The sequence below is a fragment of the Prosthecobacter sp. genome (assembly GCF_044378005.1).
In the GTDB taxonomy this organism is placed as follows: Bacteria; Verrucomicrobiota; Verrucomicrobiia; order Verrucomicrobiales; family Verrucomicrobiaceae; genus Prosthecobacter.
This window is the reverse complement of record NZ_JBILYB010000016.1, coordinates 1-57,671: the sequence shown is the minus strand read 5'-3', so window position 1 is coordinate 57,671 and position 57,671 is coordinate 1. Positions and strand designations below refer to the sequence as shown.

Annotated in this window: 45 protein-coding genes and 1 tRNA gene (1 of these 46 running past the window's edge); 27 read left to right on the top strand and 19 right to left on the bottom strand. The window is 59.7% G+C overall.

The window, feature by feature from the left end:
* The 15 genes from AC6FTP_RS05675 to AC6FTP_RS05605 form a co-directional block, all read left to right on the top strand.
* A protein-coding gene (locus AC6FTP_RS05675; RefSeq protein WP_497205933.1) for a hypothetical protein crosses the window boundary here: on the top strand, positions 1-309 show its end. The gene continues 1,653 nt to the left of window position 1, outside the view; 309 of the gene's 1,962 nt are visible here — the last part of the coding sequence; the start codon falls outside the window, past its left edge; it ends in the stop codon at positions 307-309.
* Complete coding sequence (locus AC6FTP_RS05670) at positions 306-575, top strand: hypothetical protein (protein ID WP_497201872.1); 270 nt, start codon at positions 306-308, stop codon at positions 573-575. Before AC6FTP_RS05675 ends, AC6FTP_RS05670 begins: the two co-directional genes overlap by 4 nt.
* 463 nt (positions 576-1,038) lie before the next feature.
* The gene (gene rsmH / locus AC6FTP_RS05665; RefSeq protein ID WP_497205937.1) at positions 1,039-1,959 is read left to right on the top strand and encodes a 16S rRNA (cytosine(1402)-N(4))-methyltransferase RsmH; all 921 of its coding nucleotides are present in this window, start codon (positions 1,039-1,041) and stop codon (positions 1,957-1,959) included.
* Complete coding sequence (locus tag AC6FTP_RS05660) at positions 1,959-2,321, top strand: hypothetical protein (RefSeq protein ID WP_497205932.1); 363 nt, start codon at positions 1,959-1,961, stop codon at positions 2,319-2,321. The genes rsmH and AC6FTP_RS05660 overlap by 1 nt, the downstream gene beginning before the upstream one ends.
* Positions 2,318-4,210 (top strand): peptidoglycan D,D-transpeptidase FtsI family protein, encoded by a 1,893-nt coding sequence (locus AC6FTP_RS05655; RefSeq protein ID WP_497205931.1) that lies wholly within the window; start codon positions 2,318-2,320, stop codon positions 4,208-4,210. The genes AC6FTP_RS05660 and AC6FTP_RS05655 overlap by 4 nt, the downstream gene beginning before the upstream one ends.
* Positions 4,207-5,850, top strand: a complete 1,644-nt coding sequence (locus AC6FTP_RS05650; protein ID WP_497205930.1) for a UDP-N-acetylmuramoyl-L-alanyl-D-glutamate--2,6-diaminopimelate ligase — start codon at positions 4,207-4,209, stop codon at positions 5,848-5,850. The genes AC6FTP_RS05655 and AC6FTP_RS05650 overlap by 4 nt, the downstream gene beginning before the upstream one ends.
* Positions 5,847-7,211, top strand: coding sequence for a UDP-N-acetylmuramoyl-tripeptide--D-alanyl-D-alanine ligase (locus AC6FTP_RS05645; RefSeq protein ID WP_497205929.1), 1,365 nt, complete (start codon positions 5,847-5,849; stop codon positions 7,209-7,211). The genes AC6FTP_RS05650 and AC6FTP_RS05645 overlap by 4 nt, the downstream gene beginning before the upstream one ends.
* Positions 7,208-8,407, top strand: a complete 1,200-nt coding sequence (gene mraY / locus AC6FTP_RS05640; protein WP_497205928.1) for a phospho-N-acetylmuramoyl-pentapeptide-transferase — start codon at positions 7,208-7,210, stop codon at positions 8,405-8,407. Before AC6FTP_RS05645 ends, mraY begins: the two co-directional genes overlap by 4 nt.
* A 2-nt stretch (positions 8,408-8,409) precedes the next feature.
* Positions 8,410-9,741: a UDP-N-acetylmuramoyl-L-alanine--D-glutamate ligase gene (murD, locus tag AC6FTP_RS05635; protein WP_497205927.1), complete on the top strand. Its 1,332-nt coding sequence runs from the start codon at positions 8,410-8,412 to the stop codon at positions 9,739-9,741.
* Positions 9,742-9,769: 28 nt separating this feature from the next.
* Complete coding sequence (locus AC6FTP_RS05630) at positions 9,770-10,879, top strand: LysM peptidoglycan-binding domain-containing protein (RefSeq protein ID WP_497205926.1); 1,110 nt, start codon at positions 9,770-9,772, stop codon at positions 10,877-10,879.
* A 25-nt stretch (positions 10,880-10,904) separates the two neighbouring features.
* Positions 10,905-12,080: an FtsW/RodA/SpoVE family cell cycle protein gene (locus AC6FTP_RS05625; protein ID WP_497205925.1), complete on the top strand. Its 1,176-nt coding sequence runs from the start codon at positions 10,905-10,907 to the stop codon at positions 12,078-12,080.
* Positions 12,081-12,086: 6 nt separating this feature from the next.
* Positions 12,087-13,202, top strand: coding sequence for an undecaprenyldiphospho-muramoylpentapeptide beta-N-acetylglucosaminyltransferase (gene murG, locus AC6FTP_RS05620; RefSeq protein ID WP_497205924.1), 1,116 nt, complete (start codon positions 12,087-12,089; stop codon positions 13,200-13,202).
* A 96-nt stretch (positions 13,203-13,298) separates the two neighbouring features.
* Positions 13,299-13,946 (top strand): hypothetical protein, encoded by a 648-nt coding sequence (locus tag AC6FTP_RS05615; RefSeq protein WP_497205923.1) that lies wholly within the window; start codon positions 13,299-13,301, stop codon positions 13,944-13,946.
* An 80-nt stretch (positions 13,947-14,026) separates the two neighbouring features.
* A tRNA-Asp gene (locus AC6FTP_RS05610) sits at positions 14,027-14,103 on the top strand.
* 80 nt (positions 14,104-14,183) lie between these two features.
* Positions 14,184-14,570: a YkvA family protein gene (locus AC6FTP_RS05605; protein ID WP_497205922.1), complete on the top strand. Its 387-nt coding sequence runs from the start codon at positions 14,184-14,186 to the stop codon at positions 14,568-14,570.
* Between the two features lie 9 nt (positions 14,571-14,579).
* Here AC6FTP_RS05605 and AC6FTP_RS05600 read toward each other — a convergent pair whose 3' ends face one another.
* The 5 genes from AC6FTP_RS05600 to AC6FTP_RS05580 form a co-directional block, all read right to left on the bottom strand.
* On the bottom strand, positions 14,580-15,449 hold the full coding sequence (locus AC6FTP_RS05600) for an alpha/beta hydrolase (protein WP_497205921.1): 870 nt from the start codon (positions 15,447-15,449) through the stop codon (positions 14,580-14,582).
* Positions 15,450-15,584: 135 nt separating this feature from the next.
* On the bottom strand, positions 15,585-16,082 hold the full coding sequence (gene rplI, locus AC6FTP_RS05595) for a 50S ribosomal protein L9 (RefSeq protein ID WP_497205920.1): 498 nt from the start codon (positions 16,080-16,082) through the stop codon (positions 15,585-15,587).
* Between the two features lie 136 nt (positions 16,083-16,218).
* Positions 16,219-16,983 (bottom strand): DUF1295 domain-containing protein, encoded by a 765-nt coding sequence (locus tag AC6FTP_RS05590; protein WP_497205919.1) that lies wholly within the window; start codon positions 16,981-16,983, stop codon positions 16,219-16,221.
* Positions 16,980-17,468 carry a DUF2062 domain-containing protein gene (locus AC6FTP_RS05585; protein WP_497205918.1) on the bottom strand — a complete coding sequence of 163 codons (489 nt, stop codon included), beginning with the start codon at positions 17,466-17,468 and terminating at the stop codon, positions 16,980-16,982. The genes AC6FTP_RS05590 and AC6FTP_RS05585 overlap by 4 nt, the downstream gene beginning before the upstream one ends.
* Positions 17,465-17,803, bottom strand: a complete 339-nt coding sequence (locus AC6FTP_RS05580; RefSeq protein ID WP_497205917.1) for a DUF1475 family protein — start codon at positions 17,801-17,803, stop codon at positions 17,465-17,467. Before AC6FTP_RS05580 ends, AC6FTP_RS05585 begins: the two co-directional genes overlap by 4 nt.
* Before the next feature lie 69 nt (positions 17,804-17,872).
* Here AC6FTP_RS05580 and AC6FTP_RS05575 point away from each other — a divergent pair, with 69 nt between their 5' ends.
* Genes AC6FTP_RS05575 through AC6FTP_RS05565 form a run of 3 tightly spaced genes read left to right on the top strand, consistent with a single transcriptional unit; the run spans position 17,873 to position 27,748 of the window.
* Positions 17,873-18,598: an RNA polymerase sigma factor gene (locus tag AC6FTP_RS05575; protein WP_497205916.1), complete on the top strand. Its 726-nt coding sequence runs from the start codon at positions 17,873-17,875 to the stop codon at positions 18,596-18,598.
* A gap of 33 nt (positions 18,599-18,631) precedes the next feature.
* Positions 18,632-20,581 carry a bifunctional serine/threonine-protein kinase/formylglycine-generating enzyme family protein gene (locus AC6FTP_RS05570; protein WP_497205915.1) on the top strand — a complete coding sequence of 650 codons (1,950 nt, stop codon included), beginning with the start codon at positions 18,632-18,634 and terminating at the stop codon, positions 20,579-20,581.
* A gap of 33 nt (positions 20,582-20,614) precedes the next feature.
* Positions 20,615-27,748 carry a choice-of-anchor D domain-containing protein gene (locus tag AC6FTP_RS05565; RefSeq protein ID WP_497205914.1) on the top strand — a complete coding sequence of 2,378 codons (7,134 nt, stop codon included), beginning with the start codon at positions 20,615-20,617 and terminating at the stop codon, positions 27,746-27,748.
* Positions 27,749-27,820: 72 nt separating this feature from the next.
* Here the strand turns inward: AC6FTP_RS05565 and AC6FTP_RS05560 are convergent, their stop codons facing one another.
* The 3 genes from AC6FTP_RS05560 to AC6FTP_RS05550 are packed head-to-tail and all read right to left on the bottom strand — an operon-like array spanning position 27,821 to position 31,177.
* Complete coding sequence (locus tag AC6FTP_RS05560) at positions 27,821-29,104, bottom strand: class I SAM-dependent methyltransferase (RefSeq protein ID WP_497205913.1); 1,284 nt, start codon at positions 29,102-29,104, stop codon at positions 27,821-27,823.
* Positions 29,101-29,898 (bottom strand): DUF1365 domain-containing protein, encoded by a 798-nt coding sequence (locus AC6FTP_RS05555; RefSeq protein WP_497205912.1) that lies wholly within the window; start codon positions 29,896-29,898, stop codon positions 29,101-29,103. The genes AC6FTP_RS05560 and AC6FTP_RS05555 overlap by 4 nt, the downstream gene beginning before the upstream one ends.
* Position 29,899: 1 nt before the next feature.
* Entirely contained in the window at positions 29,900-31,177 is a 1,278-nt protein-coding gene (locus AC6FTP_RS05550; protein ID WP_497205911.1) for an NAD(P)/FAD-dependent oxidoreductase, read from the bottom strand.
* A 145-nt stretch (positions 31,178-31,322) separates the two neighbouring features.
* Between AC6FTP_RS05550 and AC6FTP_RS05545 the strand changes: the two genes are divergently transcribed.
* Together AC6FTP_RS05545 and AC6FTP_RS05540 are read left to right on the top strand one after the other, a co-directional pair.
* Positions 31,323-34,385, top strand: a complete 3,063-nt coding sequence (locus AC6FTP_RS05545; RefSeq protein ID WP_497205910.1) for a PVC-type heme-binding CxxCH protein — start codon at positions 31,323-31,325, stop codon at positions 34,383-34,385.
* Positions 34,386-34,425: 40 nt separating this feature from the next.
* Positions 34,426-35,712, top strand: a complete 1,287-nt coding sequence (locus AC6FTP_RS05540) for a Gfo/Idh/MocA family protein (RefSeq protein ID WP_497205909.1) — start codon at positions 34,426-34,428, stop codon at positions 35,710-35,712.
* A gap of 288 nt (positions 35,713-36,000) precedes the next feature.
* On the opposite strand, the gene rplQ is transcribed toward AC6FTP_RS05540, so the two are convergent.
* The 5 genes from rplQ to AC6FTP_RS05515 all read right to left on the bottom strand — a co-directional run bounded on the left by rplQ (position 36,001) and on the right by AC6FTP_RS05515 (position 43,070).
* The gene (rplQ, locus tag AC6FTP_RS05535) at positions 36,001-36,483 is read right to left on the bottom strand and encodes a 50S ribosomal protein L17 (protein ID WP_497205908.1); all 483 of its coding nucleotides are present in this window, start codon (positions 36,481-36,483) and stop codon (positions 36,001-36,003) included.
* 41 nt (positions 36,484-36,524) lie between these two features.
* Positions 36,525-37,640, bottom strand: a complete 1,116-nt coding sequence (locus AC6FTP_RS05530) for a DNA-directed RNA polymerase subunit alpha (RefSeq protein WP_497205907.1) — start codon at positions 37,638-37,640, stop codon at positions 36,525-36,527.
* 170 nt (positions 37,641-37,810) lie between these two features.
* Complete coding sequence (locus AC6FTP_RS05525; RefSeq protein ID WP_497205906.1) at positions 37,811-38,773, bottom strand: alpha-ketoacid dehydrogenase subunit beta; 963 nt, start codon at positions 38,771-38,773, stop codon at positions 37,811-37,813.
* The gene (locus tag AC6FTP_RS05520) at positions 38,770-39,813 is read right to left on the bottom strand and encodes a thiamine pyrophosphate-dependent dehydrogenase E1 component subunit alpha (RefSeq protein WP_497205905.1); all 1,044 of its coding nucleotides are present in this window, start codon (positions 39,811-39,813) and stop codon (positions 38,770-38,772) included. The genes AC6FTP_RS05525 and AC6FTP_RS05520 overlap by 4 nt, the downstream gene beginning before the upstream one ends.
* Positions 39,814-39,947: 134 nt before the next feature.
* Complete coding sequence (locus AC6FTP_RS05515; protein ID WP_497205904.1) at positions 39,948-43,070, bottom strand: PVC-type heme-binding CxxCH protein; 3,123 nt, start codon at positions 43,068-43,070, stop codon at positions 39,948-39,950.
* 151 nt (positions 43,071-43,221) lie between these two features.
* Between AC6FTP_RS05515 and AC6FTP_RS05510 the strand changes: the two genes are divergently transcribed.
* Positions 43,222-45,051, top strand: a complete 1,830-nt coding sequence (locus AC6FTP_RS05510) for a phosphoenolpyruvate carboxykinase (GTP) (protein ID WP_497205903.1) — start codon at positions 43,222-43,224, stop codon at positions 45,049-45,051.
* Between the two features lie 68 nt (positions 45,052-45,119).
* Here the strand turns inward: AC6FTP_RS05510 and AC6FTP_RS05505 are convergent, their stop codons facing one another.
* From AC6FTP_RS05505 to AC6FTP_RS05490, 4 genes are all read right to left on the bottom strand, one after another.
* On the bottom strand, positions 45,120-46,400 hold the full coding sequence (locus tag AC6FTP_RS05505) for a Y-family DNA polymerase (protein ID WP_497205902.1): 1,281 nt from the start codon (positions 46,398-46,400) through the stop codon (positions 45,120-45,122).
* Between the two features lie 183 nt (positions 46,401-46,583).
* Entirely contained in the window at positions 46,584-46,754 is a 171-nt protein-coding gene (locus AC6FTP_RS05500; protein ID WP_497205901.1) for a hypothetical protein, read from the bottom strand.
* A gap of 138 nt (positions 46,755-46,892) precedes the next feature.
* Positions 46,893-47,477 carry a hypothetical protein gene (locus AC6FTP_RS05495; protein ID WP_497205900.1) on the bottom strand — a complete coding sequence of 195 codons (585 nt, stop codon included), beginning with the start codon at positions 47,475-47,477 and terminating at the stop codon, positions 46,893-46,895.
* Positions 47,478-47,494: 17 nt separating this feature from the next.
* Complete coding sequence (locus tag AC6FTP_RS05490; protein ID WP_497205899.1) at positions 47,495-49,174, bottom strand: ribulokinase; 1,680 nt, start codon at positions 49,172-49,174, stop codon at positions 47,495-47,497.
* 148 nt (positions 49,175-49,322) lie between these two features.
* Between AC6FTP_RS05490 and AC6FTP_RS05485 the strand changes: the two genes are divergently transcribed.
* Both AC6FTP_RS05485 and AC6FTP_RS05480 read left to right on the top strand, forming a co-directional pair.
* Positions 49,323-50,000, top strand: coding sequence for a 3-keto-disaccharide hydrolase (locus AC6FTP_RS05485; RefSeq protein WP_497205898.1), 678 nt, complete (start codon positions 49,323-49,325; stop codon positions 49,998-50,000).
* 85 nt (positions 50,001-50,085) lie between these two features.
* On the top strand, positions 50,086-50,487 hold the full coding sequence (locus AC6FTP_RS05480; RefSeq protein ID WP_497205897.1) for a hypothetical protein: 402 nt from the start codon (positions 50,086-50,088) through the stop codon (positions 50,485-50,487).
* Between the two features lie 60 nt (positions 50,488-50,547).
* Here AC6FTP_RS05480 and AC6FTP_RS05475 read toward each other — a convergent pair whose 3' ends face one another.
* Positions 50,548-51,906 carry a neutral/alkaline non-lysosomal ceramidase N-terminal domain-containing protein gene (locus AC6FTP_RS05475; RefSeq protein ID WP_497205896.1) on the bottom strand — a complete coding sequence of 453 codons (1,359 nt, stop codon included), beginning with the start codon at positions 51,904-51,906 and terminating at the stop codon, positions 50,548-50,550.
* Positions 51,907-52,052: 146 nt separating this feature from the next.
* Between AC6FTP_RS05475 and AC6FTP_RS05470 the strand changes: the two genes are divergently transcribed.
* The 4 genes from AC6FTP_RS05470 to AC6FTP_RS05455 are packed head-to-tail and all read left to right on the top strand — an operon-like array spanning position 52,053 to position 56,681.
* Positions 52,053-55,343, top strand: coding sequence for a sulfatase-like hydrolase/transferase (locus AC6FTP_RS05470; RefSeq protein ID WP_497205895.1), 3,291 nt, complete (start codon positions 52,053-52,055; stop codon positions 55,341-55,343).
* A 46-nt stretch (positions 55,344-55,389) separates the two neighbouring features.
* The gene (locus AC6FTP_RS05465; RefSeq protein ID WP_497205894.1) at positions 55,390-55,965 is read left to right on the top strand and encodes an RNA polymerase sigma factor; all 576 of its coding nucleotides are present in this window, start codon (positions 55,390-55,392) and stop codon (positions 55,963-55,965) included.
* Entirely contained in the window at positions 55,962-56,261 is a 300-nt protein-coding gene (locus AC6FTP_RS05460) for a hypothetical protein (RefSeq protein WP_497205893.1), read from the top strand. Before AC6FTP_RS05465 ends, AC6FTP_RS05460 begins: the two co-directional genes overlap by 4 nt.
* A gap of 18 nt (positions 56,262-56,279) precedes the next feature.
* Positions 56,280-56,681: a hypothetical protein gene (locus AC6FTP_RS05455; protein WP_497205892.1), complete on the top strand. Its 402-nt coding sequence runs from the start codon at positions 56,280-56,282 to the stop codon at positions 56,679-56,681.
* Positions 56,682-56,683: 2 nt separating this feature from the next.
* Here the strand turns inward: AC6FTP_RS05455 and AC6FTP_RS05450 are convergent.
* Positions 56,684-57,671 (bottom strand): MFS transporter (locus AC6FTP_RS05450; RefSeq protein WP_497205891.1); only part of this gene is annotated, 988 nt, incomplete at its 5' end.

Below are 57,671 nucleotides of genomic sequence, written 5' to 3'. Positions count from 1 at the left end.
GTGGTGCGAGGGGCACTCGAAAATGCAGGCATCAAAGTGGAGGGACGTGGTTTTGTCTGGGACATCCCCGCACGACAGCTCAGGCGTCTTGTGAATCCGATCCCCGTCACCGACAACTCACTCATGCGCCGCATTGGCCAACTCATTCAGGATCTCGGTCACGAGCAGTGGAAAACCCGAGAATCAGCCACCACCGCGCTGAGAGAACTCGGCCCTCTGGCCCGAGGCAGCTTGCAGGAAGCCCTGAAGTCTGCCACAGACGCAGAAGTCGCCCGCCGACTCGAAGAACTCCTCCAGGATCCTGAATGAACGAAGCCCCCCACGAAGACACTGACCGCAACCTCGGCCCTCAGCCGCTGGATACCATTCTCGCCGAGCACAGCCTCGGGAATCATGACATCGTCGCCGCCTGTGAAGAGCCGCTGACACACAAAGCTGTCCAGCGTGCGCGCAAAGGCCGTCGTCTGACCAAGCACATGCAGCGCCGTGTGACTGCGGCCTTGAACAAGGCAGTATCCCTTCAAGGCAACGAAGAAAAGCGTGAGTGGAAGGTCTCTGAACTCTTCAATTACTGAGTCGAGAAAAGGCACACCTGATGTCGGTATGGTGCCCTGAGCTTCATGGCTTAAAGTGTTATAATGAACAGCTTACGCGCGGGTTCAGGTCTTTAAAAATCCCCAACTCTATGATTGATATGGCTGGCGCGATTATGTATTACGGGGCTCTAAAGTATTTATATTTTGGAACTTCTAATGCTTCCCGACATTTAGCGCACCTCTCACCACCCTTCAAGCCATGTCTCCCGCCTGTGCTCCATTTGCCACTCTTCATCGAGTGCATTCAGGATGTGGCGCGCCCTTGATCAGCGGCTGGAGGGGGATCACCAGCTGGCTTCAAGTCGGCATCTGGCCGTGGTTTGGGGCGACCGATGCGATGGATGACCTCATGCCCTGGGGACGTGGCTCTCTCACTCCACGAAATTCCCAGCAAGGAGGAAAAGAACCTGAAATGCCCGAAGACGTCACCCCGCAGCGCGAACTGCCCTTTTATCATCTGCCTGTACTGATGCAGGAAGTGCTGGAATATCTCCAGCCGGCCCCCGGAAAGCTCATCTTCGATGGCACGCTGGGCGGCGGCGGTCACACAGAAGCGCTGCTCCAGCATGGCGCGCGCATCGTGGCGATGGATCAGGATGATGAAGCGCTCGGTCATGCCAAAGAGAGACTCAAAGGCTACTCTGACCGCTTCTGTGCGCTGAAAGGCAACTTCCGCGACTTCCCAGCCGTGCTGACTGAGGCTGGCGTCGGCGGGCTGGATGGGATGCTCATCGACATCGGAGTCAGCAGTCGCCATCTCGATGCCGCTGAGCGCGGCTTCTCCTTTGCCAAAGATGGCCCGCTCGACATGCGCATGGACACGAACGCGCCGCTGAAAGCGAGCGACATTGTCAACACCTGGGCGCAAGAGGACATTGAACGTCTCCTTCGCGAAAACGCAGAGGAGCAGAACGCCCGCCGCATCGCCCGCGCCATCTGCCAGGACCGAGTGAAGACGCCCTTTACCACCACGCTGCAACTCGCCGAGATGATCGCCCGCGTTTGTCCGAAGACCGGTAAGAAGCATCCTGCCACACTCACCTTCCAAGCCCTGCGCTGTGAGGTGAACTCCGAGCTGCCCGCCCTTCGTGAGTTCCTCGCCTCTGCACCGAAGTGGCTGAAACCCGGCGGACGTCTCGTGGTCATCAGTTTCCACAGCATCGAAGACCGCATCGTAAAGCAGGCCTTTCATAACTACGCAGCCCCTTTCCTCGACCGACCCGAATGGCCCGCTCCGAAGCCGAATCCAGCCTACTGCCTCCGACTCCTGACGAAGAAACCCGTCGAAGCCAGCGAGCAGGAACTCCAAGTGAACCCCCGCGCCCGAAGCGCGCGCCTGCGCGCCGCCGAGCGACTTCCGTGATGAAACGCAATCACTACCGCAACAAGATCGGACTGCCTGTGCTCACGGCAGTCCTGATCCTTTGTGGTGGCGTATTGCTGGCTGCACTCAGCGTCGTGGTGAACAAAAATCGTGTCGCAGCACTCGCTGAGCAGCAGCGTCAGGTGGAGCAGGAGATGAAGCTCCTGAACATCGAGATCACCAACCTCGAGAGGAAGATCGACCAGATGCTCGATGGCCCCCGCGTGCAGCCCGTCCTTCAGGCGAAGGGCACCTGGCTGCAAAAGATCAATGCCAGCCCCGAGGCCCGGGTGCTGATCCAGATCAAGCCCATCCCCGCCGCGAAAGCCGTGGCTCAAAATGAAGTGACGTCCCCGCCATGATGCCCACTCCCACCCAGCGCCAGATCCGTCGTGACCGCCCGCTTGTCAGGCGCATGTTACTGACGACGTGCCTGCTCACCCTCGGATTCTCCGCCGTGGTCTGGCGGCTCTACGATCTGCATTTGAAACGCGGTCCAGCGCTCGCCGAGATGGCCTCTGCGAAGTTTCGCGAGATCCGTCCGCTGCCTGCGCAGCGCGGCTCCATCAAGGACAACAGCGGGCGTTACCTGGCCTATGATGAAGAGATCTTCGATCTCAGCACCAACCGCGTGCATTTGAATGAGCCCCCCACCGTGAAGCTGGCACTTTCAAAAGTGCGCAAGGTCGGTGTACGTGACCTCACCCGAGAGATGAGTGACGTCCAGATCATTGCCGCGTATCAGGAGCACATCGCCACGGTCATTGCTCCAAAGCTCGGAATCAGTTTTGATGAAGCGCTGCTCAAATTGCACTCCAAAGAGCAGATCGAAGTCTTGGCTGAGAAGATGAACGAAGACCAGGCCAAAGAGTGGAAAAAGCTCCTTGATGAGCAGTTCATCAAGGGAGTGTATGTGAAGTCCACGATTCGTCGCCACTACCCCACGGAGAATCGTCTCGCACTCATTGTTGGTGGCGTCGAGGATGGCAAAGGCGGTGTGCGTGGTGTTGAAATAACCCAGGAACAAACACTGCGCGGCACACCCGGCAGCATCGAAGTCGAGCACGACAAATATGGTCGTGAACTCCCCCTCTATCGCGGTGAGGTCAAAGATCCCGTCCACGGACGTGACATTCATCTCACCATCGACATGCAGATCCAGGATGCCGTCGATCGCATCGTCGAGCAGGCAAATCTCCAATGGAAACCGAACAAGATCATGGCCGTCGTCACTGAAGTCGGCACAGGCTCCGTGCTCGCCATGAGCTTCCGCCCAGATCATGATCGTAACACTCCAGCCTCCACGAACTGGAAGAACCTCGCCATCTACGAGCCATATGAACCCGGCTCCACATTCAAGGTCGTGGCCTTCACGGGCGCGCTCGACTCCGGCAAAATCTCCACGGGGACACATATCGACTGTGAACTCGGCGACTACATTGATCCTGTCTTCAAAGTGCCGCTGCACGATTTGAAGTCACAGGGCACAGTGCCCGTGACGGATGTCTTCAAATTCTCCAGCAACATCGGCACCTTCAAGGTGTACAAGCGCATCGGCCAGGAAACCTTCCTCGACTATGTGCGTCGCTTTGGCTTTGGCCACCTCACGGGCATTGAGCTGAATGGGGAAAGCGATGGCTACATCAACGAGAAGACATGGTCGAATGCCACGCACTCACGTTTCCCCATTGGTTACGAAGTGAACGTCACACCCATCCAGATGGCCATGGCTTACGGTGCTATCGCCAATGGCGGCATCCTCATGAAACCACGCCTCGTGGACCGGATCGTCAGTGATGGCGGGCGTAAAGAAGAGATCATCGCGCCAGAAGTGGTGCGGCAGGTTTGCAAAGGCCAGACGGCCAAAACCATGCGTGATCTGCTCGAACTCGTTGTCGAAGAAGGCACCGGTTCGCGCGCTAAATTCGATGGGCTCGAAGCCGGCGGCAAGACTGGCACTTCACGCCGCTATGACTCCGAGCACATCTGGCGTGATGACCACGGGAAGCGGCATAAAGGCGGCTATCCCGAAGGGCAGTGGATCACATCCTTTGCGGGCTTTGCGCCTGCGAAAGATCCGAAGATCGTCTGCATCGTCGTGCTCGACTATCCCAAATGCGAGGACAAGACCGCCATCGGCGGTGGCAAAGTAGCCGCGCCGATCTTTGGCGAGATTGCCTCAGAGGTATTGAAACAGCTCTCGGTGCGTCCTCAACGCCCGCTTGCTCAAGAAAGAGGAAATCAAGAATGACCCTGCGCGAACTCATCACCCATTTTGACAAACCCGTGACCAGCGGAAGCCTGGACACGAATATCGGCATGCTCGCCTACGATTCGCGTAAGGTCGCGCCAGGCACTGCCTTTGTCGCCCTGCGAGGTAACAAGTCAGATGGACACGATTTCATTCCCAAGGCTATCGAATCAGGTGCCTCCGCCATCATCGCCGAACAGGCACCGCCGAATGACTGCAAGATCCCATGGGTGCATGTGAAGCAGACGCGCATTGCTCTCGCTCAAGGCGCGGCGGCTTTACAGAACTTCCCAGCAGCAAAGATCGCCATTGTCGGTGTCACCGGCACGAATGGAAAGACCACCACGGCCTACCTGATGCACCATTTGCTCAATCAGGGGCAGAAGCTTTGCGGACTACTCGGCACCGTGATCTATGACATCGGCGGTAAACTCGTGCCTGCCACACACACCACGCCGGAGTCTTTGGAGATTCAGGGATTGCTCGCGCAGATGCGTGACAACGGCTGCAAAGCTTGCGCCATGGAAGTCAGCTCTCATGCGCTCGATCAGGAGCGCACGTATGGCCTGCCTTTCGCCGCAGGCGTCTTCACCAATCTCACGCAGGACCATCTCGACTATCACGGAACGATGGAGGCCTACTATGCTGCCAAGGTTCGCCTGTTTGAAACCATCGCCTCACAGCCAAAGGGGCAGATGGTCATCAACCTCGATGATGCCTGGGGGCGCAAGCTTATCACGCGCTATGAAAGCACAGGCCGCGTCACGAAGTTCGGCTTTGGCGTCGGTGCCGACTACCGAGCCGTGAATCCTCGCTACGACATGACCGGTTCCACCTTTGAACTTGAGGTCAAAGGCCGCTCCTTCCTCGTCCGCCTGCCACTTATCGGTGACTTCAATATCTACAACGTTCTCGGAGCTCTCGCCGCCGCACACTCTGTTGGTTTGAATCTTCGTGAGACCATCTCGCACCTCAAAAATTCCCCGCAGGTTCCAGGTCGTCTCGAACGAGTGACGGGTGACACCAGCCGCTTCCAGGTCTTCGTGGACTATGCACACACGCCAGATGCGCTTGTGAACGTGCTCAAAACTCTCCGCTCACTGCGACCACGCCGAATCATCACGGTGTTCGGCTGCGGTGGTGATCGTGACCGCTCGAAGCGTCCGAAGATGGCCGCTGCGGCTGAGTCAGGCAGCGACATCTGCATCGTCACCAGCGACAACCCTCGCAGTGAAGTCCCCGAGTCCATCATCGCTGATGCCGTGAAAGGATTCGCTCGTCCGAAGAATCATGCCAGCATCGTGGACCGTCGCGAAGCCATCAAAGCTGCTCTCGAAAACGCTCGGGATGGCGACATCATCCTCGTCGCCGGCAAGGGACACGAAGCGTATCAGGAAGTGCTGGGCGTGAAGCATGACTTCGATGACCGTCGCGTCGTCCGCCAGCTTCTCATCCGCATCAGTGGAGACCGCGATGCCGAGCGTGCCGAACGTGAAGCTGAAAAAGAAGCCGAACGTCTCGCTCGCGATGGCGGAGACATGACGCCCCGTGATCCTATCCGCCGCCCACGCGGAGACGATGATCGCTTCGGACCGCCAGCACACCCAACCGATGGAAGGCGGCCCCCACCTCGCCGATGAAAAGCATTGATCTCCAGACTCTCGCCACATTCGCAGACGGTTCGCTGTCCGCGAATGGAGACGTGTCTGTGACTCGTGTGATCACCGATTCGCGCAAGGTTACGTCTGGAGACGTGTTCGTTGCTCTGAAGGGCGATAAATTTGATGCACACGATTTCCTCCCGCAGGTCATCGCCGCAGGGGCCGCCGCCGTTTTGGTCGAGCGGGGCAGGGGAGTCGATTCCGACACCTGCGCCATGATCGAGGTCAGTGACACGCTGCTTGGCCTGCAAAACATGGCGCGCGGTTATCGTGCCTGGCACCAGCCTGTGATCATTGGTCTGACTGGCAGCAATGGCAAAACCTCGACCAAGGATCTTACGGCCATCATCATGGCTGCCAAGCTCCAAACCCGCTCCACGTTTGGGAATCTGAACAACCACATCGGTGTGCCTCTCACCCTGCTCAGCTTTGAGGATGGTGATGAATGTGGAGTCGTGGAGATGGGCATGAATCATGCAGGCGAGATCAAAGTGCTCGTCGATATCGCTCTTCCAGATGCAGCCATCGTCACCAATGTCGGCATGGCCCACATTGAGCACCTTGGTTCCCAGGACGCCATCGGCTGGGAAAAGGGAACGCTGCCAGCGAACGTGCATGGCGAAGGGGTCGTTGTACTGAACGCGAACGATCCCTTTACCGATCTCATCGCCCGTCATTGTCAGGCCACCGTTTTTCGTGCAGGCACGAATGCTGGTGATGTGCGTGCCTTTGATCTGCGTTCGAATGCAGAAGGCACAGCCTTCAAACTCGACTTCGCTGGCGAAGTTGTGGAGACCTTCCTGCCCATCATTGGCGATCACATGGTCGGCAATGCCGCGCTCGCCGCCTGCATGGGCTGGGCGCAGGGCGTCTCCCCGGCAGATATCGCCGAAGCATTGCGCAACGCCAAGCTCACCGGCGGACGCATGGAGACGAAATCAGTGAGTGGCATCCACTTCATCGATGACTCCTACAACGCCAATCCCGACTCCATGAAGGCCGGGTTATCTGCACTCGCTGCATTGCAGAATTCAGGGCGCAAGATCGCCGTGCTCGGTCGCATGGGTGAACTGGGTGTTCACGCGGTCGAAGGTCATCGTGATGTCGGCAGACACGCCGCCGCCCAGGCTCTTGATGCCGTCTTCACTGTAGGCGATGAAGCCGCGCTGATCAGCGAAGCCGCCAAAGCTTCCGGACTCGCTGAGACGCAGAACTTTGCGTCTCACGAAGCCTGTGCCGCTCATTTGAAAACCACGCTTCAGGCGGGGGATGCAGTGCTGCTCAAAGGCAGCCGCTCCACGGGCATGGAGAAGGTCCTCAACCACTTTCAGAACTCATGATTTACTGGCTCTACGAACTCAGAAACTGGCTCGAAGCCGCTGATTGGATCAGCGACGACTCGTTTGTCTTCAAGCTGCTGAACATCTTCAAGTATCACACCTTCCGCGCTGGAGGCGCAGCGATCACAGCGTTCTTCCTTTCGCTCATGTTTGGGGATCGGCTGATCCGCAAACTCATCTCTCTGAAGATCGGGCAGCCTATTCGTACAGCGGAGGAAGTTCACAAACTTTTCGAGCTGCATGGTAAGAAAGCTGGCACGCCAACCATGGGGGGCATCCTCATCCTAGCCACAGTTGTCTTCTCCACGCTGCTGTGGGCGAAGTGGGACAACATCCTCGTCTGGAACATCCTCTTCTGTACCATTGGTCTCGGTGCACTCGGGTTCTATGATGACTACCTGAAGATCAGCAAGAAGAACTCCAAAGGTGTGACGGCACGGACCAAACTTGTGTGGCAGGGGAGTGTAGCTCTCGTCACGGCGCTCGTTTTTTGCTATCTCGTGCCAACGGACGCCACCCTGGATGCGGCGAGTAAAGCTGGGCATTCGGCCTTCATTGAATTCGGCGGTGATTCGACTCTGCGTGCGCTTTTCCTGCCCTTCTACAAAGGCCCGATCATTAACGACATGAGCATCGTTGCTGTCGCCTTTTTTACGCTGATCATCGTGGGCGCATCGAACGCGGTGAATCTCACAGATGGCTTGGATGGCCTCGCCACCGGTTGCTCGCTGACGACAGCTATTGCCTACACGGCTTTCGGCTATGTCTCCGGCAGCGCTCTTTATTCCAGCTACCTCGGCGTGCCGCATCACTCGCTCGCGAATGAGATTCCCATCGTCGCCATGGCACTGGCGGGTGCATGTCTGGGCTTCCTTTGGTTCAATGCTCATCCGGCCAAGATGTTTATGGGTGACACAGGCTCGCTCGCCCTGGGCGGTTGCATCGCCAGTGTGGCCATTGCCTGCCGTCAGGAGATCGTGCTGGCGCTCGTTGGTGGCGTCTTCGTCATGGAGGCCATGAGTGTGATCATCCAGGTCATCAGCTTCAAAAAGCGCGGCAAACGCGTCTTCCGCATGGCCCCCATCCACCACCACTTCGAACTCGGTGGCTGGCATGAAAACCAGGTCATCGTCCGCTTCTGGATTCTCTCCCTCTTCTTCGCGCTGCTCGGGCTCGCGACTCTGAAACTTCGCTGATCATGTCACGCTTCACAGGACAACACTTCGCCATTCTCGGTGCTGGACGCAGCGGGCTCGGCGCTGCGCGTCTGGCCCGTCTGCATGGCGCAGAGGTGACCGTGATTGATGAAGGCGATGCCGTGAAACTTCAGTCAGCGCTCGACAAGCTCCATGCCGAGAGCTTCCGCACCATCTCAGGGAAGACGGCTCGTGATCTATTCATAAAGCCGGGTGAGTTCCAGCGTGTGATCATTAGTCCCGGACTGGATGCAGGATGGCCGCTGCCGAAGAAGTTTACGGATGCAGGTGTGACTCTCGAAGGCGAAATGGAGTTTGCCTTCAATCTGACTGACATGCCCATGGTCGGCATCACCGGCACGAATGGCAAAAGCACCTGCACGGAGCTCATCGCACACATCTTTGAAGCCTGCGGCAAACGCTCGATTCCCTGTGGCAATCACGGCATCTCTTTGAGCGAAGTCGTGGCCTCGGGCGAGAGCTATGACGTGCTGGCTTTGGAGATCAGCAGCTTCCAGCTCGAAACCATTCAGAACTTCCGGGCCAAGGCCAGTCTGTGGCTGAACTTTGCTCCCGATCATCTCGACCGCTATCCGGGGATGCCCGAGTACTTCGCCGCTAAAGCACGCATCTTTGAAAACGTGACCGCCGAAGATGTCGCCATCGTCAGGGCGGGTGAATGTGTCTCGTCGGGAAAGGCCAAACGTTTGACGTTCTCCGCCTATGGCGCGGAAGCGAATGCTGTTTATTCGAAGGGTGAATTCTTCGTCGATGGTCAGCGCATCGGTGATGCCGCTGCCATCCGCCTGCGGGGTCGGCATAACATGGAAAACATCCTCGCCGCGATGATGGCATGTCATGTTCATGGTGTGCCGTATGCCGATGCGCTGGCTGCTGTGGCCGGGTATGTGCCTCCAGCTCATCGCTGTGAACTCGTGCGAGCGCTGAATGACCGCGAGTATATCAATGACTCGAAGGCCACGAATCTCCACGCGTTGGAAGCCTGCATCGGTGCCATGGACCGTCCTATCGTGCTGATCGCCGGAGGCAAGCAGAAGGGACTCGATTACACGCCGCTGCGAGCCTCGCTGAATGGTCAGGTGCGCGCCATGGTGCTCATCGGTGAGATCAGGCAGCCCTTGCATGATACCTTTGCCGATCTTCTCCCCTGCCGCATGGCGGCAGACATGGCGGATGCGGTGAAGATCGCCACGGAGCTATCCCTGCCTGGTGACAGCATCATCCTAAGCCCCGGCACCTCCTCCTTCGACATGTACACCGGTTACGGCCAGCGCGGAGAGGCATTCCGCACAGCGGTAAATGCACAAAACTGATTTCACAAACAACGAACCCGACAACACCATGAAAAAGAAAAACGACAGACTGATTCTGAAGCTCACCAAGAGTGAGAAACACAAACACAACGTTGCCATGGTTAACGAAGACCAGGAGTGGAACCGTCACGAGCCAAACTCGGGCATGGGACGCATGTTCTTTGTCATGCTGCTCATTCACGTCGTCGTGATTGGCGGCATCATTGTCTATGACTGGCTTAACGGAGAAGAAAGCGCTCCCGTCAGCATTGAAAGCATAAGCAGTGCGACGAATGCGAGTGCGCTTCCGCCACCCGCATTGAATGCAGCAGACATTGCAGCGCAGATACCCATCGAAGACTGCTCCACCTATGAGTGGCGCTCGGGTGACAGCATCGCCAGCGTGGCGAAGAAGCTTGGTGTCAGTGAAGAGGTGCTCATCAAGATGAACATGCTCGACAAGGGCACTCAGCTCGAAGCCAACAGCATCATCCGTTATCCGAAACAACCTGTGGTGAAGGCCCTCGGGCTGAGCGTTGCCGGTGCCGATGGTGCGCTGCCTGTGGTTGTTCCGCCGGATGCCAGCATTGCTGCGGCTGAAGTGCCGATGGCTCTGAATGTTCCTGGCGAGCAGACCTTCTCCTTCCAGCCTACCATCGTCAATGAGCTGGCTCCGACGCCTGGAACCAACGGTGTTTCCTTCGTGGCTCCGAACGTCCAGGACGCACCTCCGGCCGCAGTGACTCCCGAAGCCACGGGTGAACCAGTGATGAAGTCCGAAGCCCTCGTGCAGGATACCCCACCCGCACCCGCTCCTGTGGCGAAGACTGAGACGCCAAAGGTCGAGCAGGCACCGCCAGCCAAAGTTGAGCCTAAGCCAGCACCGAGGATCATCGCCAAAGCTGACGACGATGTGCCGAAGGCCATTCCTGTGAAGCGCTACACTCCTCCTGCCGTGGCCGAGAAGCCTGCGGTGAAGAAGAAGTCCACCGAGGCTTCGTCGGCAAAGTCCAAGACCTACATTGTGAAGCCCAATGAAACGCTATATGGCATCGCCAGCCGTCAAGGTGTGACAGTGAAAGCCCTCCAGGATGCGAACAAGATTACCAAGCCGGAATTGCTGCGTGAAGGTATGAAGTTGGTGATTCCCGTGAAGTGATTTTAACCTCTGCCAAACCATCACCATGGCCAAACGCTCTGTCCTCTTCCTCATTCTCTCGGTCGCCTTGCTCGTCGGGCTTGGCATCACGATGCTGGCGAGCACGAGCTTCTTTACCAAGGAAGGTGGCGGGGAGGCGTATGTCACGGTTTGGAAGCAGGTCATGTGGGTGGGACTGTCCATCGCTGCTTGTGTGGTGACGGCGCTGATTGATTACAACCGCTGGTACAAATGGCGCTGGTGGGTGCTGGGCATCGCTGTGCTGGGGCTGCTCATCTGCTATGAATGGCATCTCTCGCAGTGGCTCGGCTACAAGGCGGTCCTGGCAAAGCGTGTGAATGGGGCGGCGCGTTGGATCGGCGTAGGCTCGATGACTTTGCAGCCTTCAGAGCTGGCCAAGCTCGCCCTTATCATGGCGATGGCAGGCTGGTTTGCCACCTATCAGGACTTGGAGAGAACGCTGAAGCACGGCCTGCTGCTTCCCGGTGCCATTCTCGGCGGCGTGGTTCTGCTCATCGGTGGCGAGGTCGATCTCGGTAACGCTGTGGTCGCGGCTACAGTCGGTGCTGGTATCATGTTCGTCGCAGGCACACGCTTCAGCTTTCTCGGGGCGATTGGCGGGTTCTCTTTGGCGGCCTTGGCGGTGGGCATCAAGTTTGCCCCGAATCGCTTCGAGCGTGTGATGGCCATCTTCGACCTCGAAAAATTCAAGGATGGCATCGGTCTCCAGCAGTGGGTGTCCTGGCTGGCCTTTGGTTCCGGTGGAATGGAGGGACGCGGGCTCGGTGAAGGCCGCATGAAGCTCTCCTACCTGCCCGAGGCGCACACGGACTTCATTTTCCCCATGGTTGGAGAGGAACTGGGCCTCTGGGGCGTTATCGGCACGATTGTGGCCTTCGTGGTGATGATTTTTGCTGGAATGTGCATCAGCGCCTATGCCCCGAACCGTTTTGGCAAGCTTCTCGGATTTGGACTGACTTTTCTCCTAGGACTCGAAGCGCTCTTGAACATGGGCGTGACCACTGCTCTGCTGCCCAACAAGGGACTTCCACTCCCCTTCGTCTCGTACGGAGGATCGAGCCTGCTGGCGGCCATGGTGGCCGTGGGAATCCTGATCAACATTCATCGCCAGGGCGTGCATCTGACGTGGGATCAGCTTCCTGTGATCCGTCGGAACCGCCGCTGGACTCCCCAGCTCTGATTTTTCGTGAAGTCCAAATCCAACCCCAAGTCCATCCATGTGCTGATCGCCTGTGGTGGCACCGGTGGCCATCTCTTTCCAGGCATTGCCGTCGCCGAAGTCCTCAGCGCCCGTGGGCATGACGTGACCCTGCTCATCAGTGAAAAGAAGATCGACTCCATCGCCGCCTCCGGTCACAAAGAGCTGTGCTTCGAAAAAATGCCCTTCCTGGCCATGCCCAAGCCATGGTCCCCGAAGATGATCGGCTTCCTCTCCGGTCTCTGGAAAGGCATGAAGCAGTGCCGAAAGATCATCCAGGATCACCAGGTCAGTGTCGTCATCGGCATGGGCGGATTCACCTCCTTTGCCCCGCTCTATGCCGGCCGGAAGGAAAAATGCCGCACGCTCATCCACGAGAGCAACGCCATTCCAGGCAAGGCCAACCGGCTCAATGCCCGCTATGCCGACACTGTGCTCTGCGGGCTGGATGCCTGCAAAGCGCACTTTCCCAAGCATGGAGACGTGCGCGTCGTCGGCACGCCCATCCGCAGTTCCATGCGCCAGACCTCGAAGGAGGACCCTCATGCCTTCTTCAAGCTCGATCCCAAGAAGAAAACACTGCTCATCATGGGCGGCAGCCAGGGCGCACGCGGCGTGAACCGCGTCGTCGGCATGACGTTGGAGCAGTTTGAAAAAATGGGCATCCAGGTCCTCCACATCGCCGGTCCTACCGACTACGAGGAAGTCCGTGATGTCTATGCCAAGCATCCGCTGCTGCCCCAGCACTTCGCCGCCTTCTGCCATCGTATGGACCTTGCGTATCGGGCTGCGGATCTCGCCATCGCCCGCAGTGGCGCCTCTTCCATGTCAGAGCTGGCTTACTTCGGTGTGCCGAGCCTGCTCGTGCCTTATCCCTTTGCCGCAGAGGACCACCAGACACGCAATGCCGAGATCTTCGACAAGGCGGGTGCCTCAAAAATGCTCATCGAAAAGGATCTGAATGCCGACTCCCTCGCCGATGCCGTGCGTGGCATCCTCACCAAAAGCAAAAAGTCCGAAGAGATGAAGCGTGCGGCAAACAAAATCGCCGTGCGCAACTCGGCGGAAAAGATCGCCGACCTGATTGTCAAAGCGGGAAAATGAGAGAGTCGGCGCTGGTCGTCCCGCCCAAAACAGCCATCATGCTGCGCAGGATTCCCCTCGCTTGCGCGTTTCCTCCGCCCTCCTAGCATCGCCTTCATGAAAAAGCCCCTCATTGCCAGCCTCCTCATGCTCACCGCCCTCGCTCAAGCCGGGGAGGTGAAGACCTTCACGATCAACGCCGATGAATGGCCCGAGGGGGAGGTGCCCAAAGAAGTCTTCATCGTCGAAGGCAAGATCCAGATCACCGCTAAGGATGGCAACAAAGCCATCGTCATCGACCCAGGGGCCGAACTCACCGATGCCTGCGCCCAGGTCGCCACCTCCGCTGCAGGGGAGTCCAGCATTGAGGCGCGTGCCTTCGCCAGCAAGCGCGCGCGCAGCGTGCCGAAGTTCGGCGTCAGCGTCCACGGCATGAGCGGCTATCGCCTTATCGTGAATGCAGCGAAGAAGCAGCTCGAACTCGTGAAATCCGATGTCGTGATCGCCAGCGTCCCATTCATCTGGACGAGCGACGCCTGGCTGAAGCTGAAGCTCGATGTGAAGCGTGGTGAAGGTGATGCCTGGCTCATCACCGGCAAAGCCTGGCCAGCTGATGCTGCCGAACCTGCCGAGGCTGCGGTGAAAGCCGAGGACAAAGGTCTGAAGGGCCAGGGCAAAGCCGGAGTCTGGGGCACACCCTATTCACAGACCCCGATTTTCTTCGACGACATCGTCGTGAAGATCGAGACCGCCCCTGCGGCATGATTTTTTTGTGTGAAAAGAGTAATTTCCAGTTGCCTCCACGCCATGTGCCGCTAGTATCGCGGCCCACGATTCTGGATACTGGAGCGGTAGCTCAATTGGTTAGAGCGCCAGCCTGTCACGTTGGAGGTTGCGGGTTCAAGTCCCGTCCGTTCCGCCAGAAGTGTAAAAAAAGCCCGCTCAGAAATGAGCGGGCTTTTTGCTGTTCTGGTAGTAGCTTTCTGAACCTGCCTCACCGCCATGCCACCCTCTTCGGACAATCAGCACGATATCGACATCGCCAAGGTCACTCAGCGTGCCAAGGAGATCGAAGACAAGCTGCCGCGCCTCCGTAAAGTCATGGAGAGCGCCAAGGTGGTGCTTTCCCTCGTGAAGGACTACTGGGCGGGTAATTACCGCGAGGTGCCTTACTGGGTCATCAGCGCCGGGGCACTTGCCCTGCTTTACGTTCTGAATCCGGCAGACGTGATTCCCGATGTCATCATCGGCGTCGGCTACCTCGACGATGCCACAGTGGTCGCCTTTTGCCTGAAGCTCATCGAGCGTGAGTTAGAGCGCTACAAGGAGTGGAAAGCTGCCCAGGCAGCGCCTCCAGCCAAGAGTTCAGGCAAGGTGATCGATGTTTAGCTGCGGGAATTACTCCAGCCAGCCCATGGCTTTCATCCATTCACCGACCCGGATGTGCCAGGAGGCAGTGGGAAGCCCCGATTCCTTCATGCCGAAGCCGTGACCGCCTTTGGCGAAGATGTGAAGTTCGGCTGGGAGGTTGAGCTTCTTGTATTCGAGATAGAGAAGGGCGCTGGAACTCGCGCTGGTGACACCTTTGTCGTCATGGGCATGGACCAAGCACATGGGCGGTGATTTGTCCGTCACTTTGATCTCAGGCAGGAGGGTGAAGGTGTCGTCCTTACTGACGAGGTAGGCGGGATAGACGGGGATGCTGAAATTGGGGGTGGCATCCGGCACGTCCAAAGTGCTGTCCTGAGTGTAGGTGCGGTCATTGGCATGAAGTGTGGCCATGACGGTGAGGTGCCCACCTGCGGAGAAACCGAGGATGCCGATGCGGTCAGGCTTCAGGCCAAATTCGGCCGCCCGATGGCGCAGGATGCCGATGGCGCGCTGGGCGTCCTGGAGTGGCTCGCGGCTTGGATTCACAGGATCACGGCGGGGCACGCGATACTTCAGGAGCACGCTGGTGACACCGAGGGTGTTCAGGTATTCACACACCTTCGTGCCCTCGTGCTCAATGGCCAGGATGCCGTAGCCGCCGCCTGGGCAGACGATGACGGAGGTGCCGTTGGCCTTTTCGGGTTTGTAGATCGTGATTGTGGGATCAGTCACGTTGGTCACGCGCTTGATGCCGTCTCCCTTTTGAATTTCCTCCTCGGGGCCGATCTTCACACCGGGCTGCTCGGGAGCTCCCTGCGGCCAGAGCTTGATCGTGACAGGTTCGGCGGCAGTGACGGAAAGGGCGGTCAAAAAGAGTGCGGAGACGGCAGATTTCATAGGGGGCGTAGAGTGCCCTGAATCAACGTGGTGATGCACGTCTTTTCTGCGTGTGGAGGAAGAATTGAGCTCTGCCTCGGGCCAACAAAAAAGCCGTGCCCAATGACAGGCACGGCTTTGAAAAGGGTTTTGAGACTACTCTTCGCTGTCGGACTCCTCGGCAGCACCTTCACCACCAGCGGCAGTGACTGTGAGCTTGAGGAAACAGGTGACGTCAGCGTGAAGCTTGACCTGCACTTCGAAAGTGCCGGTGCTCTTGATCGGCTTGTCGAGCTGGATCTGGTGGCGGTCGAGTTCAACCTTGGCGTTGCTCTCAAGCACCGCTTTCGAGATGTCCATGTTGGTGATGGAGCCGAAAGCTTTGCCACCCTGTCCGGTCTGGAGGGTGAGCTTGAGCTTCAGCTTCTTCAGCTTGGAGGCGATTTTCTCGGCTTCTTGAAGCTCTTTGGCCTCACGCTCAGCGCGTGCGGCTTTCAGATGATTCAGGTGGCGGAGGTTGCCTGCGCTGGCCTCGAAGGCCTTGCCCTGAGGAACCAGGAAATTGCGAGCGAAGCCACGCTTCACTTTCACGACATCGGCCTCGGCACCGAGACCTTTGATTTTTTCTTTGAGGATGACTTCGACGTTTGCCATAGCGGGTATGCCTTTTTTGGAAGGGGGGCCGATAGTACACGCCCACTCCAGCCTGTCAAATGCGGGGATGAAAAGGTTTCACAGGCCGAACGCCCCCATTTGAGCTCTGAGGTGGGGTTGCGACGATTCGGTCGAATCACGGCTTCCTCCGCCAGGGCACAAAGGCGCTCGTGGTGCGCTGATACTCGCGGTAGGCATCGCCTCGCTTCTGGAGGGAGAGCTTTTCCGTGAGTGGGATGCCCGTCACGTTCAGGAGGAAATGCAGCATCGCCAGCGGAGCTACAACGGCCGTCCAGCCCCAGGGCGCAGGCAGTGCCATGAGAAAGAGCCCCCACCAAAGCAGCGACTGGAAGAAGTAATTCGGATGCCGGGAGTAATACCACAGACCTGTCTGGCAGATGCCACCGCCTGGGTGCTCACGGCGGAAACGTGCGAGCTGTGCGTCGGCCACACCTTCGCCGATCAGCGCCATGAGCCACAGCAGCAGCCCGATGATCTCCAGCACCTGGAAGCCGGGCTCAGCCTGCTGAGTGATGATGCTCACCGGCAGCATCAGCAGCCAGACCAGCACCGCCTGAGCTAGGAAGAAGAAGAGAAACGTCCGCTTCAGGTTGGCCTGCCATTTTTCCCGCAGCACAGCATAGCGCACATCTTCATGCGGATGATGGCTGGCGACTCGCCGCCAAAGGTAGGTGCCCAGCCGCAGACTCCAAGCTCCCACCAGAGCCGCGATTGCAAGCCGCCGAGGTAACCAGCCGTCTCCTGAAACAGCATACCAAGCCACCACGGGCGCAAAGGAGAGCGACCACGTCACATCGACGAAAGAGTAGTTGTCCAGCCTCACACTGAGCCACCAGGTGAAGAGGAATAAGGTCAGCAGGATGAGCGCAGAGATGATCATGAAATCGAAGTCACAGGTGAGGTCCGCCGGAGTCTGGCAAGCCGCTCAATGAGGGGTTCAGTGATCCATGAGAGTGCCCGCAGCAGGATCGGAGCGATCAAGCACCAGACCGCGATGCCATACAGCGCGGTCATGCCGTAGTCGCGGAAGAAAGGGCCCGGCTCGTCAAAGAAGCGCTTCATCATCGTCGGGATGTGAATGCTCACATGCGGCGCATTGAAGAGCCACTCGCCCGCCCGGTAGAAGATGAGCAGCAAACTCCACTGAAGCGGATACGAGATCGTCTTGAAGGCTTGTAGCACCGGTTGATTCAGCTTCAAAGGCACACCGACAAGCAAGGTCAGCAGCGTGTTTGAACCGATGATCGGGAAGATGCCCAACGTCACACCCCAGGAGATCGCTCGGGCAATTTTGGGCGGCGTCACACCTTGGGTGAGTTGCTGCACAATTGGCCGGACAAACCAGCGATGAAGCCTGGCTTTCATCCCTGTGTCCTCCGCAGCAGTACGTCTTCCATCGTGGCATTCAGCGGCACTTTGAAGAGCTGGATCAGCGCATACACCGCCATGGCGATGTTCCCGAGCAGCAGGATCGCGATCAACCAGGCACCGCGTGCCACCCACGACACCTCTTTGTAAACCACCCAGCACCAGAAGGTAAGGAAGCCCCAGTAGGCATCAAACAGAGTCGCGATGAACCACGGATGCGTCCACGTTTCATACGGGATCTTCCACAGCGCCATCTGCTTGCTCGCCCACGTCGTGACACAGAGCATCGAGACGAGCACGATGATGAAGAAGAGACGGAGGGTGAGGATCACGAGCCAGAATTACGAAGGTCACGCCACGGATGGATTGCTGAAATGCGGCGTTTCGTCTATCTGGGCAAGATGGCTGTTACCGAAAAAGCCCACGCACTCTTCCCCGCCACCGCTTGGACGCTGGTGCGGCGGGTGCAGGGTGGTGAGGCGGTGCCGACGGCGGAGGAAGCGCTGGATTCCCTTTGTAAAACCTATTGGGAGCCGGTGCGGCGGTATCTGCGGGCGTTGGGATGCCGTGAGGAGGAGACGGCAGATGTGACGCAGGAGTTCTTCGCTTCCTTTTTGCGGAATGGCGGCTTTGAGCGGGCGAGCCCAGATCTCTCGAAGCTTCGCACCTTCATCAAGCACGCGGCGGGGAACTTTTTGACGAATCACTGGCGGAATCAATCCACGCAGCGCCGAGGCGATGGTGTGACGGCAGATAACATCGACGAGGTGCCGGAGATCGCCGAGACGGAGCGCTCGCTGGCGGAGCAGGCGTATGATCGCGAGTGGGCGCAGGCGGTGCTGGGGCGGGCCTTGTCGAAAGTGGCAGAGAGTTATGCAAAACGAGGCCGCAGCGAGGTGTTCGAGGCGATCAAGGGTGGCTTATTGCGGCCCGGTGGTATCGCGGATACTCCGGCCGTGGCGGAGCAGCTTGGCATTCCTGAAGCCCAGGTTCGGCTGGCGGTGCATCGGGCACGACAGCGCCTGGCGGAGATGCTGAAGGCGGAAGTGAGCGCCACGGTGGAAAACGCAGCGGAGGCGGATGAGGAGGTGCGTTACCTCATCGGCGTGATTGCACATTCGCAGTGAAACAATCTCCATTCATCCGGGGATGAACTTACGATGACTTCCACCACTCACTGTCCCGAATGCCACGCCGAGCTCCCGGCCGATGGTTTTGCAGGCCTGTGTCCGCGCTGCGTGGCGAAATCGCTAGAGGGTCATCTTGCGCCGCCTCCTGCGGTGGAAAATCGGGGCGAAAGGCCTGTTTTGCCCGGTTGGGATGTGCTGGAGCCAGTGGGTGCGGGTGGGCAGGGAATCGTGTGGCGTGCGGTGAGGCTGGAGGATGATGCTCTCGGCGCGGTGAAGGTTTTCCGCACGCAGGACCTCGAAAGCGCCGCACGCATGGAGGCTGAGGCAGCGGCGCTGCGCAGCCTGGAGCATCCGGGCATCGTGCAGGTGCTGGATTGTGGCGAGACGGCGGATGCACGTTTTTATGTCATCACGGAGTTCGTCGAAGGCTGCGACTTGCAGCGGCTCATGCAGGCTCAGCGGCTGCCCGTCGAGCGTGCGCTGCAAATTGTGCAAGGCGTGGCGGAGGCCATCGCTCATGCGCATGAGCGTGGTCTCGTGCATCGTGATTTGAAGCCGGCGAATGTGCTGATTGGTCGTGATGGCGCGGTGAAGCTGGCGGATTTCTCGCTGGCTCGTGAGATCAGTGCGGAGGCAAAGGTTACGATGACGCGAGACGGCATCACGTTTGGCACGCCTTACTACCTGGCCCCGGAAGTGATGCGAGGTGAACCCGCAACGACCTCGGCGGATCTGTATGCACTGGGGGTGATGCTTTACGAGATGCTCACGGGTGCTCCGCCAGCGGGCCGCTTCACACGGGTGTCGGAAAAGTGTGATCTGCCACGCGAGGCGGATGCTTTGATCGAATCACTTCTCGCTGAAGAGCCTGCGAAGAGGCCGGAGTCCGCTGAAGTCATTCTCAAAAGACTGCGTGAGCTTGATGAAGTTCGCGCAGGAGCACTCGCGGCACGTTTGCGGCGGCATCGCTGGAAGTTCGCGGCGGCGATCGCGGCCTCCGTGGTGCTTGCGGGTGTGATTGGTTATCTTATTCCGCGTCCGGTGCCACCTGCACCACCTCCGCCGAGTCTGAATGCCAAAGGTTTCGCCAATCCAGCGGCCACGACGCGTGAGCAGCCCTGGAAAAACAGCCTCGACATGCGCTTCATTCCCGTGCCGGGCATCGAGCGGGCCCTGGTGTGCCAGCATGAGACGCGGATGAGTGATTTTCTTCTCTCCGTGGCTGGGCAGGGTTTGGAGTGGGAAGCGTGGAAAAAGGCCTTCGGCGTGGAGGCCGTCACTCGCGTGCGCCTGACGGATGTGCGGCCTTCTGGCTGGGAATCGCAGGAAAACAGCGTGCTGGATGTGAGCGCAGGATTGCTCGCCCTGGGGCACACGCCTGACACCGCGGCGTGCGGTATCAACATCTACATGGCGCGGCGATTTTGCGCGTGGCTAACCTGGCGTGAGCAGCGTCAGGGTCGGCTGGCGGCCAATGAATACTATCGCCTGCCCACGGATGACGAATGGAGCCTCGCGGCCGGCCTTCCGGCGGAAACGGAACTCGTCGTGGAGAGGCGTCACAAGTCGATGAATGGCCCGCCGCATCCCTGGGGGCAAGGCTGGCCACCGCCGCCGAACTTCGCGAACTATGCTGGCACGGAGGCTCGCGATGCGAACTGGCCTGTGGCGTGGCTTTCACTGCCGGGGCATAATGATGAATTCCCCCGCGCCGCGCCCGTGGGGCGCTTCCCACCCGTGAGCACCGGCCTTTTCGATGTCTGGGGGAATGTGTGGGAGTGGTGCGAGTCCCCACCGAATGTCATCTCCGCCGAGATGACCCTGCGCGGCGGCTCCTGGGTGGAGGGCGGCTACAAGCCGCAGATGCGCAAAGACTACCGCCGCTTTGAGCGGGCCAACGTGCGCGAGAGCTGCATCGGCTTCCGCTGCATACTCGTGGTGCCGGATTTGCCTGCGGTGAAAAAAGTCGCGGGCGAGTGAAACAAGTTTTCACAGGCCGGGGATGCGAGGGGGATGAAACGACTTTTGTCACTGCCCCTCGCCCTATGCTCCATTTGGATTAGCTCGGCCCCTGCCCAAGTTCCTGAAGTGCTTCGCGGGGAGATCAAGAACCCGCATGTGGCGCGGTATGAATACGGTGACTTTGGTGCCGCCATCGCCACAGATGGAAACGACATGATCGTGGGCGAACCGAGGGCGAACGTACTGGATGGTTCCTGGGAGGAGGGCACCGTGACGCTATATGAGTTTCCCACCGCTGCGATCACCGCACGGCGTGCCACCTACCCCAACCCCAACCTGCATTCCCCCCAGGGTGGCAGGTTTGGCCATGCGGTGGCGATCGATGACGATTACTTCACCGTCGGTGCACCACACAATGCGGTCAATGGCAGCTCATTGGCAGGTGATGCCTACTGCTTTCACAAGCTTGCCCCGGACACAAAACCCTATGCGACCCTGGTGAATCCGAATCCGTTGGGGTTTGAGCAGTTTGGCTCGGCCGTGGCCATGAGCAGCAGCTCAGGTTTTGCCGCCGTGTCCGCGCTAGGGATCGACACTGCGGCGGCCGCCACGGGGATTGTCCACGGGTATCGTTTTCGTGCCACGGGCGCCCCTCTGCAGTTCTCCATCCCGAATCCCGCGCCAGCAGAAGGAGGGTTTTTCGGCCAGACGCTGGCGATCTCTTCCGGCTACCAGATGGCCGTGGGAAATCCCGGTAATGGCGGCAGGAAGGGCAAGGTTTACATCTACACCACCAGCTCGCCAACAATGCAGCTGGAACTGACGAGCCCGGCGGCCGCCACGGAAAACGAATATTTTGGCGCCAGCCTCTCCTTCGATGGCAGCTTTCTGGCGGTAGGGGCACCGGAAGCGTCCAACTATCAAGGGCGGGTTTACATCTACCTTCTGACAGGTGCGACCCCTGCGGTGCCTTTCCGTATCCTGGAGAATCCCGCGCCTGGGATTGTGGGAGAAGGTTTTGGCACCTCCGTTGCGCTGCGGTACCCCAATCTGCTCGTGGGCAACCCCGGTGACATCCGCAACGGAGCCCAGCAGCTAGGCTGCGCATACCATTACAACTTGAACTCCGCCACGACACCGCCAAAGCTCTACGTCAGCGGCTCCCCGGCCCACGGTGAGGCCTTTGGTGCAACGGCTGCGTGGAACCAGAATGCGAGCATCGCCATCGTTGGCGTTCCGAAGAACAGCCATGACGCGGCCACGGCCGGCGCCCTGGCGACCTGGTTTGTTGGCAGTTCAGCCCCGCGCTGGATCTACCCCCGGAAAAATGTGTACGATGACTTTGGAAGCGATGTGGACATCGATGGCAACCGGATGGCGGTCGGAGCACCGGATGCCAACCGTGGTGAACTGCGGGCTGGCCGTGTCGATGTCTTTGACCGCACATCCAGTACTCCCAACGTGCCGGTTTTGACGCTGACGAGCCCGGAGCCTGGGGAGGAGGACCAGTTTGGCCTCCAGGTAGCCCTCAGCGGCAGGCTCCTGGTGGTGTCCGCGCCATATTTTGATGATGGCCCCACGGATCGGGTTGGCAAAGCCTACGTCTATGACCTGGAGGGTCCGCAGCCGCAGGTGCCCATCCATACTTTGGTCAATCCCAACCCCGCACCGGGCTCAGGCAACGACCTGTTCGGCTACCGCCTGGACCTTGAAGGCAGCCTTCTTGTGGTTTCAAACCAGGCTTTGTACTACCAAAAAGGAGAGGTCATTGTGTATGACTTGTCGTCCGCCACGCCGACAGTGCCGATTCGCAGAATCTCCTACCCACCTCCATACAGCCGGGGTAAATTTGCGTGGGCGCTCGCGCTAAGCGGAAGCCGCCTGGCGGTGGCCGCACCAACCTCTCTAGATTACCGGATATTCCCCGGTCTGGTGTTCATTTATGAACTCGCAGGAACAACTCCCGAAACGCCCACTTTGATCATCCCCTCTCCCGTGCAGGCAATCGACGCAGGATTTGGAGACAGCATTGCGATGGATGGAGACCGGCTGCTGGCCACCGTGATGCAGGCAGGCAACGCCGGAAGCCTGGTCAGAAAAGTCATGGCTTATGATCTCGCCTCCGCTACTCCCCTGGTGCCCGCCTTCACCCTGGGCACTTTGCCAGGAGATACCACGGTGACATTCGGCAGCACGCTTGCGATCGAAGGTGACACGATCATTGCCCAGTCAAACAACACCCTCCGGCGGTACGAGTGGTCCTCCACTCCTGCCGGCACCGTGCAGCAAACTTACACCGGAGACCCTGGACGGGCTGCCGCTATAGCCGATGGCTGGGTGATCTCGGGAGATCTGAGCGCAAGAACCGGTGCGGATGCGGATGGCATCGTCCGCCTCTACGGCCCCAATTATGCCGAAATCGCCGTGGTGGGGAATGGGGTGAACATCGCTTCAGGAGACACCACGCCTGATACCGCCGACCACACAGACTTTGGCCGTGCGGCTCTTGGCGGCAGTGGTCTCGTACGCACTTTCACGGTGCGTAGCCTGGGCTCATCTGAATTGACGCTCGCCGGTGTTGGTGGGGGTGATCGGGTGGCGATCTCAGGACCTGATGCCGCACACTTCAGTGTGATTGCCCAGCCTGCTAGTCCAGTGGCAGCCAGCACGGGCAGCACCACTTTCAGCATTCGTTTTTCCCCGCTGAGCGAGGGCCTGAAGACTGCTGAGGTCAGACTGGCCCCGAATGATGACGATGAGTCACCCTTTACCTTTGCCATTGCAGGAGAAGGCCGCCTCACCAGCCCTGCGGGTGAATCCTGGGAGGCGCAGCCTGCCTCCGGCACACGTGTCTGGACTCATCTGGCCGTTTCAGCGGATGGGGGCCGATTGGCAGCCACGACGAATGGCGGGCAGATCCACCTTTCCACGGACTCTGGCCTAACTTGGACTGCCCATGAAACGAACCGCCTCTGGTCTGGCATCGCATGCTCTGCGGATGGAACGCGCTTAGCGGCCACGGTGGAGGGCGGGCAGATCTATGTTTCCAGCGATTCAGGGGCCACCTGGACAGCTGTCGAAAATGCCAGGAACTGGACAGGCATCACTTGTTCGGCAGATGGGATGAATCTGGCCGCGGTGGATCACGGCGGCTTCATCCACACCTCGGCAGACCATGGCATGACCTGGGCTCCGCGTGAAGAGCAGCGTGCTTGGCGGACCATCGCCTCCTCCTCAGACGGCACCCGGCTTGCGGCAGCTGTCGAGGGAGGCCAGATCCATACCTCGACCGATAGCGGGGTGACGTGGATGGCGCGTGAAACGGCGCGCGCTTGGAAACGAATCGCCTGCTCAGCAGATGGTCGTGTCCTCGCCGCCCTTGCCAGCTCAGCGGAGATTTTTGTTTCCACTGACTCGGGTGTCACCTGGACAGCCCGAGACAGCGTCCGGGCCTGGACAGGCATCACGGTGTCTGGAGACGGCACCCACATGGCTGCTGCGGAAGGCGGTGTCACCGGACGAATCTACGTTTCCGTGGACAGCGGCAACACATGGACACCGAAGGCGGTCGATAACGACTGGAGCGTGCTTGCAGGATCTGCGGACGGCAGCCTCCTCGCCGCTGGAGTTCACAATGATGCGATCTGGACTTCCATTGGCGTTGTGGATCCCGTCATCTCGATCTGGGGAAATGACGAACTCATTGCCAATGGCGATGCAACCCCGGCGGAGGTCGATCACACAGATTTTGGCAACGCAGCGACGAGCGGGGGCGTGATCACCCGCACTTACACGGTGAGAAATCCAGGCTCGCTCAAACTCAACCTTACCGGTGCGCCGGCCGTGGTCATTGGTGGCCCCAATCCCGGAGACTTCAGCGTCGAGTCCCAGCCGGTGACGCCGATCTCGCCCTTCGGCGGCAGCGCCAGCTTTGGAATCCGCTTTGATCCGACGGCCCTGGGAGTGCGGACGGCGGTGGTCACCATCGCCAGTGACGATTCGGATCAGAACCCTTACTCGTTCACCATCACCGGCACGGGAATCCGCGCCTCCTACACGCTGACACCTGAGAGCGAAGGCGACGGCAGCATCAGTCCTGCCGCGCCATTGACGATTCTTGAAGGTGGCACCTTCACTTTCACCGGAACTCCCGGCCCTGGATACATGTTGGATCGATGGAGGGTCAATGGAGTGGACGCGCAGACGGGTGGCCTGACCTTTACAACTTCGCCGGTGCTGAAGTCTGCCACGGTCACGGCGCTATTCGTGCCGAATCCTGAGGCTCCAGCCTTTACCGTGCAGCCGCAAAACGTGTTAGCTCTGCTGGGCGGGCCGGCTTCATTCGCCCCAACCGTCAGCGGCGGGCGGCCCATGACCTTTCAGTGGCGAAAGGGGACGCTAAACATCGCAAACGCCACTGAGGAGAGTCTGACGCTCCCTGCCACCGTCAGCTCCGACCTCGGCTCTTACATCGTCGTCGCAGATAACGCCGAAAGCCTTCCCGTGACTTCACAGGCAGGCTACCTGGGTCTTGTGACGCCTGCCGCCGCGACGCAGTCTGTCAGAAGGGGCACGACGCTGACCCTTCGCTGCATTGCCACAGCCCCGACGGCTGTCGGGGTGAGCCTGAGCTATGAGTGGCAGTTTGAAGGCGCGCCCCTGATGAACGGAACTCAGGCGAATGGCACCGTGGTGGCCAATGCCGATAAGGCTGTCATGACACTGACGAAGGCTGACTTCGTGCATTCAGGCACCTACACCTGTGTGGTAACCATGAACACACCCGGCAATGACCCTAGCCTGACTTGTGGAGACATCGAAGTCGGTGTGCTGGGCGACCCGCCGGTGATGGACACGATTCCCATGCCTGCCTCCGTATCAGTCGGCCAAAACTTGGACATGCTTCTGACTGCCTCGGGTTCACCCACAAGCTTCACGGTTGCTGGCTTGCCCACTGGCCTGAAACTTGATCCGCTCACAGGCCGCATTTCCGGCAGGCCGAATGCTGCCAGCAAGAAAGACAACGCGGGAAACTACATCCCAAACAAGCTCACACTACGTGCCACCAATGTCTGGGGCACTGGACCTGCTGTTGATTTTTTCATGATCATCGAGGCGCTGGACCCTTCCCTCATCGGGACATTCAATGGAATCGTTGCACGTTCGGCACATTCCAACTTCGGCCTCGGTGGCCATGTGCAGATCACTGTCGCCGCCACGGGCGTGATCACTGGCTCAGCCACGCTGGCGGGTCAGAAGCACACGATCAGGGGCGCTCTCGAGGTTTCCCCAGGCAGTGACCCCTATGCTGATGTTACGATTTTCCGCAGCCCCACCACGCTAGACACACTGGACATGCGCATGAACTTCACCACAGGCACGGATCGGATTGAGGGCGTCATCATTGACCCGCGCACCAAGATGACGCAGGGCCAGTTTGAAGCGGGTGAGCCTGCATCTCCGGGGCTCGTTGATGGAGACTATGGCAGCGTGCGTTTCCGTAGTCCCTCCGCCATCGTGCTGCGTGCGGATGGCAGTGGTTTCATTTCAGACACGGCAAATCATACCATCCGCACCATTGACCCTCTGCTCGGGATCGTCACGACCCTTGCTGGCAGTACGACGGCAGGATCAGCGGATGGAACGGGCAGTGCCGCCAGCTTTAACGCGCCTGAAGGCCTCGCCCTGGACGCTGCTGGAAATCTGTTTGTGGCGGATACTGGAAACTCCACCATTCGCAAAGTGACACCCGAAGGCACTGTCACCACCTTTGCAGGGGCAGCGGGGCAGCCGGGTAGCACCAATGGCTTGGCCGCCGCTGCGCGTTTCACCTCTCCTTGCGGCGTCTGCTTTGATCCGGCGGGCAATCTCTACGTGGTCGATCGCGGCAATCACACCGTGCGAAAGATCACCCCGGCCGGTGTGGTAACCACTCTCGCTGGCCTCGCGAATACACCCGGACACAAGGACGGCCAGATAGCTACCAGTCGGCTGAATACGCCCACCAGCATCGTGTATGACCCTGTGATCAAGAATCTCTTCCTGACGGACACCGGCAACCAAGTCGTCCGCCGGATCATGCTCAATGGTTTGGTTTCCACCTATGCTGGCTCGCCTGGTGTGTCAGGCATGGATGACGGCATCACTGCCAATGCCCGCTTCAACTCACCTCGTGGTATCGCCACGCGTGGAGATGGCACGCTGATTGTGGCAGACAAGGTTCTTCGTCAGATCAGTCGCAGTGGTGTGGTCGCCACTATTTCCGAGGAACTCAGCCCTGACGACCACCCCGCGGCGCTCGCCTGGCATGGCCCCAGCGCCAGCATCCTGGCCCTGCATGACACGCTGCATTCGCTTTCCATTCATACCGCCACGGTTCCGCTGAACGATGCCATCTTCACCGCCCGTCGAAACACGTGGACCACGACGACTACTGTGCCCACAGCAGAGCAGGGGCGCTACAATGCGGCCCTCCAGACCACTGCGGCACCTTTGGAGACCATGTTTCCGCAAGGAGATGGGTATGCCAGTGTCACCATCACCGCGAACGGTACAGCCACGTGGGCAGGCAAGACGGCAGACGGTGTCAGTTTCACCTTCAGCAGCTTTATGGCCGCCGACCACATCGTGCCCTTGCACGCCATGATGTATCTCAACACTGGGAGCCTTCAGGGGCAGTGTGTCATCAATCCCACCACCCTGGATATTGTCAGTGACACCACATCTGCATTTGATTGGTTCAAAATCGCCCAGCCTCTGAGCAAGGCGGACCGGAGCTACAAGGCTGGCTTCTCCAGACATGCGCTCGACCTTTTCGGTGGCAAGTACCTCTCTGGTAACATCCACAGCTACCTCGGCCTGACCAGCACACCAGCCGCCATGCAGCTCGACTTTGCGGACAGTCGTGTCCCCGGCTTCCAGCAGCCCTTCACGATCACCGCGCCCAACACCGTGAAAGTGCCTGCTAATACGCGGACCTTTATTCTAAGAGTGGATGCGGCTACTGGAGTCTTCAGCGGCACCTTCCGAGAGGGCACACCCTCAGTGACCTCGAACTTTGCGGGCATCCTGATCGACTACGAGGCGGGTGGTGCCAAACGTGGTCACGGCTACTCCCTGCTCCCGGAGAGTACCGCCAGCAGCGCCCCCATCCAGTCTAGCAGAGTCTGGATGGAGACGGAGTGAGTCCGTGATCCCCTCCACACCGCTCCATTCGAGATCTCTTCATCATCGCGTAGCGGTGAAGCTGACTAAGGACTACCAAACCCGATGCAGCGCGCCGTTGTTCGGGCGGGTATAGACCGCTTGGACAACGCTGATGTTCCGCGTGGCGAAGGCGGCCTCGCAGTATTGGAGGTAGAGGTTCCACTTGCGGATGAAGCGGTCGTCAAAGCCGAGCTCTTTGACCTCATCGAGCTTGGCGTTGAAGCGCTCATACCATAGACGCAGTGTCTTGGCATAGCCTGCGCCGAGGTCTTCGAGGCCGTGGAGGAACATGTCGCCTGTCTTGTTCACGGCTTCATTGATGCGGGCCATGCTCAGCAGCAGAGAGCCGGGGAAGATGTGCTTCTGGATCCAGTCCACGCCCTTCTTGAGGTTGTCATAGCGGCAGTCCGCCGTGGTGATGACCTGGAAGGCGAGCAGGCCGTTTGGCTTCAGCACCTCGTGGCATTTGGCAAAGTAGCCATCCACATACGCATCGCCCACGGCCTCCAGCATCTCGATGGAGGCGATCTTATCAAACTGGCCGGTGATGTGCCGGTAGTCCTGAAGGCGGATCTCGATCAGGTGATCCAGCCCCTCACGCTTCACACGCTCCGTGGCATACTTGTGCTGCTCCTGGGAGATCGTCACCGCCGTCACGCGGCAGCCATGTTCGCGTGCCGCGTGGGTGCAAAAGCCGCCCCAGCCACAGCCGATCTCCAAAACATGGTCCGTGGGCTTCAACTCCAGCTTTTGGCAGAGGGCCTCATACTTGTTCCACTGCGCCTGGGCCAGCGGCTGACCTTCTTCCGTAAACTTCGCCGCCGAGTAGGTCATCGTTTCATCCAGCCACAGAGAGTAAAAGTCGTTCCCCAGATCATAGTGCTCCGCGATGTTGCGTCGGCTGGTCTTCACGCTGTTTGGCCGCAGGCGATGCAGCAGACGATTGTAAAACTTCAGCAGATTCGTGCCTGCCAGACGCGTCGATGAAGCCTTGCTGCCCTGTGTGGCGTGGATGTTTTGGATGAACCACGAGATCACTCCCGCCACATCATCGCTGTCCCAGTCACCTTCCACATAGGCCTCACCGAAGCCCACATTGCCAAACAACGCGCAGTGGCGGAAGAACTCCCAGCTCCGCACCCGCATCTCCAGGCCATGCTCGGCATCTTGAGCGCCCAGTGACTGGCTGCTGCCATCCGGCAGCACCATGCGCAGGCCTCCGATGGGAAAGCTGCGCAGAGTTTTCATGACGAGCTTTTCATAAAAACCCTCACGCCGTGCCAGAGGCTGCAGCGTGTCGAGTTCATCGGTAAGGGTGAGCGTGGACGAGTTCATGGCTTTGTCGGGAGAATGGAGCGGTGCGGACGATAGACCTCCCTCTGGAGTTCTGGCTGATCCGCTTTTCGATAAACGTGCAGACCCTTCATCCAGAGGCGTAAAGCATGCCAGTGGATAAGAAAAATCACCCGCAGGGTCACGAGCGGGTATTTGAAAAAGGCAGCCAACAGGCTGGCATCGTTCATCTCATGGCGCTCGCCCGTCAGCGTGGTGATGAGCGCCCGTTCGTCCCCGTCCTGGTCATCGACATGGATTTCCAGCTTCTCGCCCGGCAGCCTCAGCTTGAAGTCAAACTTCAGCTCCAGCCCGAAGAAGGGTGACACATAGAAGTGCTTTGGTGTCGCCAGTCGGAAGCGATCATGCTCAGCTTCGAACTCCGTCAGCACATACGGCTTCTGCTCGTGAAACGTGTTCGTCACCTCCGCCACAGCAGCCACGGGATCGCCTGCGGCATCAAAGGCATAGTAGAAGCACACCGGATTGAAGATATAACCCAGCACGCGGGGAAAGGTCAGCAGCATCACGCGAGTGATCCTCGTCGTGTCCACACCTGCTTCCTGCATGGTTTGCAGCACATTCGCCTTCGCCGTGCGGCTGTCTTTGATGATGTGATCGCTGTCGTAGAAGGAGAACAGACTCCAGCGGTTCCTCTTGAAGCCACGCAGCCGCGCGGAGAGCGAGTCCAGCTCATCTAGGTCCAGCCATAAGTAGAAGACGCCATACGCAAAGCGGTGCTGCTTCGGCCTGAGCCGATGATGCAGCACGCGGCAGCGGTAGAGCGCCGAGTTCATTCTACCACGGCTCCTCCCCGAGAAGGTCACGGCAGACATTCACGGCCGACATGAAGCCGTCTTCATGGAAGCCGTAGCGCGTCCAAGAACCGCAGAAGTAGGTCGTCTGATCGGGGGAGATCTGATTCAGCTCCGGCACCCGCTTCTGGGCAGCGGTGGCCTTCACGTCGAAGAGTGGATGCTCATACTGGATGCGCTTGATGACTTTCTCGGGCGCGATGGCGTCCTCGCCATTGATGCTGACAAAGTAGTTCGTCTTCTCAGACACGCCTTGCAGCAGGTTCATCCAGTAGTGCGTGCTCGGCTGGATCACGCCCCGCTGGTCAAACTCGATGTGGTAGTTCCACGCCGCCCAGCACTTCTTGGTCTTCGGCATGAAGCGGTCATCCGTGTGCAGCGTGGCCACATTCTGCTGATACTGAAAGGCGGGCAGGATCTCCATCTCCAGTTCTGTTGGTTCGGCCAGCATCCGCAGCGTCGTCGGAGTGTGGGTGGCCATGATGACCTTGTCATAGGTCTTTGGCGCATGGCCTTTGACATACACCACCGCCTTGCCATTCCGCCGATCCACTTGCTCCACCGGCGCATTCAGCCAGATGCTGTCGCGGAAGGGCGGGACCATCTTCCGTACGTATTGACGGCTGCCATCCACCACCGTCCACCAGGGGTGGCGCGTCTTCATGCCGAGGAAGCCGTGGTTAAACCAGAAGTGCATCAGCGTCTTGGCGGGGAACTCCAGCATCCGCTCCGGTGGGGTGGACCAGACCGCACTGCCCATCGGGATGATGTACAGGTCCAGGAAGTCCTGCCCATAGCCCCGTGCCGCCACATACTCCCTCAGCGTCAGCCCCTCCACACTGGGGTCATTCATCGCCTCCACGGTCTCTTCATTGAAGCGCTTGATCTTCAGCAGGAAGCTCCAGAAGCGGGGGCTCACCAGATTCTTCCGCTGTCCAAAGATGGTGTCTAGGTTCTTGCCGTTGTACTCATACCCGGTGGGAAGATGGCGGAGGCTGAAGGACATATCTGTGCGCTTCGTCTCCACGCCCAGCTCCTTAAAGAGGCGGCAGAGCAGGGGATAGGTCTGGTGATTGAAGACCATGAAGCCCGTATCAATCGGTAGTTCCTTACCATCCTCCGTCACCGTGACCGTGTTTGTGTGGCCGCCGATGTAGTCCGCCGCTTCATAGACGGTGATGTCGTGGCGCTGATGGAGGAAATGGGCGCATCCCAGCCCGGAAATACCGGAACCGATGATGGCAATGCGTTGTCGGGGCATGGATGAGCGGGGGGCGAGTAGGCTGATTGTTCGCCTGTGGACGCCCTGTGGATTCAGAAGGTTGCGCTCCACTGCTATAAAAATACCGGAAGCCGTGCTGCCTTGGGCTGGATGGCGGGGGGCGTTGGCGCGTTGGTAATGAACCATGCTCCTGACTATGAAAGCCGCGCCTGCCTTCCTGACTCTACCTTTGCTCCTGCTCGCCCCGCTGGCGATTGCCCAGGCTCCGAAAGATGGCATCCAGACGAAGACGACCTATGCGAAGGCCTATGGGGAAACGAAGAACGCGGTGAATGTCGATCCGGCGAAGGATCTGCCGCGCTATCCGGCGGTGGAGCCGAAGGATGCGCCGGGCACTTGGCAGGTGAAGAAGGGCTTTAAGCTGGAGTTGGTGGCGAATGAGCCGCAGGTGCGCGACCCCATCGCGGTCTGCTTTGATGAGCGCGGGCGCATGTTTGCCTGCGAGATGATCGACTACAGCGAGATGCGCGATGTGACGCCGCATCTGGGGCGCATCTCGATGCTGGAGGACAAGGATGGCGATGGCTTCTTCGAGAAGTCGCAAGTCTTCGCGGATGACCTGCCCTGGCCCACGGGCCTGACTTGGGCGAACGGCGGGCTTTATGTGGGGGCGACGCCGGACATCTGGCGCTTTGAGGACAAGGATGGCGATGGCAAGGCGGAGGTGCGGGAGAAGGTGTACACGGGCTTTGGCACGGGTTTAAAAATCCTGAACGTGCAGGGGCTGATGAACAGCTTCCAATGGGGCCAGGACAATCGCATCCATGTGCTGGCTGGCGGGGGCAATCGCGGGAAGATCAAGTGCCTGAAGCGCCCCGATCTGCCCGAGCAGGAACTGGGCGGACGCGATTTCTGGTTTGATCCGCTGACCCATGAGTTCGGGCTGGAGGTCGGTGGGGCGCAGTATGGCATGAGCTTTGACAACTACGGGCGGAAGTTCGGCTGCTCGAACTCGGATCACCTCCAATACTGGCTCTACGATGACCGCTACTCCGCCCGCAATCCCTACTACGACATGCCACCGAGCCGACGCAGCATCGCGGTGGATGGTGGAGCGGCGGAAGTCTTCCGACTGAGCCCGGACGAGCCCTGGCGCATCATCCGCACTCGCTGGCGCATCGCCGGTGTAGTGAAGGGGGCGGTCGAGGGCGGAGGTCGCGTGAGCGGCTACTTCACCGGTGCAACTGGCACGACGATCTATCGCGGCGATGCCTATGGGCCCGAGTTCGTGAACAACAGCTTCAGCGGCGATGCCGGTGGTCAGCTCATTCATCGCAAACAGATCCGTTATGCCGAAGACGGCATCAATTTGGTGGGCGAGCGTCCCGCCGACGAGCGAGGCTTTGAATTCGCCGCCAGCAAGGACACCTGGGTGCGCGTGGTGAACTTCGCCAATGCTCCCGACGGCTGCCTCTACGTCTGCGACATGTATCGCGAGGTCATCGAGCATCCCTGGAGTGTGCCGGATGAGATCAAGAAGCATCTCGACCTCAACAATGGCAACGATCGCGGTCGCATCTGGCGCATCTTGCCGGACAAAGGCGCTGAGCGCAAAGGGCAGAAGGTCACGCTGGCGGAAGCGAGCACCGAGGAACTGGTGAAGGCTCTCGGCCACACGAACGGCTGGCATCGCGACACGGCGCAGCGCTTGCTTTATGAGAAGCAGGACAAAGCGGCGGTGCCGATGCTGAAGGCGCTGATCGGCGGCGAGAACCATCTGGCGAAGATCCATGCGTTGAATGCGCTGACCTCGCTAAAGGCACTCGACTCGGCGGTGATCACTCAGGCGATCACGGACAAGGACGCGCAGGTGCGGGAAAAGGGTGTCGTGCTGGCGGCTCGCTTCAAAGCGGAGCATCTGGTGCTGGAAAACATCGCGCGTGCCAGCGAGGATGCGTCACCGCGCGTCCGCTTCACCTACGGGATGGTCCTGCCGCAGTTCTTTGAAGTCACGACACCCACCGCTGCGCTTTCTTTGGCGAGCCAGCAAAAGAAGCTGCTCGATCAAGCCTCTGGCAGTCCGCTCATGCTGGCGGCGGTGCTGAGCAGTGCGGGCACGCAGCCGGGCATCTTGCTGAATCAGATGACAGGCACGAAGTCATCCGGCCTGACGCCCGCTGTCGCCGAAGCCTTGTTTGGCATGATCGGCCAGCAGCGGGACGAGGCGGCGCTCAAGGATGCGTTGAAGCATCTGTCCTCGGATGATCTGACTCCGGCCGTGCGTCAGGTAGGCATCAAAGCCTTCGCCACAGGGCTTCGTCGCGGAGGCAGCTCCATCGCGAAAGTGGATGCGGAAGGCAAGCTGGCAGCCGTGTTTACCCAAGCGGCCTCTTTGGCCCAAGGCACGACGACTGAAGCCGCGAAGGTCGAGGCCATCGAGCTGCTTTCGCTCGCCACGAAGGAGCAGGGTGAGGCAGCGCTGACGGCCTGTCTCGGTGCCGATCAGAGCGAGCGCGTGCAAGCCGCTGCCGTGAAGGCTTTGAGTGAGCTGGCTGGCATGGCAGCGACGGCTTCGTTGCTCACTGCCTGGAAGGGTTTTAAGCCGCAGGCACGCACGGTGACACTCGCGACATTGCTCTCACGCGATGATGGAGCGCTCGCCTTGCTGGAGGCGATGGGCTCCGGCCCCGCTCCCACCGACCTCGCGGCGTCGCAGGTGCAGGATTTGATCAAGCACAAGAACGCCAAAGTCGCTGCCCTGGCAAAGACGGCACTCAAGTCGGTCATCCCGCCTTCGCGTGAAGAGGTCGCGAAGACCTTCGCGCCATCTGTGGGCATGAAAGGCGATTCAAAAGCGGGCCAGAACCATTACATCTCCCGCTGCATGGCCTGCCATCAAGCCAATGGCATGGGCATCGAAGTGGGGCCGAACTTCACCACGGTGAAAACGAAGGGCCGCGATGCCTTGCTGACCGCCATTCTGGAGCCGCATAAAGAAGTCGCCTCCCAATACATCGCCTACACGGTGAACACGAAGGAAGGCCAGACCGTGCAGGGCGTGATTACCTCTGACGATGCCAGTAGCATGTCCCTCAAGATGATGGGCGGTGCGGCGGTAACACTCCAGCGAGCCAATATCAAAGGAAGCAGTTCCACCGGCCAAAGCCTCATGCCCGAAGGCCTCGAAGGCGGCCTCAGTGTACAGGACATGGCCGACCTGCTGAGCTTTATCGAGGCGGCGAATTGACCGTGCTGACCAAACACTCTCTACTAAATACTTCCCACCCATGCCCACTAGCCCAGACTCTCCCAAAACCATCAAACTCGCTCTCGTCGGCGCCGGTATGTTCGGCGGTGATGTTCATCTCCGTGCTTATGCGGATCTTCAGCGCTTCGGTATCGCGGGGCAGCTTGCACGGGTGGGGCTGGACGAGCATTCGCGTGGGCTCGCACCGGTGAAGTTTGATCTCGTGGCGGTGGCGACGCGCTCGGAGGGCTCGGCGAAGAAGTCGGCGGCGGCTTTCAAAGCGATCACGGGCTGTGAGCCGAAGTGCTACCATGGTGAGGCACCCTGGGATGACATCCTGCGCGATTTTCCAGACCTGGATGTCATGGCCGTGGCGACGCCGGATCATCTGCACACGCAGCCGATTTTAGCCGCGCTGGCAGCGGGCGTGCATGTGCTCACTGAGAAGCCGATGTGCCTCACGACGCAGGAGTCGGACGAGATCATCGCCGCTGCGAAGGCGAAGAACCTGATCGTGGGCGTGGACATGCACAAACGCTACGACCCCGATCATCTCCGTATCCGCGATGACATCCAAAACCGCATTGGAGCGCCTCTTTACGGCACGGCCTATCTCGAAGAGCCGCTGGAGGTGAGCACGAGCACTTTCAAGTGGGTGGAGAGCAGTGATCCCTTCAGCTATGTGGGGCCGCATTGGACGGATCTGATCTGGAGCTACTACAAATCCAAGCCGGTGAGTTTGACAGCCGTCGGTCAGAAGAAGCGGCTCATCCGCGATGGCATCAACGCCTACGACGCCGTGCAGGTGCGTGTCGATTTCGACAACGGCATGAGCATCAACTTCCACAACAACTGGGTCACGCCTGCGGACTTCGAAGGTCCGGTGAATCAGGGGCACGAGATCGTAGGAGCTGATGGCAAGGTGGAGAGCGATCAGCAGTATCGCGGCTTCCGCTGGTGGAATGCAGGCGGCGGCTCACGCACGAGCAACAACCACTTCACCCGCGATGTCCTCCGCCACGATGGCACGAAGGCTTACATCGGCTACGGCGTGGATAGTCTCACGGTGGCGTTAGTGGCGATTTGTCAGGTGAAGTTTGCCGGAGCCAGTCGTGACTCGGTGGCGCATCTTTACCCGACGGCGGAGGAAGCCCGCATTACCTGCGCCATCGTGGATGCAGCGGCAAAGGTGCGTGATCTGAACTGGAAATACATGCAGGAAGGGAAGGGGGCCACGGTCACGGCCCGCTTTGGTGAAGATGGTATCACGATCATCGACCCCAACTCTCCACGGGTGTTCCAGAGCATTTACGGGAAGCCTTTGTAGATTCGAATGATCGGTTGGGCTCTGGATTCCAGTAGCCCGATCCTCTGCCAAAGGAATGCGGATACTGGCTCAATGCTTTAGTTTCTACCGTAACTGCCGGGTCGGCTCGAAGGCGTATTCGATGGCGGCGTTGCTGCCGAAGGTGGATTTGTGAATTCAGAACCCTGTTTTTCGGGACTTGGAGTGCGCAGCTGACAGAGAGCTTCCGGGAGGTGCGCCAAAAAAAGCGCGGATGCCTTTGGGGCATCCGCGCTGGGTCAGTGAACGAGTTGAAAACTGTTCTACCGTTTATTCAGCGGCTGCTTCAGCCTTGGCCTTTTTTGGCGCGCGCTTTTTTGGCGCGGCTGGGGCCTCTTCAGCTTCGGCGGTGACGACTTCGACTTCGGCTTCGACGGCCTTGCCAGCTTTGGGCACGTAAGCGTCCACCCACTCGATGAAGGCCATCGGGGCGGAGTCGCTGCGGCGTTGGCCGAGCTTGGTGATGCGGGTGTAACCGCCCTGGCGCTCTTTCGAGGCAGGGGCGATCTCTTCGAAGAGCTTCTTCACGATGCCTGGTTGATGCAGGGTGCCAATGGCCTGACGGCGGGCGTGGAGGTCGCCGCGTTTGCCGAGGGTCACGAGCTTTTCCGCGTAAGGGCGCAGTGCCTTGGCCTTGGCCAGGGTGGTGCGGATGCGGCGGTGTTCGATGAGGGAGCAGGCGAGGTTGGCCAGGAGGGCCTTACGATGGGAGGCGTCGCGCTGGAGCTTGGGAACTTTTCTTCCGTGGTTCATGTCTTTTCTGGAGTTCTAAAGGTGTAAATGGGAGGGGGGAATTACTCGTCGTCGTCGCTGTCGGGCATGTTGCTGTCGATCAGCTTGGTGAAGTCCATGGCGTCGGCTTCATCGTCGTCGGTCAGCAGGGTGCTGCGGGCGAGGAGGGAGACACCACCAGGGGTGGCTTCAAGCAGCGCGGCGTCGAACTTCATGCCGAGAGAGAGACCCAGTTCGGCGAGCTTCTCTTTGATCTCGGTGAGGGACTTCTTGCCGAAGTTGCGGTAACGCAGCATCTCTGCCTCGCTCTTCATGGCGAGCTGGCCCACGGAGGTGATGTTGGCGTTGTTGAGGCAGTTGGCAGCGCGGACGGAGAGCTCGATCTCGTTGACGCTCATGTTGAGCAGCTTGCGGAGTTCGGCGTTTTCCTCGCTCTGGGCTTCCGGGGCGGCTTCGAATTCGACGGCTTTGTCGTCGTAGTTGACGAAGACGTCGAGGTGATGGCGCAGGATGGCGGCGGACTGGAGGAGGGCATCATGCGGGGTGATGCGTCCGTCGGTCCAGATGTCGAGCACGAGCTTGTCGTAGTCGGTGTTCTGGCCAACGCGGGTATTGTCCACGTTGTACTTCACACGGGTGACCGGGCTGTAGATGGAATCGATCGGGATCACGCCAATGGGCATGTCTGGACGCTTGTTCTCTTCCCAGGAGGCGAAACCACGGCCGACGCGGACTTCGAATTCGCAGTCGAATTTGATCTTGCGGTCGAGGTGGCAGATGACGAGGTCCTTGTTGATGACTTCGTAGTGGTTGTCATCCTTGATGTCGCCAGCGGTGATGGAGCCGTCTTTTTCGCAGGTGATGGAAAGGAGGCGTGGCTCCTTGCTTTCGCTGTGATGGAGGAAGCGGACCTTCTTCAGGTTCAGGATGATCTGCACCACGTCTTCGACGACGCCGGGGATGGTGGAGAATTCGTGCTCAACGCCGCGAATCTTCACGGAGGTGATGGAGGCGCCTTCCAGTGAGGAAAGCAGGACGCGGCGGAGGGAGTTGCCGATGGTGTGACCGTAACCTTTATCAAAGGGTTCGGCGACGAACTGAGCGTAGGTATCTGTGGCCGTGGCTTCGTTTTTGACGAGGCGGTTCGGCATTTCGAATCGTGCGAGACGTGCTGACATGGGGTGTTGTGGGGTTGCCGGGTTACCTCCAGACGAGCCATCCATACCTCCGAGGAGGTGGATCTGGAAACCAACGGCGAGTTTAACTGAGGGGGCTGGCTCGCGAGGGGCCGGAGTATGGGGGTGACCGCCCGGTGTGCAAGCGGGTTTTTGCCCTCAAAACGCCTCTTTTAGTAGCGCAACAGCTTCCTGAGCTCCGAACTGATGCTCGCCGTGGTCGGGCGGTGGGCTTTCCAGAGGTTCGGGTGGTAGGGGATCGGGGTGTCCTTGGAGTTCAGCCGCATGGGCGGGGCATCCAGGAGATGGAAGGCCTCGCTGGAGACGCGGGCGATGACTTCGGCGGTGACTCCACCCCAAGGGAAAGTTTCCCCAACGACGAGCAATCGCCCGGTGCGGGCGACGGAGGCCAGGATGGTGTCGCTGTCCATGGGCTTCACGGAGCGGAGGTCCACGACCTCGACTTCGTAGCCATCGAGCCGGAGTTCCTCGGCGGAGCGGAGACACTCATGGAGCATGGCGCTGTAGGTGACGATGGTGGCATCCCGCCCAGGGCGGGCGATGCGGGCTTTGCCGATGGGCATGGCCTCGCCAAAGTTTTCGGACTTCAGGTGGTAGTAGAGGAACTTGTGCTCGCAGAAGATGACGGGATCATCCAGCTTCACACTTTCCAGCATCATCCAGTAGGCGTCCTCGACAGTGGCTGGCGTCAAGATCACGAGGCCAGGGTAGTGAGCGTAGATGCTCTCCATGCTCTGGCTGTGAAAGGGTCCGCTCCCAGCAGTGCCGCCGGAGGGCAGACGGATGGTGATGGGGCAGGGGGTGTTTGTACGCCAGAAGAGCGTGGCAGCCTGATTGACGATCTGATTGAAGCCGACAGAGGAGAAGTCAGCGAACTGCATCTCGATGATGGGCCGCGCGCCCTCAATGGCAGCTCCGACGGCCATGCCGATCATGGCATCTTCGCTGATGGGAGCATCAAAGACGCGCCCTGGGAACTCGCGGCTAAGGTTTTTTGTCGCTTTGAAGGCACCGCCAAAGGCACCGATGTCCTGCCCGTAAAGGAAAACGTCCAGGTTGTCCCGGAGGGCTTCGTATTGGGCTTCGCGGATGGCTTCGAGATAAGTGATGCTCATCCTTCATTCCCTTCCACAAGCGCGACGGTCGAGAGTGCCTGCCAGCTTTCCCGGTAGGGATCGGGCGTGGCCTCCTTCATGACCAGAGAAGTGGCCTGATCCACTTCACGGCGGGCGCTTTGATACCATTGATCGAGTTCAGCCTGACTGGACCAGCCATGGGAAATGGCCTGCTCCTGGGCGACGACGAGGCAGTCACGGCCTTCGTGCTCGTGCTTTTTGAGGTCAGGGATATAAGAGGCGTCATCATGCTCGCCGTGACCGCCGAGGCGGAGGAGACGGCCCACGACGATCTGGGGCCCATGCCCGGCGCGGGCTCTTTGAAAGGCAGTGCGGAAAGTGGTCACACAGGCAAGGAGGTCGGTGCCATCAATGCTGTAACCTTCGACGCCGTAGCCCTTGGCGCGGTCCACGAGGTTTTCACAGGCAAACTGGCGGTTCGTGGGAGTGGAATAAGCGTATTGGTTGTTGGCGATGCTGACCACGAGGGGAAGTTTCTCCACAGCGGCCATGTTCATACCTTCATGAAAAGCACCCGTTGAGGTGCCGCCATCGCCAATGCTGGTGGCCCCGACTGAGTCGCCGAGGGTGCCTTTCAGGCGACGGGCAAAAAGAGCACCGGCCACCACAGAAACGAGACTCCCGAGGTGGGAGATCATGGCCATGTAGCCCTGCTTTGGCCGGCCACGGTGGATGTTTCCGTCTCTGCCACGCATGGGGCCGGTCACTGTGCCTAGATAGGTGCGCAGAGCGTCGATCACCGGTTCGCCATAGGCGATTCGGCCCGCCTGATCCCGAATGAGAGGGCCATAAACGTCTTTACCATAGCGGAGGTGGATGCCAGCCGCTGCGCTGAAGGCCTCCTGACCACGCCCGAGATACACGCCACCGACAATGCGGCCCCCAGCGCGGTAAAGGCTGCCGAGTTTCTCCTCCAAGGTTCGGGAGAGAATCATGCAGCGCAGTGCCTGGAGGAAATCCTCCCGATATTCGGCGTGAGGATCAGAGGCGACTTTGGTGCTGGAGGGAGCGACTGGCACGGCTGAGGTCTGGAGAGCAAAATCGGCGTTACATCGCCGATGATGAATGAATGCTTTCACACTCGGCCGGGAATGTCCAGAAAGGAAATCCAGGGGATGGACATGAGTCCTCCCGATTCCACCCATTTCCCGGCTTATTGCCGCAGGAACTCGATCAAATCCGCCATCTGCTCCGGCGTGATCGCTGCTTCCACACCTTCAGGCATCAAGGACGTGCCCGTGCTGGAGATCGATTGGATGTCGCTGCGCAAAAGACTCTCCTGACCGCCATCGGCACGCTTCAGGACCACGTTCCCAGCTGTCTCGCTCATCACGAGGCCGCTGAGCGTGCGCCCGTCCTTCGTCTCGATGATGTAGAGCGCGAAGTTCGGCGAGACCTCGCGGTTCGGATCAAGGATGTTCGTGAGGAGCTGCTCCGGGGTCCAAGCCTTCACCGTCGCGAGATGCGGGCCGACATCGATTCCACGGCTGCGGTGGCGATGGCAGGCCATGCAGGCCAGTTCATAGACTTTGGCTCCGCGGGTGGCGTCTCCCTTTGTCGTCAAAGCTGCCTGATACTTGTCGATCACCGCCTTGCGATTCGGATTCGAGCTATCTCCAAAAAGCTTCGCCACCCGCGCGAAGATGTCGGCGTTCTTGTTCCGTCCTAGCGTGGCACGTGAGGCAGCGGACACCTGGGTTTTCGGAATCGCGCCGGATTCGAGCGCCGCCAGCAGGACGGGGATGCGCTCTGCTCGGCTCAGTAAAACGAGCTGAGCTTTGTCCCGCAGCGCAGGCGTGAAGGACTTCCATGCTCCCACGATGATGTCCGCCACGGCGGGCTCGCGGTAGGTGTTCAGGGCATCGAGGGCGGCGAGTTGGAGTTCGGCAGGCTGAGTAGCGGCGAGAAAACCGGTGAGCTGAGGCAAGGCATCGCTGGCTTGCATGAGATCGGGCAGAAGGCCCAGGGCCACGATGCGTGATTCGGCGGGTAGTTTGGCATCGCCCAATTCAGCGAGGGTGTCGGACCTGAGCTTGTCCATCCAAGCGCGTGACTCAGCGTCCTTCAGATCTTTGAGCGCAGCTTCATCGAGAGAGGAGGCACCGCGACGCAGCGACGACGCGAGCGATTGCACGACACGACGACTGAAGGCGTCCGGTGCGCCACGGAGCACGAGGTGATGCATGACATGGTAGGGCGCATCAGGATCGCCTTTCTTGAAAGCGCGCCCGATCATGCCTGCTAGGTCCACCTGGAAGCTTTGAAGAGCAGGGGACTGGGTGAGCTTGGGTGATTTCAGCACTGTCTCAAACATCGGGAAGGATGACTCTGCGCAGCCAAGCAGGGCGGATTGGAAGATTTGCGCCTGCTGATCATGCTCGATGCAAACCTCACCGAAACGTGGCAGAGCGGCGGGGCTGAAGACGAGGCTGTGAGCCATCAACGTCTCGATCTGCACCATGATCGAAGCATCGCGCAGCAGTTTATCCGCATCCGTTCGCAGTTTGTAGAGTTCAGCGACTTCACGTGGGGCGATCAGGGCTTCCGGCCTCATGCGCACAGCTTGCTGTCGCACCTTGGCATCCTTGTCCTGCGCGGCTTGCAGCAGCAGGGCATAGCCGGACTGGGATACACCCGCGTCTGCCAGCCAAGCCTTTTTATCTTTCGGCTGGCTGGTTTCGCTTAAACGACCCGCAGCTCGGAAATCCACAGTCGAGGCTTTTCCTATGGCTCCTGCGGCTTCGAGACTCCACAGCGCGTGGATTCGGCCCTGGGCTGTCTTGGCCTCGGTGAGCATAGTGCGCAGTGCTGGAAGTGCATCCGCATCCTCTCGCTCAAACAACAACCTTTGCGCTGTCTCACGATGCCAGCCATTCGCGTGATCCAGCAGAGCTACCAACTCGGCGGTGGTCGCCTGACTCAGCATGGCGGGATGGCGTGATTTGAAGCCTTTGGGTTTGAGGCGATACACACGGCCGCGATCTCTGCCTTTGAGCAGATCGAGGCCCTCATGGATGTCATCCGGGATGCTCCAGGGGTGCTCGATGACTTCGCGATACATGTCGCAGACGTGCAGGCAGCCGTCGGGGGCGTTGGTGAAGTTCACGGGGCGGAACCACACGTCGTCGCTGGTGCAGAAGTTCTTCGTGCCATCGACCTGCACAGCTTTGAAGGTCACTCCATCGGGCACGAGCTTCATGCGGTAGAAGAGATTCCCCGCCACATCGGCCACGAAGGCGAAGTCGCGATACTCCGGCGGATACGCATCGCCGCGATACACGGTGATGCCTGCGGAGGAGGTGACGACGCCGGCGCCGACGAGTTCGCTCTTCGGCAGATGACTGCCCTCGCTGCTCCAGCGCTGCGCGCGGAAGTCGCGCCAGGGCTCCACGGGGCTGGTGCGATACACGGGCAGTTGATCGCCCGCCTCGGCGCAGTCGTTCAGCGGACTCGCGATGCTGACATAGGGATTCCTTTCCAGATAGCGATGCGGGATGACCACGTGCTGGCAGGGATTGCGGATGTTGCAGAGAAAGCGGTTGCCCCAGTCATCGAAAGTATTGCCAAAGCGCGCGCCGCCGCTTTCGAGGCGCACATCGCCTGTGCTGGGATCAAAGCTGAAGTCGTTGCGTTTGATCGGCAGCGGCTTCGAGTCCTTTGGCAAAGGCATCACGTCTTCGCTGCCCTCCGCGCGACGAATCTCGCCACCATTCGTGCCTCCGGCGATGTAGATGCGGTGATCGAGACCCCAGATGGGATTGTTCATCACGGCCTGCACGTTCAGCTTCTTCAGGCCGGTGAAGACCTTCTTCCGCACATCCGCGACGCCATCGCCATTCGTGTCCTTCAGATACCAGACATCCGGCGTGGCGGTGACAAAGATGCCGCCCTTCCAGCAAGCCGGGCCCGTGGGCCAGGAGAGGCCTTCTGCGAAGACGCTGGCCTTGTCGAAGACGCCATCACCATCCGTGTCGGTCAGCAGGCGCACTTTGCCAATGTTGGCATCCGTGGGGTTCTCCTGGCTAGGTTTGTGCGTGGACTTGTCCGTGTAAGGATAGTCGTTCATCTCGCAGACGTAGGCGCGGCCATCTTCGTCATAGGTAATGGCGACGGGATCGGTGACGAGCGGTTCGGCGGCGATGAGCTGCATTTCGAAACCATCGAGCACATGGAAGGTCTTCGATGCATCCTTGGCCTCCGTCGGCGGCGTGCTGGGAAACGTCAGCGGCTCAGCGGCGCTGAGACTGGTGGCAAAGAGGACAATAATGGCACGCATGATGAGATGGCAAAAACATCACGAGCCACATGCCGCAGGACTTGCACATCAAGAGGCAAATCTGTCGGCAAGAATCACCTCGCCAAAGCGGGTGAGACGCGGAAGCTGGAACCGTGGCATAGAACTAGCGTTATTAACTCCCCCCAATCCAATGAGTACCAAGACCGATCCCTCGAAACCGCTCAGTAAAAACCCGCACCTGATCAAATGGGTCAAAAAAATGGCCACCCTCTGCAAGCCGGACCGCATCCACTGGGTGGATGGTTCCAAAGCTGAGTATGATCGCCTCTGCGATGAAATGGTGGCCGGCGGCACCTTCATCAAACTGAATCAGAAGCAGTGGCCCGGCTGCTACTACGCCAAGTCCGATCCGAGCGATGTGGCCCGTGTCGAGGAGCGCACCTTTATCTGCAGTCATTCCAAAGAAGGTGCGGGTCCAACAAACAACTGGATGGACCCTTTTGAGATGAAGAAGAAGCTCCGTGGCCTCTTCAATGGCTGCATGAAAGGTCGCACGATGTATGTGCTGCCTTACAGCATGGGGCCGCTCGGCTCTCCCATGTCACAGATCGGAGTGCAGCTCACTGACTCCGCCTATGCCGTGGTGAACATGCGCATCATGGCCCGCATCGGGAAGCCTGTCTTCAAGATCATCGACAAAGGCGAGAAGCGCGTGGTGCCCTGTGTGCACAGCGTCGGCGCACCTTTGAAGAAAGGACAGAAGGATGTGTCCTGGCCCTGCAACAAAGAGAAGTACATCGTTCACTTCCCCGAGTCGCGTGAGATCTGGAGCTACGGCTCCGGCTACGGTGGCAATGCCCTCCTTGGTAAAAAATGCTTCGCCTTGCGCATCGCGTCCGCCATGGCTCGTGATGAAGGCTGGATGGCCGAGCACATGCTCATCCTCGGCGTCGAAAATCCGCAGGGAGAGAAGACCTATGTGGCTGCCGCGTTCCCGAGCGCCTGTGGCAAGACGAACTTCGCCATGCTCATCCCGCCGAAGCATTTCTCCGACAAAGGCTGGAAGGTCTGGACCGTGGGTGATGACATCGCGTGGCTGAAACCCGGCCCTGATGGCCGACTCTACGCGATCAATCCTGAAGCTGGCTTCTTCGGAGTGGCACCCGGCACGAGCGATCACACGAACCCGAACGCCATGGCATCGCTGCGGAAGAACACCATCTTCACTAACGTGGCACTCACGCCCGACGGCGGTGTTTGGTGGGAAGGCATGACGGATACTCCGCCCGAGAAATGCACCGACTGGCAGGGCAACCAGTGGACGCCTGAGATCGCCAAGGAGAAAGGCATCAAAGCCGCGCATCCGAACTCCCGCTTCACCGCGCCTGCCTCGCAGTGCCCCACCATTGATCCTGATTGGGAGAAACCCGAAGGCGTGCCTATCAGTGCCATCATCTTCGGCGGCCGTCGTGCCACCACCATGCCGCTCATTTTCCAAGCCTTTAACTGGAGCGGCGGCGTCTATGCCGGAGCTACCATGGGCAGTGAGATGACCGCTGCCGCCGCTGGCACCATCGGCAAAGTGCGCCGCGATCCCATGGCCATGCTGCCCTTCTGCGGCTACAACATGGGCGACTACTTCCGCCACTGGATCTCCATGCAGCGCCGTCTCACCGAGACACCGCGCATCTTCCATGTGAACTGGTTCCGCAAAGGCGCAGACGGCAAATTCCTCTGGCCCGGCTTTAGCGACAACATGCGCGTGCTGAAGTGGATCGTCGATCGTGCCACCGGTCACGGAAAGTCCAAAGAAACCCCCGTCGGTTGGGTGCCACACTACGAGGACATCGACTGGACCGGACTCGACTTCCCGAAAGAGAAGTTCGAAGAGTTGCAAGCCTTCGACCGTGCGGCCTGGCGCCAGGAGATCCTCTCGCATGAAGAACTCTTCCTCGATCTGAAGTCCCATCTTCCCAAAGAGCTGATCTACGAGCGCGAGCTTCTCATCTGCCGGATGTAGGCCGTAGAACGAGTTTTCAACTCGTCATCTGGTGCGGTGGGTTTGAAACCCGCCGGGCTTGGTTCTCTTCACTCCTGAAATTCAGCCTTCTCCGGGATGCGCGTAAAGGCGATCTTCGTGCCGGAGAAGGTCTTCACCTGATTCGGGACGAAGCCCACCGCGATGCTGTCCCGCCCGTAGCGCTGGTTCAGCGAATCCATCACCGAGGAAAGGCGATCACGCCGGGCCAGTTCCTCGGTGCTCGTCGGGTTCATCTCGGGGAAGAGTTCCAATTGTTCAGGTGTGGAGGCTGCCTTCAGATCGAGCAGCGTCACGGCCACCTTTTTCACCCGCGCCCAGCGCACCTGGCCCATGACCACGGGCCAGAGCTGATCCATCACCTGCATGAGTGAAATGGTATCCGAAACGTGGCCAGGCAGACGCAGGTCCGCATCACCGCGATTCCGATCCTCCGTGCGTACGCTCAGACTCACTAGGCTCGTGCGGTAGCCCTCGCGTCTCATGCGGCTGGCAGCCTTGAACAGCAGCCGCCGGGCCACCACCACGGCCTCCGGCGGTTTCCGAAACTCAGGGGCCAGCACATGACTGTGACCGATGCTCCGCGTCTGCGTGGCGAAGTGTCCCAGATCCTCTCCGTGCAGCTCGTGCCAGAAGCGGTCCCCACCCACGCCGCCCCAGACTTGATGCAGATCCTCCGGCGCGGCATTCCACAGATCTTCGATGGTCAAAATACCCGCCGCGTGCAGTCGCGGCTCCATCCGCCGCCCCACGCCACAAAGGTCCGTGAGTTTCCAGTGAGCGATCTTTTCAGGCATGTCTTCCAGGCGCAGCACCGTCAGCCCGTCTGGCTTTTGGAAATCACTCGCCGCCTTCGCGAGGTAACGGTTCGGCGCGATACCGACGGAGCAGGTGATGCACTCACCCACCTTGTCCCGCAGCCCCGCCTTGATCCGCCGCGCCAGATCCAGCGCCACCGGCTCGCTCTGATGCCGCGAGTCGAGCAGGAGCCCGACTTCGTCGATCGAGGCCACCACCTCGATGGGGTAATGCCGCTCGATCTCTTTTTTGATCTTCTCGTGATACTCCACATACCGCCCGTGGCTTGCCTCCACGAGTACCAGCCCAGGGCACATGCGTCGTGCCTCGCCGATGTTTGTCCCTGTCTTCACCCCGAACTTCTTCGCCTCAAAACTCGCCGCAATGGCGCAGGTCGAGTCCGACACCATCGGCACCACCGCAACCGGCAGCCCCTTCAGTTCAGGCCGCTCCTGCTGCTCCACGCTGGCGAAAAAGCAGTTCAGATCGAGGTAAAGCCAGCGCAGGGCAGGGGAATGGAGAGCAGCAGGCACATGGGTAGTGTGCGGCTGTTTCGAATGTGTTCAAGTGAACGCTTTTCGGAATTTGAATTCGATGGTATGGCCGAAATCGCATGAATCATTTATGAGTTCCACAATCCGGGATTGCTACGGAGCATGGATACCCTGAATTTGGCTGACAGATCATGAGATGGTGCATCCGCAGATTCTGAGAAATCACCTTTTCGCTGGAAGGATTTTCGGAAAGCCTGGGCACATCACGGACTGATCAATCTCCTTCACCCCATCCGCCGTCTCGACGGCATATTCGACGATGACTTCACCATCGCCCAGCTGGCGAGAGATTCGATTGGCATTATTGCCCTGATGCAAGGCCGTCGGCATCATGAGAATCTGACCACGAGCGTTGGTTTCAATCTGGAAGGGCAGGTCTTGAAACCGTTAGTCTTCGCAGAGTTGTTCCCAGGTAAGCATTGCAGGAGGTTAAGGATTAAATCATGAAATTCAAGGGCTCTGCCTGGGCTGCTATGATGAGGATAGCTTGTACAGCCGTTTCGCGGATTGACTCTGCAAACGAGCCAGTCGCCATGGAATCACTACGAGACAGCATAGATAATAGAGTTCCACCCACGGCCAGAAAAGTCGGCTTTTCATCCACATCCATTCTGGAGGAGCGTGAAAAGAGGTTTCCGAGTCCAGGTGGTACTGTTCCCGCAGCATTCGGTCTCGTTCACCTTTCCCTGGGAAGAGATGCAGCCTTCCGTCTCGAAGATCAGCGATGAAGTAGCCTTGATCATCAGATCTGCCGATGACGGCTTTGTCCGACAGCTTGTACTCAACGATCTCATTTAGATCCCAGCGCGAAGTGGCCTGTAGTGCATCAGCAGCTTTGTTAAACTCTTCGCCTTCCAGGTCCCTTACTGCCGTCCATTCTTCCTTCCATTTCGGATCTCTGTTATGAAGCGTCATCGGACAGCGTCCGCAGATGGCGGACATGCTGAACTTCTCATTGATAATCAAATTCGGATCTCGATTGAAGCATCCGTCTAGAAGCATCACGGGCAGTATCCACTTCAGATACTTCAGCAAAATTGTCCCAATGAGCTTCATGGCGATGAGTCACTACCTCAACTCTGCCTCGCCCGAATGTCCAGGAGCTGCTTCATTATGTGATTCATCTTGCCGCTCCAGTCGGCGGTGCCAAAGGCATCATGCAAGGTGCGATACAAAGCATACAACTCGGCATAGACGGCGACGTTGTCAGGGATCGGGTGATACACCTTTTCACGCACGGCGGTGACTTTGGCCTGAAGCTCCTGCCAGGTGCCAGCTCCGGCGGCGCAGGCTCCGAAGATGGCGGCACCGAGGGCGCAGGTCTGCTCACTCTGGCTGACTTTCATCGGCTTGCCGATGATGTCAGCATAGCACTGCATGAGCGCGGCATTCTTGATGCTGAGACCACCGGTGTTGATGACTTCCTCGATCTTCACGCCGTAGTCTTCCACTCGCTTGATGATGGTCAGCGCGCCGAAGGCAGTGGCCTCGATGTAGGCACGGTAAATCTCGTGGGCCTCAGTGTGGAGTGTTTGACCCAGTAGCAGGCCGGTGAGGCGGACATCGACAAGCACGGTGCGGTTGCCGTTGTTCCAATCCAGTGCGAGCAGGCCTGTGGAGCCGGGCTTCTTGCCTTCCATGGCTTTTTCCATGTTGGCGAACTTCTCGCCCACCGTCGCGCCATAGCTGTCGGGGACGAGGTGATTGACGAACCACAAGAAGATGTCACCCACGGCGCTTTGCCCGGCTTCGATGCCATAGTAGCCGGGCAAAACGCTTCCATTCACGATGCCGCACACGCCTGGGATGTCTGCCAGCGGTTTGCTGGTGGGAGAGATCATGAGATCGCAGGTGCTGGTGCCGAGAATCTTCACCAAGGTGCCTTCCTTGATGCCCGCACCGACCGCGCCAGTGTGCGCATCGAAGGCTCCGACACAAACCGCCGTGCCTTCCTTTAAACCGAGGCGCGTGGCCCAGTCAGGGCAGAGACCGCCAGCCTTCGTGTCCGTGGTGTGAGCTTCGCTGTAAAGACGATCTCGGAGGTCAGACAAGGACGGGTCCAGTTTCCCCAGGAACTCTTTGTCCGGCAGGCCGCCCCATTCGGTGCTGAACATGGCTTTGTGGCCGGCAGCGCAGACGCTTCGTTTGAGCGTGAGGGGATCCGTGTTGCCCGTCAAGACGGCGGGAATCCAGTCGCAATGCTCCACGAAGCTGAACGCAGACTCGAAGACCTTCGAGTCCACACGGAGCAGACGCAGGATCTTGCTCCAAAACCATTCGCTGGAGTAGATGCCGCCGCATTTGGCCATGATGTTGGGCCGCATCTCCTGGCCGAGTTTCGTGATCTCTGCTGCCTCTGCGTGGCCGGTGTGGTCCTTCCACAGCCAGACCATGGCGTTGAGGTTGCCTTTAAACTCGGGCAGCAAGCCCAATGGAGTGCCATCCTTGTTCACGGGGATGGGCGTGCTGCCGGTGGTGTCGATGCCGATGCCGATGACCTGGGCGGGATCGAAGCCAGGCACCTTTTCCGCCGCCTGCTGCAAAGCGCCGCGCGTCACGGATTCGAGCCCGTCGAGGTAATCCTGTGGGTTTTGCCGTGCCACATGCGGGTCCTTCGGATCAAGTAGAATGCCCATCTCACCGCTGGGATAGTTGAAGACTGTCGATCCCACCTCCGCGCCGTTGTCGAGGTCGATGAGGAGGGAGCGGCAGGAGTTCGTGCCATAGTCGATGCCGAGGGCGTAGCGTTTCATGCGGGTGGTTGGAAAGTGAGCGCTGAGTGTGCGCATGAGCTTCCCGAATGGCGAGAGAAAACCGGACGCGCTTTATGACTCGGACGTGAGGTTTCCTGATGTCACTCGAGCGAAAGAGTCTTTGGCAGGGGTCGTTTACCACGGCCCTATGATCCACCGCCCACTTCTTGCCGCCGCCTTCCTTGGTCTTGCTTTCTCCGCCTCTGCCGAAGATGCCTTTGTGCCTCTCTTTGATGGCAAAACTCTGACCGGCTGGGAGCAGCACAGCGGCACGGCCGAGTATCGCGTGCAGGACGGCGCGGTGGTGGGCAAGACGGTGGCGGGCACGGGGAATTCCTTCCTTTGCACCGCCAAGAAGTATGCCGACTTCATCCTGGAATTGGAGTTCAAGGTGGACCCCTCGATGAACTCGGGCGTGCAGTTCCGCAGCAACTACTACACGCAGGAGACGGAGGTGGAGATCGCCGGGAAGAAAAAGAAATTCCCTGCCGACCGCGTGCATGGCTACCAGTTCGAGATCGACCCCAGCGCCCGCGCCTACACCGGTGGTGTCTATGATGAAGGCCGCCGCGGCTGGCTCTTTGACCTGAAGAACAACGAGGCCGCGCGCAAGGCATTCAAGCAGGGCGAGTGGAACACGGCCCGCATCGAGTGCCGTGGCAGCAGCATCAAGACCTTCATCAACGGCGTCGCTGCCGCTGACTTCACCGATGACCTGACCAGAGAAGGCGTGATCGCGCTCCAGGTTCATGGCATCGGCAAGAAGACGGAAGCCGTGGGCAAGGAAGTGATGTGGCGGAACATCCGCATTCAGGAGCTGAAGTAAGTCCGTTCGCCTGTTCTCCCTGCGCCAGGGGTGACACTTTCGGCGCAGTCCTCGACATGGCATGGAAGATGTTCATTTCTCTTCCATGCCTCTCGTCCGCTACCTCCAGAACCTCTCCACGGGGCGGACCATTCTATGGTGCTACTTCATCTGGTGGGCGGTGAGCATCATCCATCACTTCGATGCCTCGCCGCGTATCTGGCTGACCTCGCTGGGCCTCAGCGGCATCATCGGCGTGGCGCTGATCCTCAGCACGAGGTCGTCATCCGGCAATGCGGCAAAGATGGACCCGTGGGTGGTCTTTCGACTGTTCCTGATGCCGTTCTGTGTCTCCAGCTTTGCTGCGTTGGTTAAGGATGCAGGCTACATGCTGGTGTTCCCGCCCTCGTGGCGGGAGAATGCCGTCGGCATCGGCTTGGTCGTGGCATTCCTCGTGATCGTGCGAATCGTGAAGGCTCACATTGGATCGCCCACTCCGCCTCACTGAAGCTCCATGACCATGCTGGCAAAGATGCGGGCGCGGGAGGTCGCCGTACTGCCGCCCGAGCTAGTTGCCCGCCTTTACCTCGTTCAGTAGCTTCAGCGCTGTCTCGATGAGTTTTTCACCGCTGCCCGCTTCACCGCGTGCGCTGACGATCTCGTAGTTGCCCTGCGGGTAGGCTTCACGGTTCGGCACATAGCCGATGCTGCCGTTCGCCAGTTCGGCGATGAGTGTGTGCTTGAAGGGCGAGGCTTTTTTCAACGCGAGCCCCAGCTCCACGAAGATCTCGCCAGGCAGGGAGACGATGGCGAGATCGTCGCTGAAGGAGATGACTTGTACTTCAGCGCGCAGTGGCACGTCCTTCTTTGCCACGGTTTCCAGCACGCACACGGCCTCGGCCATCGGCACGGTGCCGAGCTTCTCGGTCATCATGCGGCTGGCGATGTCTTTCGCCTTGGCGAGCTGCGCTTCACTCACTCTGCGGCGCTGGAGGGTGACCTGCTCGCTGCGGATGCGGGGCTTGTGAGTGCTTACTTGTTTCAAACTTGGCCACACGGCGGTGGTGGCATCGGCAAGCGCGCTGCCGAGTTCGAGCGTGGTGCGGCGCTTGCCGGTGATGTAGTCGCCGTGGTTGATGTTCCCACAGCAGCCATTGGCAAAGAGGCAGACCATGCCCGGTGCATGACGCTCGGCCACGAGGCGCGAGAAGACGCCGGGATAGTCGGCGGATATTTTGACGCCACCGCCGATGCTCGTCGGATGCATCGCGAAGTTCAGATAACTCGCCACAGGCTTGCCTTCCGCCTGAAACACCAGCACACCGACCTCGGGATCAATCGGTCCGGCGGGGCGTTCTTTGGTGGGGTCGATCGTCTTTGGCTGCCAGATCGCCTCGGCCACGCCATCGCGCAGCACGCGACGATTGAAGCTGATGCCCTCCGCCTTGCCCATGGCCACCGAGGGCAGGGCAGAGGAGAGATTGGCCTTCGCCGCCTTCACTGCCTGAGCGATGTAGCCAGGCAGTGCCTGCATGTAGGATAGGCCGGGCGGTGAGTTCGCTTTCGTGATGTCATCCATCAGCGATCCGCGTGCGAGCTGAGGCCCGGTGTGAGTGTGCGTGGCGGAGATCATGACATGATCACCTTCGATGCCGCACTGCTCCTGCACCGCTTTGCGCGCGGCCTCAACGATGGGGCGCGTGGTGCCCGAGAGATCGATGACGACCATCGCCGCATGAGTGCCGTCCTGCTCCACGACGATGGCTTTGGCAAAGATCGGGTCCAGCGTGCCGCCCACTGCACGGAAGGCATAGTAGCCTGCCATCGGTGTCCCCGGCGGTGGTGTGATGTCCACCTGGGCCGCACCGACACGGAAGTCGGCGGCGTGGGCTTGGAGACAGAGAAAAGTGAGGAAGAGGTAGCGCATGAACACACAACGCCGCCAATCGAACGGGTCTTGTTTGATGCCATGCATGAGTGCGTGAAGAAGTTTGTGCAGAGGTGTAATCCACCACCCACTCATGCGTCGTGAGAGGTATGATCCCTTCATCTTCCCGATTCAGATTCCCACTGTTGCTCCTCCTGGCCTTCCTTTGCCACGCACCGGCAGACGCCGTTCCCAATGTCATCGTCATCGTCGCGGATGACCTCTCCTGGCACGACCTGGGCTGCATGGGGACGCCGGATGTCTATACGCCGGCGATTGATTCATTGGCGCTGAACGGGGTGAAGTTCACCAACGCGTATGCCACGGCTCCGGTGTGCAGTCCGTCGCGCGCTGGATTGCTGACGGGGCGCTACCAGCAGCGGTTTGGGCATGAGACGAATCCGGGGCCGAGCCTCGAAGGCGTCGATGAATTTGGCTTGCCGGTCAAAGAGGCGACGATGGGGAATCGCTTCAAAGAACTTCAACTCGGCTATACCACGGGATGGATCGGCAAGTCGCACCTCGGCAGCCAGTCGCAGTATCATCCGCGCAATCGCGGCTTCGACAGGTTCTGGGGCTACCTGCGCAGCCATCACAACTACTTCAATGCCAACCAGCCCGCCAATCAGACAGACCCCATTCTCGACGACTTCATGCAGGTGCCTGCCAATCCGCCGCTGCAATACCTGACGCAGGAGCTGGGCACTAAATGCTTGGAGTTCATCGAGGTTCATCACGCGCAGCCGTTCTTCCTCTACGCGCCATTCAGCGCGGTGCATTTCGATGACAGCGGTGAACTGCCGACTCCGCTATCGCTCCGCGACGAGCTGGCTCTGCACGCAGCGCCGTCCACAGGGATTCGCAACGACATGGCGGCCACGCTGCTCGGTCTCGACCACGCTGTCGCGGCGCTGGTGGCGAAACTAGTCGAGCACAATCTTCTGGAGAACACGATCATCTTTTTTACCAGCGACAATGGCGGCGATCCAAACTTCGGCGCTGACAACGGCGGGCTGAAAGGTCGCAAGACGGACCTCTATGAAGGCGGCATCCGCGTGCCCTTGATCGTGCAATGGAAGGACACAATCCCGGCTCAGGTGCAGTCCGCGCCGGTGAGCACGCTGGACATTCTGCCCACCGCCATCGCCGCCACGGGCCATGTGATTCCTGCGGCGTGGCAGCTCGATGGTGTGAATCTGCTACCCTGGCTCAAAGGCCAGGCACCGGCTCCGGTGCGCACGCTTTACTGGCGCGTGGAGACCGATGGAAAGTTGCCACCACCACCGGAATCGACTGCACCGGATGTGAAGGACGGCATGAGAGCGATCCGGCAAGGCGACTTTAAGCTCGTGAAGATGAGCGCAGCCTCGTCGTGGGAGCTTTACAACCTGTACGAAGACCCCGGCGAAACGAACAATATCGCCAGCACTGATCCCACGCGCGTGACGCAGATGATCGCCGACTACAAAGCCTGGACCGCGCAGCTCGCGCGGCCTCGCTGGGCCTGGGATGATCTCGATTACTCGACGCCTGAGTTTGAACTCGAAGACGTGCCGACGGGTGTCGCCGCAGCCTACACGGAGCCACCGACGAGCGTGGCGTTTCAGTGCCCGGAGCTGAACAACGAAACGTGCATCGCGTCGATCACGGGTCACGCAGGTATCACGTTGTATCGGAGTTCAGGAGCGCCATTCGCCACGCTCAGTGTGCCCTCGCGCTTTCTCTATTCGATGAAGCCGCGCGTGCTCAATGGCACGACCTATTTCTCCTGCGCGGCCTATGAGAATGATGATCCGCTCACCTCCGGTGCGACGGAGATCTGGCTGCTCAGCCTCGGACCCGATACGACACATCGGCTCGCGCGCCGCGTGGATGACGCGGGCGGCACGGATCATCGCCAGCCTGACACGGTGATCATCGGCAATGAGCTGTATGTCACTTACAACCGCAGTGGCGTGGCGCATCGCTGCCGCACCGGCATCAAGCTGCCGGACTACCCAGGATCACCGAGCGGGTTCACTACGATGCCGTTTGCCGAGAGCCATCATGCGAGTGGCAGCACCGCATTGCGTGGCACGGAGATCACGCACATGACGGCTTACAACGACATGCTCTTTGCTGGTCAAGGCTCCACGCTACCAGTGAACGGTAGCTTCACCGGCGTGCAGATTCTCTGTCTGGACAACGCCACTGGCTCGTGGGTGCAGGACGCGCAACTCATCGCCCACCTGCGCATGGAGGCGATGGAGAACCTGCGCTTCACACTCGCCGACTCTACGCCGCTCCCTGGCAGCGGTGTCGGCGTGCTGGTCGCCAGCTTCTCGGATGTGGTGCCGCAGGGCAATGCACTAGTCGGCATCCGCACGCGCCTCGGGCCGGACAACTGGCAGCACTCGGAGATTCACAGCCTTTCCGGCGGCGTGCCGCTGTGCATCGGCGCGCACTATGATGCTAGCGTTGCCATCACCGTGCAGAACATCTTCGCCGGCATCTCCTGCGGCGAGATTCACAGCGGCGTGTTTGCGCCGTTGCAGGCGGAGCGATTCATCTGGGCAAGCGGACCGGAACTCACGGGCACTGGTCCTGTCACGGGGTTTGCGAATGCGAACAGCGATCTCTACGCCGCCTGCGGCCTGAGCACCAGCGGCACCGGAGGACTCTACAAACGCGACGATGTTACCCATCTATGGTCGCCCGTGTATCATTGGCTCACACAGGAAAACGTGGCCGCCGCGCCGGAGGAGGCCCGCCTCGTGCGCGGACTGACGACGGTGCTCGATCCTCGCGGTTCCACGGGTGAGGTGCTGCTCGTGGCGCGTTCGTGGACCGGCTCCATCGAGCGCATCGATCCTGCAAAGGACCACGCCGCCACCGTCGAACTCGATGTGCGCGACTTCCTCGCGCGCCAGTGGAACAACAACACGCTGCGCTCCTCCGCCATTCGCATCGGCTACAACGCCTTCACGCCCGTCACGCATCCCGTCACCGGCGAACTCGTGCATCTCATCACGCTCTGGATTGACAGCGACGCCCATTTCCTCATCCGCCACCGCGACGCAACGTATGAAGTCGCCGACCTCGGCTACGCGCCCAACCTGCGCGCCACGCGCTGCATCGCCGTGTCGCCTTTCGCTGAAGATGCGCTCTACATCGGCGGCTACGACAACAGCGTCGCTCCCACGACGAATACCGCCTGGATCGCCCGCGGCGAATGGCGCGCGTGGCCACAGATCTCGATCACGCAACCGAACCCGCCTTTGCTCCAGCTTGCGTGGCCGGTGACGCATGAGGGCTGGTCGGTGGAGGCAAGTGCCGACCTCAGCGCGTGGCTGCCGATGGGCGGACTGCCGACGAGTTCGCTCACGACCACCACGCAAAGCATCAACAAAGACACATCGACGCGTGGGTTCTTCAGACTGCGGAGGGCCGGGCCGTGAATCCTTCCTTTTCATCACAGCGACTCGCAGGCATCTTCGTCAACGAATGGCCGACACCCGTGACGAACTCAGCGAACTCATCGCGCGCGTGCAGCAGCGTGATGAATCTGCGGCGCGTGTGCTCGTGGCACGCCTCGGGCCGGACCTCCGCCGGATTGTTCACTCCTACCCCACGCTGAGTGAGGACAGCGAAGACCTCATGCAGGACATCTTCTTCAAGATCTTCCAAAAGCTCTCCAGTTATCGCGGTGATGCGCCGCTGGAGCATTGGGCATCGCGGCTTGCGCGATACGCCTGCATTGATCGACTGCGGCGGAAGAAAGCCTGTCCCGTTCAGCGACTCGGTGATCTCAGTGAAGAGCAGCGCTCGTTGTTGGAAAACATGCCCGGCGAGGTGACTCGCTCATCCGTGGATACCGCCTCTGGACTGCTTGATCGACTTCTCGCCACGCTGCGTCCGCTTGATGCCTGGCTGCTGCGCGAAGTCGAACTCGCGCAGCGCACCTTGCCCGATGTCGCGGCAGAAGCGGGATGGAATCTCGGCCTCGCCAGCGTCCGTCTGTTCCGCGCCCGGCATCGTTTGAAATGTGCTTTTGAGAAACTTGAACCACCCACGTCATGAAGAAAAATACCCGCCAAGCTTTGGATCAACTCTGGTCGCTCAAGCGTGAGGCATCCGCCGCGTCACAGCCGGATGACAGTGACTTCCCGCCTGCTCTCGTCACCCGCATCGCTGCCCGCTGGGCCGCTCGTCCGAGCACTTCGCTGATCTGGGAACGCACAGCCTCAGGTGCGCTGGTGCTGGCACTGATCATCTGCGGCGTCACGATCTGGCTGCGCCCCGAGCCACCACCTTCGGATGCCATACTCTCGCTCTTCACCGCCCGTCCGGCTCCAGACGACGGCTTTCCATTCTAACACTCCACTTCATTCACCATGGAACTCTTCCGCACACTCCGCATCGCGCTTTTGATTGCCTGCATTTTCGCCGCAGGCATCGCCACCGGGCGCTACTCCATGCCGCCAGCCCCGGCTGGATCAGCCGCTCAGTTCTCCAGCACCTCGGGCCGCGTCATCACACCGCGCGCCTTGATCCTCTTCTTTGATCAAAAGCTCAGCCTGACACCCGCACAGAAGCAACGACTCCTGCCCGAGGCGCAGCAGTTCGTGCGCGAGATCGCCGACACCGAGCCCGCGACCCGCGAGCGCTTCGACATCTTCCATCGTTACTACCCGCGCGTCCGCGCCCTGCTTCGTCAGGATCAATACACCGCCTTTGATGGCATCGTCAAAGCCCACACCGAGGCCATGAACAGGATCTTGGAAGAAGCGAAGTGAAGCTAAGTCGTTGCGGGTTCCTTCGCTGTGTTGTCTTTGAAGAGCAGGGCAAAGACGATCACCAGAACTGCGCCCATCGTGGCGGGGATGAGCCAGATGGCCTGCCAGTCGTGCATGGTGCCGTGCGTGTATTTTTGCGCGACGATGCCTGAAAGCCAGGAGCCGACAAACATGCCCGCTCCGAGCGTGAAGATGGCGTGCAGTCCTTGAGCGGCGGCGCGGATGTCTTCACCTGCGCGCTTGTCCACATACATGCGTCCCATCACGAAGATGAAGTCATAGCACATGCCATGCAGCAGGATGCCGGTGTAGAGCATCCAGAGCGCGGTCGGCTGTTGATGGAAGAGCGCGAACAAACTGAAGCGAACGGCCCAGGCAGCCATGCCGATGATGAGGATGCCTTTCGCCTTCAGCCGTGGCAGCAGGAAGGGCAGCATCAGCAGGAAGACGACATCGGACACCTGACCGAGCGTCATCTTGGCAGTGGGATCAGAGACGTTCATCTCGGTCATGAACTGATTTGTCCAAGTGAAGTAGAAGCTGAGCGGAATGCAGATGAGGAAGGAGCAGATCATGAAGGTCGCGAAGGATCGGTCGCGGAACAGTTTGATCGCATCGAACCCGAGCAGCGCGCCCACTGAGACAGGCGTGTTGGCCCCCTTCGGTGGCGTGTGGGGAAGGGTTAGCGAGTAGAGGCCCATGACAAGTGCCGCGGCTGACGCGAGCTGGAACATGCCCGCGTTGTCGGCGAACTTGAGCCAGTTCACCGTGAGGCCCGCGACGATCCAGCCGACGCTGGCCATCCACATGACGAAGGGGAACTCCTTCGCCGGATTCTTCGAGTGATGCAGGGTCAGAGCATTCGTGAGTCCATGCCCAGCCATGTAAGTGATGGTGTAGGCGATGAGCACCGGATAGAAGCTGCTGAAATCCTTCAACGTGGACACCCAGTAGAGCAATGCAGCGCCGATCAGATGCAGGACGCCCAGG

What these genes read in the sequence shown, in the direction of transcription:
- AC6FTP_RS05670 (WP_497201872.1), top strand. Translation starts at nt 306, where the DNA reads ATGAACGAAGCCCCCCACGAAGACACTGACCGCAACCTCGGCCCTCAG.
- AC6FTP_RS05660 (WP_497205932.1), top strand. Translation starts at nt 1,959, where the DNA reads ATGAAACGCAATCACTACCGCAACAAGATCGGACTGCCTGTGCTCACG.
- AC6FTP_RS05655 (WP_497205931.1), top strand. Translation starts at nt 2,318, where the DNA reads ATGATGCCCACTCCCACCCAGCGCCAGATCCGTCGTGACCGCCCGCTT.
- AC6FTP_RS05650 (WP_497205930.1), top strand. Translation starts at nt 4,207, where the DNA reads ATGACCCTGCGCGAACTCATCACCCATTTTGACAAACCCGTGACCAGC.
- AC6FTP_RS05645 (WP_497205929.1), top strand. Translation starts at nt 5,847, where the DNA reads ATGAAAAGCATTGATCTCCAGACTCTCGCCACATTCGCAGACGGTTCG.
- mraY (WP_497205928.1), top strand. Translation starts at nt 7,208, where the DNA reads ATGATTTACTGGCTCTACGAACTCAGAAACTGGCTCGAAGCCGCTGAT.
- murD (WP_497205927.1), top strand. Translation starts at nt 8,410, where the DNA reads ATGTCACGCTTCACAGGACAACACTTCGCCATTCTCGGTGCTGGACGC.
- AC6FTP_RS05630 (WP_497205926.1), top strand. Translation starts at nt 9,770, where the DNA reads ATGAAAAAGAAAAACGACAGACTGATTCTGAAGCTCACCAAGAGTGAG.
- AC6FTP_RS05625 (WP_497205925.1), top strand. Translation starts at nt 10,905, where the DNA reads ATGGCCAAACGCTCTGTCCTCTTCCTCATTCTCTCGGTCGCCTTGCTC.
- AC6FTP_RS05615 (WP_497205923.1), top strand. Translation starts at nt 13,299, where the DNA reads ATGAAAAAGCCCCTCATTGCCAGCCTCCTCATGCTCACCGCCCTCGCT.
- AC6FTP_RS05605 (WP_497205922.1), top strand. Translation starts at nt 14,184, where the DNA reads ATGCCACCCTCTTCGGACAATCAGCACGATATCGACATCGCCAAGGTC.
- AC6FTP_RS05600 (WP_497205921.1), bottom strand. Translation starts at nt 15,449, where the DNA reads ATGAAATCTGCCGTCTCCGCACTCTTTTTGACCGCCCTTTCCGTCACT.
- rplI (WP_497205920.1), bottom strand. Translation starts at nt 16,082, where the DNA reads ATGGCAAACGTCGAAGTCATCCTCAAAGAAAAAATCAAAGGTCTCGGT.
- AC6FTP_RS05590 (WP_497205919.1), bottom strand. Translation starts at nt 16,983, where the DNA reads ATGATCATCTCTGCGCTCATCCTGCTGACCTTATTCCTCTTCACCTGG.
- AC6FTP_RS05585 (WP_497205918.1), bottom strand. Translation starts at nt 17,468, where the DNA reads ATGAAAGCCAGGCTTCATCGCTGGTTTGTCCGGCCAATTGTGCAGCAA.
- AC6FTP_RS05575 (WP_497205916.1), top strand. Translation starts at nt 17,873, where the DNA reads ATGGCTGTTACCGAAAAAGCCCACGCACTCTTCCCCGCCACCGCTTGG.
- AC6FTP_RS05570 (WP_497205915.1), top strand. Translation starts at nt 18,632, where the DNA reads ATGACTTCCACCACTCACTGTCCCGAATGCCACGCCGAGCTCCCGGCC.
- AC6FTP_RS05565 (WP_497205914.1), top strand. Translation starts at nt 20,615, where the DNA reads ATGAAACGACTTTTGTCACTGCCCCTCGCCCTATGCTCCATTTGGATT.
- AC6FTP_RS05560 (WP_497205913.1), bottom strand. Translation starts at nt 29,104, where the DNA reads ATGAACTCGTCCACGCTCACCCTTACCGATGAACTCGACACGCTGCAG.
- AC6FTP_RS05555 (WP_497205912.1), bottom strand. Translation starts at nt 29,898, where the DNA reads ATGAACTCGGCGCTCTACCGCTGCCGCGTGCTGCATCATCGGCTCAGG.
- AC6FTP_RS05550 (WP_497205911.1), bottom strand. Translation starts at nt 31,177, where the DNA reads ATGCCCCGACAACGCATTGCCATCATCGGTTCCGGTATTTCCGGGCTG.
- AC6FTP_RS05545 (WP_497205910.1), top strand. Translation starts at nt 31,323, where the DNA reads ATGCTCCTGACTATGAAAGCCGCGCCTGCCTTCCTGACTCTACCTTTG.
- AC6FTP_RS05540 (WP_497205909.1), top strand. Translation starts at nt 34,426, where the DNA reads ATGCCCACTAGCCCAGACTCTCCCAAAACCATCAAACTCGCTCTCGTC.
- rplQ (WP_497205908.1), bottom strand. Translation starts at nt 36,483, where the DNA reads ATGAACCACGGAAGAAAAGTTCCCAAGCTCCAGCGCGACGCCTCCCAT.
- AC6FTP_RS05530 (WP_497205907.1), bottom strand. Translation starts at nt 37,640, where the DNA reads ATGTCAGCACGTCTCGCACGATTCGAAATGCCGAACCGCCTCGTCAAA.
- AC6FTP_RS05525 (WP_497205906.1), bottom strand. Translation starts at nt 38,773, where the DNA reads ATGAGCATCACTTATCTCGAAGCCATCCGCGAAGCCCAATACGAAGCC.
- AC6FTP_RS05515 (WP_497205904.1), bottom strand. Translation starts at nt 43,070, where the DNA reads ATGCGTGCCATTATTGTCCTCTTTGCCACCAGTCTCAGCGCCGCTGAG.
- AC6FTP_RS05510 (WP_497205903.1), top strand. Translation starts at nt 43,222, where the DNA reads ATGAGTACCAAGACCGATCCCTCGAAACCGCTCAGTAAAAACCCGCAC.
- AC6FTP_RS05500 (WP_497205901.1), bottom strand. Translation starts at nt 46,754, where the DNA reads ATGATGCCGACGGCCTTGCATCAGGGCAATAATGCCAATCGAATCTCT.
- AC6FTP_RS05495 (WP_497205900.1), bottom strand. Translation starts at nt 47,477, where the DNA reads ATGAAGCTCATTGGGACAATTTTGCTGAAGTATCTGAAGTGGATACTG.
- AC6FTP_RS05490 (WP_497205899.1), bottom strand. Translation starts at nt 49,174, where the DNA reads ATGAAACGCTACGCCCTCGGCATCGACTATGGCACGAACTCCTGCCGC.
- AC6FTP_RS05485 (WP_497205898.1), top strand. Translation starts at nt 49,323, where the DNA reads ATGATCCACCGCCCACTTCTTGCCGCCGCCTTCCTTGGTCTTGCTTTC.
- AC6FTP_RS05480 (WP_497205897.1), top strand. Translation starts at nt 50,086, where the DNA reads ATGCCTCTCGTCCGCTACCTCCAGAACCTCTCCACGGGGCGGACCATT.
- AC6FTP_RS05475 (WP_497205896.1), bottom strand. Translation starts at nt 51,906, where the DNA reads ATGCGCTACCTCTTCCTCACTTTTCTCTGTCTCCAAGCCCACGCCGCC.
- AC6FTP_RS05465 (WP_497205894.1), top strand. Translation starts at nt 55,390, where the DNA reads ATGGCCGACACCCGTGACGAACTCAGCGAACTCATCGCGCGCGTGCAG.
- AC6FTP_RS05460 (WP_497205893.1), top strand. Translation starts at nt 55,962, where the DNA reads ATGAAGAAAAATACCCGCCAAGCTTTGGATCAACTCTGGTCGCTCAAG.
- AC6FTP_RS05455 (WP_497205892.1), top strand. Translation starts at nt 56,280, where the DNA reads ATGGAACTCTTCCGCACACTCCGCATCGCGCTTTTGATTGCCTGCATT.